Annotated in this window: 61 protein-coding genes, 1 tRNA gene and 1 riboswitch (2 of these 63 cut by a window edge); of the genes, 24 read left to right on the plus strand and 38 right to left on the minus strand. The window is 44.3% G+C overall.

From position 1 onward, the window contains the following. From ADP71_RS02235 to ADP71_RS02265, 7 genes are all read left to right on the plus strand, one after another. Nucleotides 1–835 carry the 3' portion of a PilW family protein gene (locus tag ADP71_RS02235; protein WP_171460858.1) on the plus strand. The gene continues 380 nt to the left of window position 1, outside the view, so 835 of the gene's 1,215 nt are visible here — the last part of the coding sequence; its start codon lies off the left edge, out of view; its stop codon occupies nucleotides 833–835. After that, nucleotides 820–1,434 carry a pilus assembly PilX family protein gene (locus ADP71_RS02240; RefSeq protein WP_104931395.1) on the plus strand — a complete coding sequence of 205 codons (615 nt, stop codon included), beginning with the start codon at nucleotides 820–822 and terminating at the stop codon, nucleotides 1,432–1,434. Before ADP71_RS02235 ends, ADP71_RS02240 begins: the two co-directional genes overlap by 16 nt. 28 nt (nucleotides 1,435–1,462) lie before the next feature. Further along, entirely contained in the window at nucleotides 1,463–1,888 is a 426-nt protein-coding gene (locus ADP71_RS02245; protein ID WP_171460859.1) for a type IV pilin protein, read from the plus strand. Nucleotides 1,889–1,974: 86 nt separating this feature from the next. Further along, entirely contained in the window at nucleotides 1,975–2,826 is an 852-nt protein-coding gene (hpnD, locus tag ADP71_RS02250) for a presqualene diphosphate synthase HpnD (RefSeq protein WP_171460860.1), read from the plus strand. After that, nucleotides 2,823–4,127, plus strand: a complete 1,305-nt coding sequence (gene hpnE / locus ADP71_RS02255) for a hydroxysqualene dehydroxylase HpnE (protein ID WP_104931398.1) — start codon at nucleotides 2,823–2,825, stop codon at nucleotides 4,125–4,127. Before hpnD ends, hpnE begins: the two co-directional genes overlap by 4 nt. Nucleotides 4,128–4,230: 103 nt before the next feature. Then, nucleotides 4,231–5,598, plus strand: a complete 1,368-nt coding sequence (gene radA / locus ADP71_RS02260) for a DNA repair protein RadA (RefSeq protein ID WP_019957335.1) — start codon at nucleotides 4,231–4,233, stop codon at nucleotides 5,596–5,598. Between the two features lie 22 nt (nucleotides 5,599–5,620). Continuing rightward, entirely contained in the window at nucleotides 5,621–7,762 is a 2,142-nt protein-coding gene (locus ADP71_RS02265; RefSeq protein WP_171460861.1) for an AAA family ATPase, read from the plus strand. A gap of 64 nt (nucleotides 7,763–7,826) precedes the next feature. Here the strand turns inward: ADP71_RS02265 and ADP71_RS02270 are convergent, their stop codons facing one another. The 7 genes from ADP71_RS02270 to ADP71_RS02300 form a co-directional block, all read right to left on the minus strand. Continuing rightward, the gene (locus tag ADP71_RS02270) at nucleotides 7,827–8,318 is read right to left on the minus strand and encodes a DUF4442 domain-containing protein (protein WP_019957337.1); all 492 of its coding nucleotides are present in this window, start codon (nucleotides 8,316–8,318) and stop codon (nucleotides 7,827–7,829) included. Beyond that, the gene (gene ygfZ / locus ADP71_RS02275) at nucleotides 8,315–9,196 is read right to left on the minus strand and encodes a CAF17-like 4Fe-4S cluster assembly/insertion protein YgfZ (protein ID WP_019957338.1); all 882 of its coding nucleotides are present in this window, start codon (nucleotides 9,194–9,196) and stop codon (nucleotides 8,315–8,317) included. The genes ADP71_RS02270 and ygfZ overlap by 4 nt, the downstream gene beginning before the upstream one ends. Beyond that, nucleotides 9,197–10,318, minus strand: coding sequence for an N-ethylmaleimide reductase (gene nemA / locus ADP71_RS02280; protein ID WP_019957339.1), 1,122 nt, complete (start codon nucleotides 10,316–10,318; stop codon nucleotides 9,197–9,199). Between the two features lie 78 nt (nucleotides 10,319–10,396). Then, nucleotides 10,397–12,370 carry a DNA topoisomerase IV subunit B gene (locus tag ADP71_RS02285; RefSeq protein ID WP_019957340.1) on the minus strand — a complete coding sequence of 658 codons (1,974 nt, stop codon included), beginning with the start codon at nucleotides 12,368–12,370 and terminating at the stop codon, nucleotides 10,397–10,399. 137 nt (nucleotides 12,371–12,507) lie between these two features. After that, entirely contained in the window at nucleotides 12,508–12,993 is a 486-nt protein-coding gene (locus ADP71_RS02290) for a hypothetical protein (RefSeq protein ID WP_051082961.1), read from the minus strand. 42 nt (nucleotides 12,994–13,035) lie between these two features. Continuing rightward, on the minus strand, nucleotides 13,036–13,584 hold the full coding sequence (locus ADP71_RS02295; RefSeq protein WP_019957342.1) for an RNA pyrophosphohydrolase: 549 nt from the start codon (nucleotides 13,582–13,584) through the stop codon (nucleotides 13,036–13,038). Between the two features lie 122 nt (nucleotides 13,585–13,706). Further along, nucleotides 13,707–14,315: a hypothetical protein gene (locus ADP71_RS02300; RefSeq protein ID WP_019957343.1), complete on the minus strand. Its 609-nt coding sequence runs from the start codon at nucleotides 14,313–14,315 to the stop codon at nucleotides 13,707–13,709. Between the two features lie 241 nt (nucleotides 14,316–14,556). Here ADP71_RS02300 and ADP71_RS02305 point away from each other — a divergent pair, with 241 nt between their 5' ends. The 5 genes from ADP71_RS02305 to argF all read left to right on the plus strand — a co-directional run bounded on the left by ADP71_RS02305 (nucleotide 14,557) and on the right by argF (nucleotide 18,691). Next, entirely contained in the window at nucleotides 14,557–15,351 is a 795-nt protein-coding gene (locus ADP71_RS02305; RefSeq protein WP_019957345.1) for a thymidylate synthase, read from the plus strand. After that, nucleotides 15,348–15,839, plus strand: a complete 492-nt coding sequence (locus ADP71_RS02310; protein WP_019957346.1) for a dihydrofolate reductase — start codon at nucleotides 15,348–15,350, stop codon at nucleotides 15,837–15,839. Before ADP71_RS02305 ends, ADP71_RS02310 begins: the two co-directional genes overlap by 4 nt. A 158-nt stretch (nucleotides 15,840–15,997) precedes the next feature. Then, the gene (locus tag ADP71_RS02315) at nucleotides 15,998–16,351 is read left to right on the plus strand and encodes a hypothetical protein (protein WP_104931402.1); all 354 of its coding nucleotides are present in this window, start codon (nucleotides 15,998–16,000) and stop codon (nucleotides 16,349–16,351) included. A 204-nt stretch (nucleotides 16,352–16,555) separates the two neighbouring features. Beyond that, on the plus strand, nucleotides 16,556–17,680 hold the full coding sequence (gene dapE, locus ADP71_RS02320; RefSeq protein WP_104931403.1) for a succinyl-diaminopimelate desuccinylase: 1,125 nt from the start codon (nucleotides 16,556–16,558) through the stop codon (nucleotides 17,678–17,680). A 12-nt stretch (nucleotides 17,681–17,692) separates the two neighbouring features. Then, nucleotides 17,693–18,691, plus strand: a complete 999-nt coding sequence (gene argF, locus ADP71_RS02325) for an ornithine carbamoyltransferase (protein ID WP_019957349.1) — start codon at nucleotides 17,693–17,695, stop codon at nucleotides 18,689–18,691. 183 nt (nucleotides 18,692–18,874) lie between these two features. On the opposite strand, the gene lptG is transcribed toward argF, so the two are convergent. Then, nucleotides 18,875–19,945, minus strand: a complete 1,071-nt coding sequence (gene lptG / locus ADP71_RS02330) for an LPS export ABC transporter permease LptG (protein ID WP_104931404.1) — start codon at nucleotides 19,943–19,945, stop codon at nucleotides 18,875–18,877. Then, entirely contained in the window at nucleotides 19,942–21,051 is a 1,110-nt protein-coding gene (gene lptF, locus ADP71_RS02335) for an LPS export ABC transporter permease LptF (RefSeq protein ID WP_019957351.1), read from the minus strand. Before lptF ends, lptG begins: the two co-directional genes overlap by 4 nt. A 107-nt stretch (nucleotides 21,052–21,158) precedes the next feature. On the opposite strand from lptF, the gene ADP71_RS02340 reads away from it, so the two are divergent. The 3 genes from ADP71_RS02340 (at nucleotide 21,159) to ADP71_RS02350 (ending at nucleotide 24,153) form a co-directional block, all read left to right on the plus strand. Further along, nucleotides 21,159–22,598, plus strand: coding sequence for a leucyl aminopeptidase (locus tag ADP71_RS02340; protein WP_019957352.1), 1,440 nt, complete (start codon nucleotides 21,159–21,161; stop codon nucleotides 22,596–22,598). Between the two features lie 282 nt (nucleotides 22,599–22,880). Further along, the gene (locus tag ADP71_RS02345; RefSeq protein ID WP_104931405.1) at nucleotides 22,881–23,384 is read left to right on the plus strand and encodes a PAS domain-containing protein; all 504 of its coding nucleotides are present in this window, start codon (nucleotides 22,881–22,883) and stop codon (nucleotides 23,382–23,384) included. Between the two features lies 1 nt (nucleotide 23,385). Further along, a complete protein-coding gene (locus tag ADP71_RS02350; RefSeq protein WP_171460862.1) occupies nucleotides 23,386–24,153 on the plus strand; it encodes a phosphate/phosphite/phosphonate ABC transporter substrate-binding protein in 768 nt (255 codons plus the stop codon). Between the two features lie 48 nt (nucleotides 24,154–24,201). On the opposite strand, the gene iscX is transcribed toward ADP71_RS02350, so the two are convergent. The 16 genes from iscX to surE form a co-directional block, all read right to left on the minus strand. Further along, a complete protein-coding gene (gene iscX / locus ADP71_RS02355; RefSeq protein WP_104931407.1) occupies nucleotides 24,202–24,396 on the minus strand; it encodes a Fe-S cluster assembly protein IscX in 195 nt (64 codons plus the stop codon). Between the two features lie 28 nt (nucleotides 24,397–24,424). Then, nucleotides 24,425–24,763: an ISC system 2Fe-2S type ferredoxin gene (gene fdx / locus ADP71_RS02360; protein WP_019957356.1), complete on the minus strand. Its 339-nt coding sequence runs from the start codon at nucleotides 24,761–24,763 to the stop codon at nucleotides 24,425–24,427. Between the two features lie 134 nt (nucleotides 24,764–24,897). Next, on the minus strand, nucleotides 24,898–26,748 hold the full coding sequence (hscA, locus tag ADP71_RS02365) for a Fe-S protein assembly chaperone HscA (RefSeq protein WP_019957357.1): 1,851 nt from the start codon (nucleotides 26,746–26,748) through the stop codon (nucleotides 24,898–24,900). Between the two features lie 21 nt (nucleotides 26,749–26,769). Then, a complete protein-coding gene (gene hscB, locus ADP71_RS02370) occupies nucleotides 26,770–27,270 on the minus strand; it encodes a Fe-S protein assembly co-chaperone HscB (RefSeq protein ID WP_019957358.1) in 501 nt (166 codons plus the stop codon). 33 nt (nucleotides 27,271–27,303) lie between these two features. Further along, entirely contained in the window at nucleotides 27,304–27,624 is a 321-nt protein-coding gene (gene iscA, locus ADP71_RS02375; RefSeq protein ID WP_019957359.1) for an iron-sulfur cluster assembly protein IscA, read from the minus strand. Nucleotides 27,625–27,711: 87 nt separating this feature from the next. Continuing rightward, a complete protein-coding gene (gene iscU, locus ADP71_RS02380) occupies nucleotides 27,712–28,095 on the minus strand; it encodes a Fe-S cluster assembly scaffold IscU (RefSeq protein ID WP_019957360.1) in 384 nt (127 codons plus the stop codon). Between the two features lie 47 nt (nucleotides 28,096–28,142). Next, nucleotides 28,143–29,357: an IscS subfamily cysteine desulfurase gene (locus tag ADP71_RS02385; protein WP_019957361.1), complete on the minus strand. Its 1,215-nt coding sequence runs from the start codon at nucleotides 29,355–29,357 to the stop codon at nucleotides 28,143–28,145. A gap of 11 nt (nucleotides 29,358–29,368) precedes the next feature. After that, nucleotides 29,369–29,818, minus strand: coding sequence for an Rrf2 family transcriptional regulator (locus ADP71_RS02390; protein WP_019957362.1), 450 nt, complete (start codon nucleotides 29,816–29,818; stop codon nucleotides 29,369–29,371). Nucleotides 29,819–29,911: 93 nt separating this feature from the next. Continuing rightward, the gene (gene serB / locus ADP71_RS02395; protein WP_019957363.1) at nucleotides 29,912–30,754 is read right to left on the minus strand and encodes a phosphoserine phosphatase SerB; all 843 of its coding nucleotides are present in this window, start codon (nucleotides 30,752–30,754) and stop codon (nucleotides 29,912–29,914) included. A 22-nt stretch (nucleotides 30,755–30,776) separates the two neighbouring features. Next, nucleotides 30,777–31,172 (minus strand): DUF6970 domain-containing protein, encoded by a 396-nt coding sequence (locus tag ADP71_RS02400; RefSeq protein WP_104931408.1) that lies wholly within the window; start codon nucleotides 31,170–31,172, stop codon nucleotides 30,777–30,779. Then, nucleotides 31,169–31,648 carry a glutathione peroxidase gene (locus ADP71_RS02405; RefSeq protein WP_019957365.1) on the minus strand — a complete coding sequence of 160 codons (480 nt, stop codon included), beginning with the start codon at nucleotides 31,646–31,648 and terminating at the stop codon, nucleotides 31,169–31,171. Before ADP71_RS02405 ends, ADP71_RS02400 begins: the two co-directional genes overlap by 4 nt. Before the next feature lie 209 nt (nucleotides 31,649–31,857). Then, complete coding sequence (dcd, locus tag ADP71_RS02410; RefSeq protein WP_019957366.1) at nucleotides 31,858–32,424, minus strand: dCTP deaminase; 567 nt, start codon at nucleotides 32,422–32,424, stop codon at nucleotides 31,858–31,860. A gap of 10 nt (nucleotides 32,425–32,434) precedes the next feature. Beyond that, nucleotides 32,435–33,337 (minus strand): recombination-associated protein RdgC, encoded by a 903-nt coding sequence (locus tag ADP71_RS02415; protein ID WP_019957367.1) that lies wholly within the window; start codon nucleotides 33,335–33,337, stop codon nucleotides 32,435–32,437. A 99-nt stretch (nucleotides 33,338–33,436) separates the two neighbouring features. Continuing rightward, complete coding sequence (locus tag ADP71_RS02420) at nucleotides 33,437–34,408, minus strand: peptidoglycan DD-metalloendopeptidase family protein (protein WP_019957368.1); 972 nt, start codon at nucleotides 34,406–34,408, stop codon at nucleotides 33,437–33,439. A 116-nt stretch (nucleotides 34,409–34,524) separates the two neighbouring features. After that, nucleotides 34,525–35,211, minus strand: coding sequence for a protein-L-isoaspartate(D-aspartate) O-methyltransferase (locus ADP71_RS02425; RefSeq protein WP_019957369.1), 687 nt, complete (start codon nucleotides 35,209–35,211; stop codon nucleotides 34,525–34,527). Continuing rightward, the gene (surE, locus tag ADP71_RS02430) at nucleotides 35,199–35,951 is read right to left on the minus strand and encodes a 5'/3'-nucleotidase SurE (RefSeq protein WP_019957370.1); all 753 of its coding nucleotides are present in this window, start codon (nucleotides 35,949–35,951) and stop codon (nucleotides 35,199–35,201) included. Before surE ends, ADP71_RS02425 begins: the two co-directional genes overlap by 13 nt. Before the next feature lie 115 nt (nucleotides 35,952–36,066). Between surE and ADP71_RS02435 the strand changes: the two genes are divergently transcribed. After that, nucleotides 36,067–36,143 (plus strand) — tRNA-Glu (locus ADP71_RS02435). Nucleotides 36,144–36,320: 177 nt separating this feature from the next. Here the strand turns inward: ADP71_RS02435 and ADP71_RS02440 are convergent. The 8 genes from ADP71_RS02440 to ADP71_RS02475 all read right to left on the minus strand — a co-directional run bounded on the left by ADP71_RS02440 (nucleotide 36,321) and on the right by ADP71_RS02475 (nucleotide 44,651). Further along, nucleotides 36,321–37,649: a GAF domain-containing sensor histidine kinase gene (locus ADP71_RS02440; RefSeq protein ID WP_171460863.1), complete on the minus strand. Its 1,329-nt coding sequence runs from the start codon at nucleotides 37,647–37,649 to the stop codon at nucleotides 36,321–36,323. A 345-nt stretch (nucleotides 37,650–37,994) separates the two neighbouring features. Further along, the gene (locus ADP71_RS02445) at nucleotides 37,995–38,396 is read right to left on the minus strand and encodes a heme-binding protein (protein ID WP_019957372.1); all 402 of its coding nucleotides are present in this window, start codon (nucleotides 38,394–38,396) and stop codon (nucleotides 37,995–37,997) included. A gap of 55 nt (nucleotides 38,397–38,451) precedes the next feature. Further along, nucleotides 38,452–38,871: a hypothetical protein gene (locus ADP71_RS02450; protein WP_019957373.1), complete on the minus strand. Its 420-nt coding sequence runs from the start codon at nucleotides 38,869–38,871 to the stop codon at nucleotides 38,452–38,454. Beyond that, nucleotides 38,872–40,101 carry a glycolate oxidase subunit GlcF gene (gene glcF, locus ADP71_RS02455; protein ID WP_019957374.1) on the minus strand — a complete coding sequence of 410 codons (1,230 nt, stop codon included), beginning with the start codon at nucleotides 40,099–40,101 and terminating at the stop codon, nucleotides 38,872–38,874. 42 nt (nucleotides 40,102–40,143) lie between these two features. Further along, a complete protein-coding gene (gene glcE / locus ADP71_RS02460) occupies nucleotides 40,144–41,220 on the minus strand; it encodes a glycolate oxidase subunit GlcE (protein ID WP_019957375.1) in 1,077 nt (358 codons plus the stop codon). Nucleotides 41,221–41,241: 21 nt separating this feature from the next. Beyond that, entirely contained in the window at nucleotides 41,242–42,732 is a 1,491-nt protein-coding gene (locus ADP71_RS02465) for an FAD-linked oxidase C-terminal domain-containing protein (RefSeq protein ID WP_081619524.1), read from the minus strand. Nucleotides 42,733–42,781: 49 nt separating this feature from the next. Next, nucleotides 42,782–43,540 (minus strand): metallophosphoesterase family protein, encoded by a 759-nt coding sequence (locus ADP71_RS02470; protein ID WP_104931412.1) that lies wholly within the window; start codon nucleotides 43,538–43,540, stop codon nucleotides 42,782–42,784. Nucleotides 43,541–43,703: 163 nt separating this feature from the next. Beyond that, nucleotides 43,704–44,651 carry an alpha/beta hydrolase gene (locus tag ADP71_RS02475; RefSeq protein WP_019957378.1) on the minus strand — a complete coding sequence of 316 codons (948 nt, stop codon included), beginning with the start codon at nucleotides 44,649–44,651 and terminating at the stop codon, nucleotides 43,704–43,706. A gap of 322 nt (nucleotides 44,652–44,973) precedes the next feature. Here ADP71_RS02475 and tkt point away from each other — a divergent pair, with 322 nt between their 5' ends. Then, complete coding sequence (gene tkt, locus ADP71_RS02480; RefSeq protein WP_104931413.1) at nucleotides 44,974–46,956, plus strand: transketolase; 1,983 nt, start codon at nucleotides 44,974–44,976, stop codon at nucleotides 46,954–46,956. A gap of 142 nt (nucleotides 46,957–47,098) precedes the next feature. After that, the gene (locus tag ADP71_RS02485) at nucleotides 47,099–47,530 is read left to right on the plus strand and encodes a PD-(D/E)XK nuclease family protein (RefSeq protein ID WP_158667073.1); all 432 of its coding nucleotides are present in this window, start codon (nucleotides 47,099–47,101) and stop codon (nucleotides 47,528–47,530) included. Here ADP71_RS02485 and ADP71_RS02490 read toward each other — a convergent pair. Beyond that, a complete protein-coding gene (locus ADP71_RS02490) occupies nucleotides 47,502–48,344 on the minus strand; it encodes an IS3 family transposase (RefSeq protein WP_104931415.1) in 843 nt (280 codons plus the stop codon). The genes ADP71_RS02485 and ADP71_RS02490 overlap by 29 nt on opposite strands. After that, on the minus strand, nucleotides 48,320–48,634 hold the full coding sequence (locus ADP71_RS02495; RefSeq protein WP_104931416.1) for a transposase: 315 nt from the start codon (nucleotides 48,632–48,634) through the stop codon (nucleotides 48,320–48,322). Before ADP71_RS02495 ends, ADP71_RS02490 begins: the two co-directional genes overlap by 25 nt. Nucleotides 48,635–48,818: 184 nt before the next feature. On the opposite strand from ADP71_RS02495, the gene ADP71_RS02500 reads away from it, so the two are divergent. Continuing rightward, on the plus strand, nucleotides 48,819–49,169 hold the full coding sequence (locus ADP71_RS02500; RefSeq protein ID WP_171460864.1) for a hypothetical protein: 351 nt from the start codon (nucleotides 48,819–48,821) through the stop codon (nucleotides 49,167–49,169). Then, nucleotides 49,166–49,450, plus strand: a complete 285-nt coding sequence (locus ADP71_RS02505) for a hypothetical protein (protein ID WP_019957381.1) — start codon at nucleotides 49,166–49,168, stop codon at nucleotides 49,448–49,450. The genes ADP71_RS02500 and ADP71_RS02505 overlap by 4 nt, the downstream gene beginning before the upstream one ends. A 138-nt stretch (nucleotides 49,451–49,588) precedes the next feature. On the opposite strand, the gene ADP71_RS02510 is transcribed toward ADP71_RS02505, so the two are convergent. Further along, nucleotides 49,589–50,044, minus strand: a complete 456-nt coding sequence (locus ADP71_RS02510; protein ID WP_019957382.1) for a hypothetical protein — start codon at nucleotides 50,042–50,044, stop codon at nucleotides 49,589–49,591. Nucleotides 50,045–50,214: 170 nt separating this feature from the next. On the opposite strand from ADP71_RS02510, the gene ADP71_RS02515 reads away from it, so the two are divergent. Further along, complete coding sequence (locus tag ADP71_RS02515) at nucleotides 50,215–51,243, plus strand: hypothetical protein (RefSeq protein ID WP_171460865.1); 1,029 nt, start codon at nucleotides 50,215–50,217, stop codon at nucleotides 51,241–51,243. A gap of 51 nt (nucleotides 51,244–51,294) precedes the next feature. Here the strand turns inward: ADP71_RS02515 and ADP71_RS02520 are convergent, their stop codons facing one another. After that, on the minus strand, nucleotides 51,295–51,726 hold the full coding sequence (locus ADP71_RS02520; RefSeq protein WP_019957384.1) for a hypothetical protein: 432 nt from the start codon (nucleotides 51,724–51,726) through the stop codon (nucleotides 51,295–51,297). Between the two features lie 291 nt (nucleotides 51,727–52,017). On the opposite strand from ADP71_RS02520, the gene ADP71_RS02525 reads away from it, so the two are divergent. The 3 genes from ADP71_RS02525 (at nucleotide 52,018) to ADP71_RS02535 (ending at nucleotide 55,776) form a co-directional block, all read left to right on the plus strand. Next, nucleotides 52,018–53,121 (plus strand): AOC03_06830 family ribosome hibernation factor, encoded by a 1,104-nt coding sequence (locus ADP71_RS02525; protein ID WP_019957385.1) that lies wholly within the window; start codon nucleotides 52,018–52,020, stop codon nucleotides 53,119–53,121. A gap of 113 nt (nucleotides 53,122–53,234) precedes the next feature. After that, nucleotides 53,235–55,121 (plus strand): esterase/lipase family protein, encoded by a 1,887-nt coding sequence (locus ADP71_RS02530; RefSeq protein ID WP_171460866.1) that lies wholly within the window; start codon nucleotides 53,235–53,237, stop codon nucleotides 55,119–55,121. 150 nt (nucleotides 55,122–55,271) lie between these two features. After that, nucleotides 55,272–55,374, plus strand: a riboswitch (SAM-I-IV-variant riboswitch). Nucleotides 55,375–55,473: 99 nt separating this feature from the next. Next, nucleotides 55,474–55,776: a hypothetical protein gene (locus ADP71_RS02535; RefSeq protein ID WP_019957387.1), complete on the plus strand. Its 303-nt coding sequence runs from the start codon at nucleotides 55,474–55,476 to the stop codon at nucleotides 55,774–55,776. A 65-nt stretch (nucleotides 55,777–55,841) separates the two neighbouring features. On the opposite strand, the gene ADP71_RS02540 is transcribed toward ADP71_RS02535, so the two are convergent. After that, nucleotides 55,842–56,354, minus strand: partial view of a DsbA family oxidoreductase gene (locus ADP71_RS02540; protein WP_104931424.1) — the 3' portion only. Its footprint extends 156 nt past the window's final position; the window shows 513 of its 669 coding nt (coding positions 157–669); its start codon lies beyond the right edge, outside the window; its stop codon occupies nucleotides 55,842–55,844.

Here is a 56,354-nt window from a genome sequence, read left to right on the forward strand (position 1 = left end):
TGTTTTTGCAACACGGATTTTGGCATCTGATTCTGATGTCATGAGTGCGATTGATAATACGTTTGTTGCTGCTGCGGGTTCTGATGTGGTGATTTTTAATTATGGAATCAACCCTCAGCCTTTGTTGGCAACCACACGCAGTGGCGTCAATGGCTTGGCAGGATTTTCTGTGCCAAGCGGTACTACTTCGAGTTTTAATTCTACTGGCGATAGTGTTGCTGATTCAGCAAGATTGGTATTGTCTAGTTGTCAACGTGTAGATATTTTAAAGCGTAATCAGTTAACGATTGCGGGTGATGCTGCGACTTTGGATGCAAGTTTGGGTGATATTCCTATGTATCAAGCAGGTGAGAATATCAAAAATATCATCAATCAAACAGGTGCTATTGGCGGTGAAGGACATTTCGCATCACAGGCAAACTTAAGTAATCTGTATACAGTGGCTTATGTGGTAGGTAAAGTTCAAGGTGATTCACAAGCGAATGCATTGTATCGGTTTGAGTTGCAAACCAATGGCGCATGGACACCACCACAATTACTGGCCAGTCATGTCAGTAACTTGAAAGCAGAATATATTTATGTGAATAACTGTGTGGTTGTAGATAATCCTACTGTGGCTGAAAGCTATTTTGTTAGTCAAGCTGCATTCCTAGAGAAAAATAATGCTTCAGGCCATATGCAAGTATTAACGCCTAATGGCGTGCAGTTGAAAATAACCCCATCTGCAATCAATACCATTAGCAATGCATCTGAAACATTAACCAGCAATAATGACTTACAAGTGATGGTATTGAATGCCGCCATGCGAGGAGCAGATGCATGTATAGCCGAGTAAAGCAACAGGGATTCACGTTATATATCGTTTTGGTATTAATGGCGATTATTGCAACGTTGGTCTTGGCTGGAGGCCAAACGCTGAATACAGAAATGCGTATCAGCAGCAATGATGCGGATAAAAAATATGCTTTTGGATTGGCAGAAGAAGCTCTAAAAGCGGGTGAGTTGTATGCTTTAGAAACCATACATCCTACGGAAGTATTAGCCAATCCATTAATTACTAGCAGTTTAGAAGAGTTGGTTCCTCGAGCTGATGTTTTTTTTGATGAAATGGTGGGCTCTGGGAAATTATTTACTGAGGACTGTGATAATGGTTTATGTGCTCCTGCCATGGAGCAGTCTGGAGGAAGTGGCGCTTATGCTGATACGCCTGCTTGGAAGCGAGATATATTTGTTGATGGTAAATCAATTGAATATATATTAAGTGACGCTAATGTTTCTCAATCCCCTCGCTATATTATTGAGTTTTTAGGTCCTTCTGCGGATGTGAGTAACACTTTATATCGTGTTACTGCAAGAGCTTGGGGTAGAAATGCCACAACAGAAGTCACTGTGCAATCTGTCATTAGCATCAACAACCAGCTGGAAATAGATTAATTACAATGATAAAGGTAGGATGATGAGTATGAGTCGATTGCATCAAAAAGGTTTTTCGCTGACTGAAATGATGGTAGCACTTGTGATTTTGGGTATTATCGTGGGTATTACTTTGCCTTTGTACAGCCGTCATGTTGAAAATACCCGTTTAACCCAAGCTAGATCTGTGGCGTTGCAATTACAACAAGAATTAAAAGTGTTGAAATTAAGAGCAGGTCAAATTACAGATGCCGAAATTGAAGCAGTCAATGAAAAAGCTGTTAGCTTAACCACTGAAAATAACTTAACGGCGTTTTTTGAGTTTGAAGCTGCTTTGGTGGGTAACAAGACATTTGTTAGCGTGACGCCTTTAGATACGTCAAAAGCTGGTTTGTATACAGATTCAACGGGTGAAGTATTTAAATGTCCAGATGCTGCCAGCGTGGCAGCTCGCTCTTCTTGTACCAAGTATTAAACGTAAACAGATTCTTTTTTACAAGCAATACGCCATGTGGGCCAAAACACGTTAAAATGTATGTGAAAATATGATTGGAGCGTGTTTTGGATTCGTTGGCCTATTGTCAGCAAAAAGCCGCCGCGAGCGGCTCTAATTTTTTGGTCAGTTTCAAATTTTTAAATCAATCTAAAAAAGATGCTTTGACCATCATCTATGCCTTTTGCCGAGAAGTAGACGACATTGTAGACGATTGCACTGATGCCAATGTGGCGATGCAAACCTTACAATGGTGGCGTCAAGACTTGGCAAAAGTGTTTGTGGACGGTGAGGTGCCTGAGCATCCTGTACACCAAGCCATTGCAAGCATCAAAGAGCACTATCAATTGCCGCAAGAAGAGTTTGTGGCCATCATCGATGGCATGCAAATGGATTTGCAGCAAGCTCGTTATAACAGTTTTGGTGACTTACAATTGTACTGCCATCGTGTCGCTGGTGTGGTCGGTCGTCTGATTGTGCGAGTTTTGGGATTTAAAAACCCACAAACTTTGGAATATGCCGACAAAATGGGTTTGGCTTTACAATTAACCAACATTATTCGTGATGTGGGCGAAGATGTACGCAATGGTCGGATTTATTTGCCTGTAGAAGATTTGCAGAAGTTCTTTGTGTTGGCGACTGATTTGATGGCTTTGAAATCCACGCCTGAGTTTGAGCAAATGATGCAGTTTCAAATTGATCGTGCTAATCGAACGTATCAAGAGGCGATGGCTTTGTTGCCACCAGAGGACAAACAAGCACAGAAAATTGGTTTTATCATGGCAGCGATTTACCACACTTTATTGGATGAAATTCAAAAAGACGGTGGTCACAATGTCTTACGGTATAAAATTGCCATTCCCAATCCGCGTAAATTGCGCATTGCTTTGAAAACATGGTTATTTGGATTTAAGCCATGAAACCGAATATAGCCATTATTGGGGCAGGCTGGGCAGGCTTGGCTGCTGCGATGCAGCTGTCTGCCTATGCCAAAGTGACGGTGTTTGAAGCCAGCAAACAAGCAGGTGGTAGGGCCCGTGGTTTGACTGCTAAAAATCAAGTATTTGAGCATGTTGATAATGGTCAGCATTTGTTGTTAGGTGCATACCATCAAGTGTTACGCTTGCGTCAGCAAGCTGGTGTATCGGCGCAGCAAGACACATTGCGTCTGCCTTCGCAGTGGCATTTATTAGATGGTTTGGATTTTACAACGCCCAAATTACCAGCCCCAGTTCATGTTATATGGGGTTTGTTAAGAGCCAAAACATGGCGATTTTCTGATAAAAAGCGATTTTTACAGGATGCATATGCACTCAAAAGTGCTGTCTCTTGGCTGAAAACTCACGATATCAGTGTGCAAACTTGGCTGCATCAGCGTCAAGTACCGCAAAAACACATTGCTGAATTTTGGCAACCTTTGGTTTTGGCAACCATGAACACACCTCTGGACATTGCCAGTTTGCGTATTTTGGCAGTAGTGGTGACAGAGGGGATGCTCAACGAGCGTCAAGACAGTGATTTTTGTTTGGCACAAGTGGATTTACAGCAGTGGTGGGTTGACCCTGTTTGCCGTTATTTGCGTCGCCATGGTGTCAATATACAATTGCAAACCCGCGTACAAAATTTACCAAAAGATGTGGATGGTCGACATTGGTTTGTAGATGGACAATGTTTTGATCGTGTGATTGTCGCGACTGCGCCTTATCATGTGGTCGATGTGTTGGGTGAGCATGCATCTTCGGTGCAAACTTATTTTGAACAATTGACATACAGCGCGATTACCACAGTTTATCTGCGTTATCCTGAGCCATTGACTTTGCCACATACCATTCAAGGGACGGCATATGGTTTGAGTCAATGGGTGATTCATCGTGATCAATTGAATGCCAATCATCGCAACGAAGTGGCAGTGGTCATCAGTGTGTCTGAGCAGCATGAAAACATGACACCGCAAAAATGGGCGGATGCTGTGCATCAAGATTTGTTGCAATGGCAACCCAATTTGCCTCAGCCTATGGCTTCACAAGTCATTACTGAAAAACGTGCGACGGCTCATGCAACCGTTAACCGAGCTTTGCCGTCTATGGCTGCTTTGAATAAGCAAGGCGTGTATTTGGCAGGCGATTATTGTCACCCGCATTATCCTGCAACTTTAGAAGGTGCAGTGCAAAGTGGTCAAATGGCCGCAGCCATGTGTTTGGCTGATTGGAAAAGTATTTAATGTGTTTGACCAAAGTGAAGATTCAAGCGTCCTGAAAGCAATTGGCATTGGCGTGTATCTGTTATCTGTATTCTAGCAACCCATACAAGCGTCCTGAAAGATTATGGCCAAAGTTAAAACGCAATACCAATGTACAGAGTGTGGTGGTAGCACTTTGAAATGGCAGGGGCAATGTCCTGCTTGTGGGCAATGGAATACCTTGCAAGAAAGTGTCATTTTGCCTGAAAGCCAAAACCGTTTTGATGCGTGGAGCCAAACCAGCAGCAAAGTGCAAAACTTGGCAGATATTACCGCTGAAGAAGTGCCTCGCTCTAGTACAGGTTTGTCTGAATTAGACCGTGTGTTAGGTGGCGGTTTGGTTGAGGGCGCGGTGGTTTTGATTGGTGGCGATCCTGGTATAGGTAAATCTACTTTATTGTTACAAGCGAACGCATTGATGGGGGCTAATCGTGCTTGCTTGTATGTTTCAGGCGAAGAGTCGGCGCAGCAAGTGGCTTTGCGGGCACAGCGTTTGAGCTTGAATCCTGCACACATTCACTTATTGGCAGAAATTCGTCTAGAGGCCATTGTGCAACATCTGCGCGAGCGCCAGCCTAAAGTGGCGGTCATCGATTCGATTCAAACGCTGTATTCAGATCAAATCACTTCTGCTCCAGGCTCAGTGTCGCAAGTGCGGGAGTGTGCCGCGCAATTGACACGTGTGGCCAAGCAAACAGGTGTAACCATTTTGTTGGTGGGGCATGTGACCAAAGATGGCGCCATTGCAGGACCTCGTGTGTTAGAGCATATGGTGGATGCGGTTTTGTATTTTGAAGGCGATACGCACAGTAATTATCGTATGATACGAGCCATTAAAAACCGTTTTGGTGCTGCCAATGAGCTCGGTGTGTTTGCGATGACGGACAAAGGTTTGAAAGGTGTGGCAAACCCATCAGCGATTTTTTTGGCGTCTTATCGGGATGATGTCCCCGGTTCTTGTGTATTGGTCACGCAAGAAGGCAGTCGTCCATTATTGGTAGAAATTCAAGCTTTGGTAGACGATGCACATGGTTTCACACCCAAACGCCTGACTGTAGGCTTGGAGCAAAATCGTTTGGCGATGCTATTGGCCGTCCTCAATCGCCATGCAGGCATTGCTTGTTTTGATCAAGATGTGTTTTTGAATGCGGTGGGTGGCGTTAAAATCATGGAGCCTGCTGCTGACTTGGCAGTGATTTTGGCCATGGTCTCTAGCCATCGCAATCGACCTTTGCCGCAAAAAATGATTGTGTTTGGTGAAATAGGTTTGTCAGGCGAGGTGCGTCCTGTATCTCGTGGGCAAGAGCGTTTGAAAGAGGCTGAGAAATTGGGTTTTACCCATGCCATCATTCCCAAAGCCAATTTGCCGCGTCAAAAAAGTGATTTTCCCCAACTAACCCTACATGGGGTATCTTCTATCCAAGAAGCTGTTGAAATTTGTCGTCGCGACTGAGCAATCAGTGTGAGAGGAATCTATGTCAGAGAGTGAGAAACGTGTGAGCGATGAAATTGATGTAGAAGATGTAGAGCCTATCGATCCTTTGTCTTTATTGCAGCAAAACCAAATCGACCCTGCTACCGAATTGTTGTTGCAGGCTTGGATTTGGCAGATGTTGTTGCCTTTGGGTGGTCAACTGGATTTCATTGGTGACCATGGTTTTGAAGACATGAATGTGGCCAATTTGTTAAAAGCACATTTGTGGTTTGAGACCGAAGATGAATATGAACCGATTGCCGCCAGAGCGCAGCTTAAGCGACATTATATGCAATGGCAACAACACATTCATTGGGATGGTTTGTACGAAAAAGGTGTCCCTAATGTTTTGAAAGCCAATATTGCTGCTTGGCAAGAATTGTTAGGCTTGAATGCCACCGAAAGCAAAATTCTGACTTTTGTGATTTTGCTTTACCATCACAATGTATTGAATCAAGCCGCACAATTGATGGGCGAGCTGAACAGCCGTCAGGTGGTTTTGGCGTTGTCGGTAATTTTACAATTGCCTGAAGCCGATGTTCGAGAAGCTTTAGGGCATCAGCAAACTTTGTTTCACACAGGTTTGCTTAAAGTTGATCACAGCAGTGAATATCCTTTGCGCAGCAAGATTGATTTGATGAGTGGTTATTTTGCCACTTGGATGTGTTTGGAGTGTATCAGTCCAGTTGAGTTGCTCAAACGCCATGTTCATGTGGCACCGAATACCGAATTGGCTTTGGATGATTTTGCGCACTTGGGGACTTTGGTGCCTGCCTTGCGCCATTATGTGCCTAAAGTCATGTCGCAACAGCAAGCAGGTTGCAATATTTTGATTTACGGTGTGGCAGGTACGGGCAAAACCGAATTCACACGCGCTTTGGCGCAAGAGTTGGGTTTAGAATGCATTGAAGTGGCATGGGCAGATGATGAAGGGAATCCTGCTAACCGTGAGGCACGCATGAGTGCGTTGCGTGCTGCGCAGCATATTTTCGCCAAGCAAAACATTCTATTGTTATTTGATGAAGTCGAAGACGTCTTTAATACGGAGCAAAAAGACTATCAATTGAACAAAGCGTGGCTCAATCGCATGTTGGAACAAAATGCGGTACCAACGGTGTGGATTACCAATCGTGTGGACATGATGGACAGGGCGGCTTTGCGCCGCTTTGACATGGTCATTGAGATGAAAGCCCCTCCAAGAGCCAAGCGGCGTGAGATGATTGCACGCTTGACCAAAGGCTTTTTGAATGCAGCCGAAGTGGAACAACTGGCTGAGCATGAAGATTTGGTGCCTGCGATGTTAGAACGTGCACACAAAGTCACCGAGCAAGTTGCCGAGGTGCTCAGTGCAGCTGAGCAAGCGGTTTTGTATAAGCAATTGTTGCATAGCACGCTCAAAGCGCAAGGCATCAGTTCTTATTTGAATCGCAAAAGCGATTATGGTGCGTTATACGATGTGGCTTGGATCAATACCCATCATGATTTACAGCAATTGTCACAAGGTTTGGCCAATCATGCGGTCGGCAGTTTGTGTTTGTACGGTCCGCCAGGCACAGGTAAAAGTGCTTATGTGAAGTGGTTGGCACGCCAATTAGGACGGCCGCTATTGTATAAAAAAGGCTCGGATTTATTGTCCAAATATGTGGGCGAAAGTGAGCGTTTGATTGCGGAGGCTTTTGAAGAGGCAATACGTGACGATGCCATTTTGATTTTTGATGAAGTGGACAGTTTTTTACAAGACCGCCGCCAAGCAAGCCAAAATTGGGAAGTGACACAAGTCAATGAAATGCTCACACAAATGGAAGCATTCTCAGGTATTTTTGTGGCAACGACCAACTTAATGAAGCATTTGGATCAAGCGGCTTTGCGCCGTTTTGATTTTAAAATCGAGTTTGGCTTTTTGCGTTTGGAACAGCGCTGGCAATTGTTTCAAGCCTATTGTCAGCATTTTGGCTTGGCATGTCCACACAGCTTAGAATATGCAGTAGGCAAATTGCATGTGTTAACGCCAGGGGATTTTGCGGTGGTGGTGAAATGTTCACGCATTACGCCGATACAATCTGCCGAGCAATTTTTACAATTGCTGCAAGCGGAATGTGCGCTCAAAGAACAAGGCTCTAAAACGGCCTTAGGCTTTATGTAGTTTGTAGGCTAAGCCATGTTTACAGGACGCTTGTAAGCGTCCTGTAAATGATGACAGCATTTTGTCAGTCTTGTCGACGGTATTCAGGCTTTAAACGGATGTACAAAGTGCGTTTGACTTTGGCAATCACTTGACCGTTGGCATCGACAATGTGATTTTCCAAGACGGGAAAATGTTTGTCGCCATCGTTACAGGCCGCTTTGATTTGGGCAATTTTTTCGGGCAACAAATGACATTCAAAATACGCCGCTTGATAAGCGGGTTTGATGAATTCAATGGTGGCTTCTTTGTCCCAAACAAAATATTGCTTACCAAAAATACCTAATAACATCAATGGATAAACCGGGTCGGTCATGGCAAACAAATTGCCACCGAACTGGCTGCCATTGACATTGCGTGTGGCAGGCCAAGCGCGCAGCTTGACTTTGCAACGACTAAAATCATCCGATAACTCTTGGATGTAAATGCCTGCAAACAAAAATGGCGGCCAAACATTCATAAAACGGCGCAAACGTGTGGCATCGGAAAACACCCATTGTTTGAGCTGTTCTATCATGATGCTGGATTCACTTGATAAAAGCGGCGTTTGAAGTCTAAGCCAGCGGCTTTTTCAGTGTGCAAACGTTCTTCACCCACGCTGTGTTTGACCACTGCCAAAATCAAAGAACCCATCGCTTGCGGTACGGTGTTAATGACCACGCCCACTTCTTCATCCGCATCGTCCAACAAAGCTTCGCCAGCTTCCACTAAATTCTGAGAGCCATACATCACCAAACCACGTTTGACCTGACCTCGGTATTGTGCGCGGGCAATGATTTCTTGGCCTGGGTAACAGCCTTTGCGAAAATGCACGCCACCTAAAAGGTGTTGGTTTAACATTTGCGCCACGCAAGTTTCGGTATTGGCTGCTACAATCCATGGATAACCATGATTGATTTCATGGCTCAACCATTGGTAAGCTGACTTTTCATGGTATTCAGGCAAGCTTGCAGTATCGCCGACCAGTAATTCGCCAGCATGTGGCAATGCAATGCGCCAAAAATCTTGTTGTTCTGTTGCATTTAATAATAATGGTGGCGTTTCTGGTAAATCAAAATCTTCATCAGTAGGTTGTAAGCTGCCAGCCACGCTTAAAGTTTCAGAGGCATTTTCCAATACTGCTTTGCTGCGCATCACAAACATGCGCAAGCGTTTGGCTGTGACTTCGATTAAATCTTGCGCCATGATGAGCCACAAAGCGTCTCCCGTGTTTAAAACCAACATATTGGCTAAGACACGACCTTTGGGCGTGTTGTAAGTGGCGTAGCAAGCTTGAGAGGCAGGCAGATTATTAATGTCGTTAGACAATTGGTTGTGCAAAAAAGCCGCACGGTCTTCGCCTGTGACTTTTAATACACCCAAAAAAGGCAATAAGCTGTTTGAGGTATGGGTCATTTACATGCTTTCTATGTGGGTAGATAAAAATGGATAATCAGTATAGCCCTTCGCATCACCGCCATAAACCGTTTCAGCACGATAAGGATTCAGGTCGCTTTGTTGGGCGATGCGCTCAGGATAATCAGGGTTGGCAATGAATGCACGACCAAAAGCGGCAGCATCGATTAGATTGGCATCTATCAAACGTTGCGCTTTTTCAGGCGTATACAAACCCGCACCAATCAAGCAGCCTGTAAAGCGTTGGCGAATTTGTTGGCGCAATTCATCGCTTAAAGAGGCTTCGCCTGCATAATCTGGCTCTGAAATATGCAAATACAACACGCCTTTTTGATGCAATTGTTCAATCAATTGCAAGCTTTCGGCTTCACCCAAATCACTTGGCATGCCGTTGAATTTACCCAAAGGCGAAATGCGGATGCCAACGTGCTCACTGTCCCAAGCTGCGATACATGCATCGACCACATCCATGATTAAGCGGCTGCGATTTTCAAAGCTGCCACCATATTGGTCGTCACGGTGGTTGATAGATGACAATAAAAATTGATGTAACAAATAACCATGTGCAGCATGGATTTCCACAAAATCAAAACCTGCGGCTTGAGCACGTTTTGTCGCTGCGGCAAAGTCAGCAATCACTTGTTCAATTTCTGCCAAAGAAGCCGCGCGTGTGGCGGTGGTATCAACACGATAAACTTGACCTTGCGCATCTTTGAGCGAAGTGCGAACCGCTTCAATGTCGACGGCAGAAGCTGAAATCGGCGCTAAGCCTTCAGGCTGTAAGCTTTGGTGCGATACCAAACCTGTGTGCCACAATTGCACACCAATTTTACCGCCTTGAGCGTGAACGGCAGCAGTAACATTTTTCCATGCCGCTTGTTGCTCATCGGTGTGTAGACCTGGTGCACCAGCATAGCCTTTGGCTTGAGCAGAGATTTGTGTGGCTTCTGCAATGATAAAGCCCGCACTGGCGCGTTGGGCATAGTATTGTGCTGCCAATGGGCCAGGGATATCGCCTGGCTCAATCGAGCGCAAACGGGTTAACGGTGCCATGATGATGCGATTGGATAATGTCATTTGACCGACAGTCAAAGGTTGAAACAAAGATTTAAATGCAGACACAGTGCTTCCTTTTGTGATTGTATGTGTGAATGAAAGTTAAAAACCGCTTCCAGTAGAAGCGGCCTGTAAAAATACAGCTTAAATATCTACGTCCACATCGCGACCTTGCGCTTCCATCCAAGCCCGACGGCTGGCTGCTTCCCCTTTGCCCATCAATTTCACAAAGATGGCATGGGTTTGTTCATGTTCTTGTTCTGGGATGGACACAGGTAACAAGCGGCGTGTATCTGGATGCATGGTCGTGTCTTTAAGTTGGTCGGGATTCATCTCACCCAAGCCTTTAAAACGGCTGATACTGTATGCTGTCTCTTTGACACCTTCTTGTTGCAAACGGTCTAAAATGCTGTTTAATTCTTGCTGATCTAGTGCATACAATTTACGTGCAGATTTGGTTTTGCCTTGCGCATTGACATCCACGCGGAATAACGGTGGTTGAGCAATAAAAATATGACCGTGAGCGATTAATTGTGGGAAATGGCGGTAGAACAGCGTCAATAATAAAACTTGAATGTGAGAGCCATCCACGTCGGCATCGGATAAAATCGCGATTTTGCCATATCGCAAACCTGATAAATCCACTTTGTCATTCGGGCCGTGTGGGTCGACGCCGATGGCAACCGAAATATCATGGATTTCATTGTTGGCAAACAATTGGTCTTGGTGGGTTTCAAACGAATTTAAAACTTTACCACGCAAAGGTAAAATCGCTTGAGTGGCTTTGTTGCGTGCCAATTTGGCAGAACCACCTGCCGAATCACCTTCGACCAAGAACAATTCATTTTCGCGTATGTCTTCGCTTTCACAGTCGGTTAATTTGCCAGGCAAAACCGCCACGCCTGAGCCTTTGCGTTTTTCAATTTTCTTAACGGATCGCTGGCGTGCTTGTGCTTGTTTGATGGCCAATTCGGCAATTTTTTTACCAATTTCAGTGTCTTTGTTCAACGCCAATTCAATGGCATCGACCGCCACTGCAGACACCAAGCGCAAGGCATCACGATTGGTTAATTTGTCTTTGGTCTGACCTTGGAATTGTGGATCTAAAACCCGCGCTGACAAAACAAACGCCGCTTTGGCAAACACATCATCGGCCTGTAATTTGATGCCTCGTGGCAATAAATTGTGGTGTTCAATGAAATTGCTAACGCCAATGAATAAAGCTTGTTTGAGCCCTGCAATATGGGTGCCACCCAATGGCGTCGGAATCAAATTGACATAGCTTTCATTGGCAATAGAACCTTCTTCTAAAAAAGACAGGGCAAATGCAGCGCCTTCGCCAGCTTGAAAATCGTCATGCTCGGAGCCGATATATTGTGCGGTATGTAAAATAGGTACCAGCAATTGAGCATGGTTTTGTTCAACCAAATCTTGCAAATACCCTTGTAAGCCATCAGGATAATGCCATTCTTGCACTTGAGAGTTGGCCAAAGTCAAACTGACTTTGACACCGGGCAACAAAACGGCTTTGGCACGCAATAAGCGTTCGATTTCAGCAATAGAATAGTGAGCATCTTCAAAATATTGTCCATCAGGCCACACGCGCACCGTCGTGCCAGTATCTTTTTTGGCGCAAGTGCCGATGGCTTGCAAAGGCTCGATAATATCGCCGCCTGCAAAGACAATTTTCGATATCACACCATCGCGTTTGACAGTAACTTCTAAACGGGTAGACAAGGCATTGGTCACTGATACACCTACGCCATGCAAGCCGCCTGAAAACGCATAAGCACCACCGTCTTTTTTATTGAATTTACCGCCAGCATGTAAACGGGTGAATACCAATTCGACGACGCTCACTTGCTCGCTAGGATGCAAACCCACAGGAATACCACGACCATTATCAGCAATACTCATCGAGCCATCGGTATGAATGGTGACAGCGATGGTCGAAGCGTAGCCACCCAGAGCTTCATCGGCTGCGTTGTCGATGACTTCTTGGCAAATGTGAGTAGGATTGTCGGTGCGAGTGTACATGCCTGGACGCTGTTTAACAGGTTCCAAGCCTTTTAAGACTGTGACGCTGGATTCGTCATATTGCTGCTGTAAATCTGACATAAGGAGTGTGAGCGATTCAAAAATGGGATTAGTGTAACGGTTTTTGCCGTATTACCACAAATGCAATACAAATCAGGCAAAATTCCGCTCAACTTACATGAGGTTGAAGGTCTTTTTTTCAATCAGAGTGTGACAGTTTATTTTTTTAAACGGATTTTGCCTTTGGGCTGAGTCCGCGCGAATTGAATTGGAGCGGCCTGTAAGCGTTCTAGCAGTAAGTTGATGCGTTTGATTTTGTGCGCTCGCACAGCTTTTCCCAAAAAAGAGGGCGCGTTGATGGGAAAGTAAATCATTTTGAATAAAAAATTAACCGCTTCCAAAACCTCTAAATTGGCACTGCCGTCGGTATTGGGTTGTAAGTGCAATTCGGTCAAGCTGGTGAGCCAGCCCTTGCCTTTGCGAAAGACTTGTATGCCGTTATGTTCGGACAGGTGTTTGTAGCCGTAAGCTTGTGCAAAGGTTTGTATGGTAGACAAGATGTTGTCTTGGCTAGGAATATGAACCACGCATTTGGGTGCCGATTTGGCAGCATTCTGAGCCATCCATGCCATTGCTCCCAAAAGAACGCCAAGATACGATAAAAAGGCCAATAAAAATATGAGCATCCAAACAATATCTGACATGGTAATCCTTCTATGATGAGCAAAAAAGATGCGTGGGTTCAGTCACGCATCTTGGTTCAGGCTGACATTGATTCCAATAGAGTGTTGTTTGCGTTGTTGATAGGTTTCCCAGTTTTCAAGCGGCCTTAAAAAACGCGATAATTCTTGTAAGGCATCCAAATAGACATTGCGTTTGAAGTCTATGACTTCATCGACAGGTGCCCAATAATCATGCCAACGCCATGCATCAAATTCAGGTTTGGTATTGGCACGCAAATACACATCGCATTCACGCCCAGTTAGGCGCAATAAATACCAAATTTGCTTTTGCCCACGATAAGAACCGCGCCATTCACGTTTCACCCAAGTACTGGGCACATCGTAGCGCAGCCAATCGCGTGTGCGCCCTAAGATTTTGACATGGTGTGGTGACAAGCCGACTTCTTCCATCAATTCTCGATACATGGCTGCTTCTGGGCTTTCGCCTGGTTTGATGCCGCCTTGTGGAAATTGCCAGTTGTATTCTCGTACACGTTTGCCCCAGAATACTTGATTGCGATTGTTGACGATGATGATGCCAACATTGGGGCGATAACCTTCTCTGTCTAACATGCTCATTCGCCCAATATGAATAATAGTTACTTACATTGTCGCATAAATGCATTGGGGCAGCCATATTTGTGTCACAGATAACGGTGGCTTTGCAATCAGTGTTCGGGCGTGATGAAGATCATTTATTTTTGTAAAAAGCGAAAAATCAAATGTGGGCAGTGCAGCATAATCAAAGTTGGTAAGTTGTGGTCATTGGCTTGGCTATTGGTGAAATCTCTTGCATGGTAGGTTAATAATGGCCATGGCGTGAGGCGTGCACGCAAGGTAATATTGGCTGGCGCTTGACTGAGTAAGTGATCGATATTGTGGTTGTAAATATCAATATAGGTGATGTTTTTTAAATCTATGGTTTTGGTACGCAGATGCAAAGTCGGTAAATACCAATACAAGCAATGTTCTTCAAAGACCAATTCCGTTTGAAAAATACCATGTAATAGATTCAAAACCAAATTTCTAAACAACATCACTGCCAAAGCCAATAAAATGATGTGCCACATAAAAGATGTTGTAGATGGGGAGAAACCAGACCAAAGAGGTAGCCAAGTGCTCCAAGAAGAGCTCATGATTTGTGAACACTGGTTACTGACCAAAGCACAAGTATAAGGCATTAAAAATGTCAAAATGAACAGCAAACCTAAAGTTTGCCAAATACAAATCAAAATATGGCGCAAGCGTGCTTCTGCGGAAAAGCCGAGGCGAAGTAAAGCGCTGGGTGGTTCAGAATGTGCCATGATAATCCTGATGATTTTGTTGCTTGGTATGATATTGATTTTGATTGTGTTTTTTGGTTCGGCGTCAAGCTTGGGAATCGTGCTTGAATGTTTGTGTTTTGCACCATTTTGCAAAATAAGTGATGGCTGAGTGGGTTTTAGAGCCATCTTCAGAATCATGTATAATAGTGTGTTTTTAAATTTTTCTGAGCATGTCTATTTCAAAAAGGCATTGCAAAATAAGAGATTGGGATGTACACACATGCAGCAATACCATGATTTGATGCGCCATGTTTTAGAGCATGGACAAGACAAAGGCGATCGTACGGGTACGGGTACACGTTCGGTTTTTGGTTACCAAATGCGCTTTGATTTGAGCGAAGGTTTTCCTGTTTTAACCACTAAAAAACTGCATTTGCGTTCTATCATTCATGAATTGTTGTGGTTTTTACAGGGCGACACCAATATTCGCTATTTGAAAGACAATGGCGTGTCGATTTGGGATGAATGGGCGGATGAAAATGGTAATTTGGGACCTGTATATGGTTATCAGTGGCGTTCTTGGCCCAATCCTAATGGCGGTCACATTGACCAAATCGCCAATGTGATTGAGCAGATTAAAACCAATCCCAACTCACGTCGCTTGATGGTGTCGGCTTGGAATCCTGCTTTGGTCGATGAAATGGCGTTGCCGCCTTGTCACGCTTTATTCCAGTTTTATGTGGCCGATGGCAAGCTCAGTTGCCAATTGTACCAACGCAGTGCCGATATTTTCTTGGGCGTGCCGTTTAACATTGCGTCTTATGCATTGCTGACGATGATGGTGGCGCAAGTGTGCGGTTTGAAACCAGGTGATTTTGTGCATACTTTGGGCGATGCGCATTTATACAGCAATCATTTTGAACAAGCGCAATTGCAATTGACCCGCACACCTAAAACTTTGCCAACAATGCAAATCAATCCTGAAGTGACCGATTTGTTCGCCTTCAAATTTGAAGACTTTGAATTGGTCGGTTACGAGCCTGATGCACACATCAAAGCGGCGGTGGCGGTATGACACCACTCATCACCTTGGTGGTCGCAACAGCAAAAAACGGATGTATTGGCATCAACAACGACATGCCGTGGCACATTCCTGAAGACTTTGCGTTTTTCAAAGCCTATACATCCGGCAAACCTGTGGTGATGGGGCGCAAAACATGGGAATCTTTGCCTAAAAAACCGCTACCGAATCGCCGCAATATTGTCATCAGCCGCAATCAAAATTATGTCGCAGAAGGCGCAGAAGTGGTCGACAGCTTACAGGCCGCTTTATCTTTGTGTGCGCAAGAAGCGGAAACCATCATCATGGGTGGGGCGCAGATTTATGCTGAGGCTTTGCCATTGGCGACCGATTTGCGTATCACTGAAGTGGACTTAATGGTCGATGGCGATGCTTTTTTCCCAAGCATAGACAAAAATCAATTTGTAGAATGCGAGCGTTTGCCACATGTCAGCGCCAAAGGCATTGGTTTTGATTTTGTGCATTATCATCGTCAAGGTTGATTTGCAATAAAGTGATTAGAAGCGTCCTGTAACGATACAGGGCGCTTTTTTATATGGTTCAAATGTAAAAAGTAAAATTACGTGAATCTATTTTTATTTTTAAACTCAAAATTCAGGAAGTGGCTCAATATGTAAGAATTGATTAAGAGGATGTGAGAATGATGTGGTCAATATGGTTGGGTATGAGCATCGTCAGTGCCATCAGTGGGCTGATGAGCAGTCGCCGTTATTTGAAATCTACATCTGCAAATCGAGGCAGTATCACGTTTTACCATGTGGTTGCGGCTTTGAATTATGTTTTGTTTGCGTTTGGTTTAGTGAGTATTGCGGGATATTTATTGGCATTAGGGACGTTGGTGCAAATCAATTTGCTGTTATTACAAACGATTACTTGTGTGATGAATGTCAGCATTGCTTTGTCGGCATTGCGAAAAGTGGGGCGTATCTTAAAAGAAAATGGTCAACAAAAAGGTGTTGAAATGGTTACACGGAGGTTACCCCAACAAATTTAAATCCAAGTGATGCCATAGTGAACAAAAGATTTTTCATGCCGTTTGGCGAGCGATTGGTATGTCACTCAGGTTTGTATGTTCTGCTTGGGTTTGTTCTTTATCAAGTGAATAAAATCATGTAAGCTTTAGAAGAGGTAAAAGTGTGCAAGCAAAAGTATATTTTGACTTGGGTTTGCGTGAGCAATGATGACGATAAAGACAGTGATGAGTACTTTAGAATTAACCAAACAATTGATGGCAAGAGCTTCGGTGACGCCTGCGGACGAAGGTTGCCAGCAAGTATTGATAAACAGATTGGAAGCGCTTGGCTTTACGGCTGAGCGTTTGCGTTTTGGTGAAACCGATAATTTGTGGTTGCGTTTTGGCACACAAAGCCCGTTGATTTGCTTTGCAGGCCACACAGATGTGGTACCAACAGGACCTGTGGAGCAATGGACTTCTGATCCATTTTTACCGATTGAGCGTGACGGCAAATTGTACGGTCGCGGTGCGGCGGATATGAAAACCAGCATTGCCGCTTTTGTGACGGCATGTGAGCGTTTGCTTGCCGATCAGCCTGATTACCCTGCCAGTATTGCATTGCTCATCACTTCTGACGAAGAAGGCGATGCACACGATGGTACGACCAAAGTGGTGGATGTGTTGCGTGAGCGTGGCGAACTGATTGATTATTGTGTTGTGGGTGAACCAACGAGCAGTACGGTTTTGGGTGACACCATCAAAAACGGTCGTCGCGGTTCCTTATCGGGCAATTTAACAGTGATTGGCAAGCAAGGTCACATCGCTTATCCGCATTTGGCGATTAATCCTGTGCATACATTTGCCCCTGCAATAGCGGATTTGACGCGTGAAGTGTGGGATGAAGGCAATGAATATTTTCCTGCGACCAGTTTTCAAATTTCCAATATTAACGGCGGTACAGGTGCTACCAATGTGATTGCGGGCAGCTTGAATGTGAAATTCAATTTCCGTTTCAGTACCGAAGTGACGGCAGAGCAATTGAAACAGCGTGTGCATGCCATTTTGGATGCGCACAATATCCAATACGAATTGGCGTGGTCTTTGTCAGGTCAACCATTTTTGACCGATGCAGGCCGCTTGACTGAAGTGGCACAAGCGGCGATTGCGGCCGAATGTGGTGTTCGCGCCGAGCTTTCTACCACAGGCGGTACCTCTGATGGCCGTTTTATCAAAGCCATTGCAAAAGAGTTGATTGAATTGGGCCCAATCAATGCCAGCATTCACCAAATTGATGAACATGTGAATGTGGCCGATATTGAGCCATTATCGAATATTTACCAACGTATGTTGGTGTCTTTGGCAGTTTAAGGGAAAGTGTAAATGTCTTCTTTGTATGGTAAACATTTTTTGAAGTTGGCGGATTTTTCACAAGCTGAAGTTTTGTCTTTGTTAAGTTTGGCGGCAGACTTGAAAGCGGCTAAGAAAAACGGTACTGAAACACAAGCTTTGCGTGGCAAAAACGTGGCGTTGATTTTTGAAAAAACCTCGACTCGTACCCGATGTGCTTTTGAAGTAGGCGCTGCCGATCAAGGTGCTACGACCACGTATTTGGGCCCCACTGGCAGCCAAATCGGTCACAAAGAAAGCATCAAAGACACCGCGCGCGTGTTGGGTCGCATGTATGATGCGATTGAGTATCGTGGTTTTGGTCAAGAGATTGTGGAGGAGTTGGCGCAATACGCTGGCGTGCCTGTTTACAATGGTTTGACAGATGAATGGCATCCAACACAAATGTTGGCGGATTTGTTGACCATGCAAGAGCATTCTACCAAGCCTCTGAATGAAATTTCGTTTGTGTACACAGGCGATGCACGTTGCAATACGGGCAATTCTTTGCTTGAAGTCGGTTGTTTGATGGGTATGGATGTGCGCATTGCAGCACCTAAAGCCTTGCAGCCAAGCGCTGAGGTGTTAGCGCATTGTATGGCTTTGGCGGCACAAAGCGGTGCGCATGTATTGGTGACGGAAGATTTACAGGCCGCTGTGCAAGGCGTGGATTTTATTCATACCGATGTGTGGGTGTCTATGGGTGAGCCTGAATCGGCGTGGCAAGAGCGCATTGCTTTGCTCAAACCTTATCAAGTGAACCGTGAATTGATGAGCGCATCAGGCAATGCCAATGTGAAATTTATGCATTGCTTGCCCGCTTTTCATGACAATGAAACCAAAGTGGGTCGTTGGATTGAAGAAACATTTGGTTTGGTGGGCGTGGAAGTGACCGATGATGTGTTTGAAAGCGAGGCCGCTGTGGTATTTGACCAAGCGGAAAACCGCATGCACACGATTAAGGCTGTTATGGTAGCGACTTTGTCACAATAAGTTTGATGGTTGTTTTTAAGCGTCCTGTAAATGTTACAGGACGCTTTGTTTATGGAATTTGAATAAGCATGGATTGAAAACGAGTGGATGCATGATGCAATTTACTGATGTCAGCCATGTATAAAAGCGTGATAAAAAAGCGTCCTGTAAATATTACAGGACGCTTAAAATAGCACATGTGTATCAACGGCGTTCTTGGCGGCGTATCCAATAAATGGCAACAATCAAGAATAACAATGTTGGCAATACGGCAGCGACTGCTGCGTTGATATTGTACAACTGAGCGCTGAAAGCAAAAAAACGATTGGCAAAGTGAAATGCCACGCCAATGAAAATGCCGACAAACAATTTCAAAGTGGTGTTGCTGCGGCGCGTGTTTTGCGGCGTGAATGCCAAGGCAATCAAGGCCATCGCCAAAGCGGCAATCGGATACGTGAGTTTGCGCCACCATGCAATTTCATAACGCTCAGATTGTTGTTGGTTGGCATTCAAATGTTGAATGTAATTGCCCAAAGCCATCAAAGACATTTGTTCTGGTTTGACTTGCAAAGCGTTCAAAACATTGTCATCGATTTGCAAAGCCAGCGTTAATTGCGCTTGTTTAGAGGCTTTGCTGCTGTTGGGTTGTAAATCAGTGATGGCGACATCGGTCAATTGCCATTGGTCATTGCCTAAATTTTTCGCTTGTTTGGCATACAAAGTTTGGGTCAATTGGTAATCAGCGTTGTGGCTGTAAATGGTGAAATCGCGCACACTTAAATCAGGCAATAACTCACCAAAATTGACATAGCGACCTTCATTTTTAATCCAAACACCTGACTGTCCAACGGGCGCATCTTTGCTTTGGGCATGGTTTTTGACCCGCTCAGCCCATTGTTGGGTTTGCGGGGCGAGCCATTCACCCAAAACAGCGGTCAAAATGGCAAACACCATGCCAAATCCAAGCAAGATGGTGACAAAGCGTTTGGTTGAAATGCCACTGGCTTTCATGACCGTCAATTCACTGCTGTTAGCCAGGCCTGATAAAGCAATCAAGCCGCCAATCAACACCGCCAAAGGCAACAATTCGTAAATGTGCGCAGGAATGAGCAAGGCAACATAGACAAACATGTTGCTTACGCTATAACCATCTTTGCCCAAATCGGCACTTTCATTCAAAACATCAAAAAACACATACAAAGCCAATAAAGCAATCAGGCTAAATAGTGTCATGGAGCCCAAGCGTTTGAGTAGGTAGCGGGTCAATAAACTCATGCGCGGTTTCCTTTCACTGCGGCTTTTAAAGTCGGCCAAAATGCGCCATTAGGTTGATTTCGATAACGCAACATCAGCCAAGCCAATGCCATCATGAAAATGTGCATCGGTAAAAAGCCAACCCAGAATGGTAAACCATCTTCAATCGCACGGCGCAGTAAAGTTAAACCGTTTTGATACACTAAAAACAGACCCACTGCGGCAATCAAATTGTAGCTGTGACCTGAGCGGGTATTAAAATGTGACAAAGGCACAGATAGCAGACCTAACACCAATACGGTTAAAGGCAGGGACAAACGCCACATCAATTCTGCTTGATGGCGAGGCTCATGACTGCCAAGGAGCGTCATTGTTGGAATGGCTTGGCGAGCGGTGCTGGCTGTAATGGGCTCAATGTCATTTTTTAGCAATAAATCCAATTGTGCAAAATGCACCACTTCATAATCGGCTTGTCCCGGTGTGCCGACATAGCGGCGACCATTGAGCAATTGTAAAGAGCGTTCAGTGGCATGTGGGTCTATGTTGAAATTACCAGATTGTGCGGTGATGACCGCACTTTTGCCATCTTCCATTTGTTCACGGATGAATAGGTTTTGGGCAATGCCTGCTTCGCTGTCGAATGTTTCGATGAAATACAAACGATGATCCCCAATACCACGAAACACACCTTGCTCGACCATAGACAAAGCTTGTTGTTGTTTGAGAATTTGTGCGTATTCTTGGCTGCGACTTTCTGCCCAAGGCAATACCGCCAAGGTCAAACCGCCAATCAATAAAGCAAAGGGTACGACAAACCATGCCACAGGTTTGAGCCAGCTGTGCAAAGACAAGCCACCTGCGCGCCATACTGCCATTTCGCTGTCACGCCAATAACGGGTTAATACGGTTAACAAACTGATGAAGACCGTTAGAATTAACAATAAGGGCGTTAAACCAACCATCCAAAAGCCAATCAAAGCACCGACGGCATCGATGGCGACACGGCCGTCTGCGGCACGTCCAAGTAAGTTGACCACTTGCGTGCACAATAAAATCGCCAACAACACCAAAAATATACCTATGGCGGTGTAAGAGAGTTCTTTTATAAATTTGCGTTGATAAATCATAATGAGCTGTTTGCCCTAACTGGCATGGTTTTAGAGGTTGTCGTCAGGTACAATAAAGTGGTTTGACGGCATAGACTTCTATTAGCCAAAATTTGGAGATAAATGATATGAAATTTAGCATAAATAGCGAAAAAAATCAGCCAGAACCAGCATCGGCTTATGTTCAGGTCACAGTAAAAGGCGATAAAAAAGAAGCGGTAGCGTATGCTGAAGTATTGAATGCATTGCAAAATACCTTAGATGCAGATGCGGCGGTAGACAGTGTCGTAAATTTGACTATGGTAGATGCAACGCTAGTACCTATGGCAGTGTTGCAAGTGACGGCAGATGCCACACGTGCCAAAATTGAAAAACAAGCTGTCAAAATTGCACAGTATTTTGAAGAGCGTCAAGCCAGCCACGCTGTGGTGGATTTGACTGCTTTGACCGCTGAGCAAGGCGCAGAGTGCTTGGAAACTTTGGTATTGGCATTTGACAAAGCGGCTTATCGTTTTGACGAACACAAACGCGATGCCAAAGCAGTGTCTTTACAAGAAGTTGAATTTTTGGCAGATGACAGCTTACAGGCCGCTTTGAATACAGCGGTGGTTTTGGCTAAAGCGATGGCATTTGCCAAAGATTTGGGCAATCAAGCACCCAATATTTGCACACCAACATTCTTGGCTGAGCAAGCCCGAGCCCATGCTGAAGCCGTAGGTGCACAAGCGGTGTTACATGATGCAGCTGCCATCCAAAGCATGGGTATGGGTTCATTTTGGTCTGTGGCCAAAGGCAGTGTTGAAACACCTTATTTGATCGAATTGACGCACAATGGCGCCGCAGATGCCAATGAACAGCCGTATGTGTTGGTTGGTAAAGGCATTACTTTTGATACAGGCGGCATTTCGTTAAAGCCAGGCGCCAACATGGATGAAATGAAATATGACATGTTCGGTGCGGCTTCTGTGATTGCAACATTCTGTGCTGCAGCCGAGTTGAATTTGCCGATTAATTTGAAAGCCATTGTACCAACTTGTGAAAACATGCCTTCAGGTGGCGCAGTGAAACCTGGTGATATTGTCAAAGCAATGAATGGCATTAGCATTGAAGTATTGAATACCGATGCCGAAGGACGTTTGATTTTGTGCGATGCGCTGTCTTATGCAGAGCAATTCAAACCTAAAGCAGTCATTGATGTCGCCACGTTGACGGGTGCTTGTATTGTGGCATTGGGTCACCAAGTCAGTGGTGTGATGGGTAATGATCAAGCATTGGTAGATGAATTGGTACAAATTGGTACAGATGTGAATGATCGTGTGTGGCAATTGCCTTTGTTTGAAGAATATCGTGACCAATTGAAGAGCAATTTTGCTGATTTGGCCAATATTGGTACTCCTGGTGCGGGCACGATTACCGCAGCCACATTCTTGTCTTATTTCACCGAAAACTATTCTTGGGCACACTTGGATGTGGCAGGTACGGCTTGGGTTAGTGGTGCTAATAAAGGTGCAAGTGGTCGTCCTGTACCGTTGTTGTTGAATTATTTGCGTGCACAAGCTGAGAAATAATAGATTTGATATAAATCAATGAAGTCTTGATAGGCCTATATTCTGATTGAATATAGGCTTTTTTTATGTGGAAAGCTTGTCTTAGATTAAAACGCGTTCCTTTATTTTTGGCATGCTTTTGCCTGCTGAGTGAAATGTATTTTTCGTTTGGTAACCCTTGTCGCAGTCATATGCCTTGTGGAAAATGTTATTTAAATTATTGATAAAATTGTAATAATACTTTCATTGAGTATTTTTAGCATATTTACAGAAAATTATTCTAATAAGCAAAAGGAAAATGTCATGAACAACTATTTGTGGCAAGACATGTCTTTAGATGATGTGGTTGCAGATTCTCATCCTTATGAATATGTTCATCAGTTTTCTAATGGTCAGAAAAGAAAACTATGGGTTTTAGATGAGGAAGTGCCGTATCCTGATGGCCGGATGATTGTTTCTAGAACAGATTTGAATGGGGTGATTACCCATGCCAACCAAGCTTTTGTTGATATTTCTGCTTATGAGCGAGAAGAGTTAATTGGTGCGCCGCAATGCATTTTACGTCATCCAGATATTCCAAATAGTGTGTTTAGTCAGATGTGGCAAACGATTCAAAGTGGTCAATCGTGGTTTGGTTATGTGAAAAATTTGCGTAAAGATGGTCGTTATTATTGGGTTTATGCTTCGGTCAATCCCAATTATCGTGATGGTAAAATCGTTGCCTATACTTCGGTTCGACGCAAACCTGCGCGGGCTAAAATTTTAGAAATGGAAACATTCATTAGTCAATATACAAAGGTGTCTTGAAATGAGTGACATTCATTTGCGTTTTGCGATTGCTCCCGATGTACATCCAGATTATTTATCAGGTTGGCATATTTTTTTGCGTTATTTGCAAAAACAACTACAAGTACGTTTGAATATTACAACGTATGAAAATTTTGGACAATTGCGCCAAGGCTTAGAAAACGATGCTTTGGACTTGGTATTTGCCAGTGCTGCCGATTGTAGTTTTTTAGTACAGCAAAAGCATTTTCAAGTGGTGGCGAGACCTGAAAATGATGTCACCGAAGTGATGGTATTGTGTCGAGAAGATGCGCCATGGCAAAGTATGGACGATATGCATGATGAGTATCATGCGATTGCTTGTGTTGATAGTCCAGAAGTGCAGCAATTGGGTTTGATTTTATTAGAATGTGCAGACATTGATGCCGATCACATTGACATGCAAACAGCGCAAAATCATTTGCAAGCCGTCAAATATTTGATGAATGGTACGGTGGATTTGGCTTTTGTGCCAACAGATGTGTATCACTCTTGGAGTGCTACTTTGCGCAAATCAGTACGCCCATTGGTGCAAACGATGAAAGACGATGTTGAGGTATTAAGCCATGTGTTGTTGTTATCACCTCAATATCCGACTGTATTAGAACCGTTGAAGAATATTTTGAATGATTTGAATGGCAATACCTATCAAGGCATGTTGCAAGATATTAATATTAGAAAATGGCGTATTTTAAACGACAACAGCGACATTGATTTTTTAATCGATTTGGTCGACACTTTGCAAATTTGAGTATTGAGAATAATGAAAATAAAAAAACGTGCCATTGGGCACGTTTTTTTATTCGGCTTCGTCTATCCAAGCTTGTTGAATCGCTTCTAAGATTTTTTCACCACAACGATCGGGATCATCGTTAAAATCAGGCAAATCCAAAACCAATTGACGCAATTGGGTAAAGCGGATGGTTTGGGGGTCGATGTCATCGTGAGTGTCAGCCAAATCTTCGGCAATGCGTAAGGTGTCAGTCCATTTCATGGTGGGTTCCTTATTTTACAGGACGCTGTTAGTGTTCACGTGCATGGTTAATGGTGTATTTTGGCAATTCTACCACCAAATCTTTGTCCGCTACTTTGGCTTGGCAGCTCAAGCGTGACAAAGAGGTCAAGCCCCAAGCTTGGTCTAACAAATCTTCTTCCAAGTCCGTCGCTTCTTCTAAGCTGTTAAAACCTTCACGTACCACCACATGGCAAGTGGTACATGCGCATGATTTTTCACAAGCATGGTCGATGTCAACATGGTGTTGTAACAACACGTCACAAATGGTTTGACCTTGTTCGGCGTTATTGATTTGTGCGCCTTCAGGGCACAAGACAGGATGAGGTAATACCGTGATTTTGGGCATGTGGTTTCCTAATGGTGGAACAAGCAGCGGATTCTTGTTCTTAATTCAGCAATTTGGTGTTACAGGACGCTGTATAAGCGACCTGTAACCTGTTTTTTAGTTGTATGGTGTATCAATATTGGCGTATGAATGGTTTAAATATCGGCAATATTGTGACCGGTTAACGCACGTTGGATGTTGCGGTCCATGCGTGCTGCTGCAAAAGCATCGGTGGCATGATTTAAGTGTTCAATTTTGGCACGAATGCTGGCAGCATCGCCTGATTCGGTTTCAGTGCGCAAAGCTTGCATCACAGCATCGACATCGGCACGCTCTTGTTCATTCAACAAATCACCATCGCTCTCCAAAGCCACGCCCACTGCAGTCAAAATGCTTTCTGCTTCCACCAAGGCTTCTTGACGGGCACGACTGGTCATGTCTTCAGCGGCAAATTTCATGGAATCTTTCAACATTTGCATGATGGTTGTATCGTCCAAGCCGTAAGAGGGCTTCACTTCGACAGCGGCCTGTACGCCTGTGGTTTGTTCTTGCGCTGACACGGACAATAAACCATCGGCATCCACTTGGAAGGTCACACGAATGCGTGCAGCACCTGCCACCATCGGTGGAATGCCACGCAAGGTAAAACGTGCCAAAGAGCGGCAATCGCTGACCAATTCACGCTCGCCTTGCACCACATGAATCATCATCGCATTTTGACCGTCTTTGAATGTGGTGAATTCTTGTGCCATTGCCGTTGGAATGGTGGAGTTGCGTGGAATCACTTTTTCCACCAAACCGCCATAGGTTTCCAAACCCAAAGACAAAGGTGTTACATCCAATAACAGCCATTCGTCATCGGCTTTGTTGCCTGCCAAAACATTGGCTTGAATTGCCGCGCCCAAAGCCACGACTTCATCGGGATTCAAATTGTTCAATGGCGCTTGACCAAAAAAGTCTGCCACCGCTTGTTGTACATGCGGCATGCGCGTTGAGCCACCGACCATAATAATGCCGTTGATATCGCTCTTATGGACATCTGCATCACGCAAAGCCTGTTTCACAGGCTCGATGGTTTGTGCGACCAAGTCTTGAGTTAAGGCATGGAAATGTTCGCGAGCAAGCGTTGCTTGCACTTCGTGACCATCACTCAATACGGCACGCAAAGTGGCGGTTTCGCTGTCGGTCAATTCTTGTTTGGCTGCACGAATCAAGCTTAACAATAATTGAGCGTCTTGTTCGGCTAAATCATTCAAGTCTTTTTGTTCTAATAACCAAGTGTACAAGCGGTGGTCAAAATCATCACCGCCCAAAGCGCTGTTGCCGCCTGTTGCCAAAACTTGGAACAAGCCTTGCTCTAAGCGCAAAATCGACACATCAAACGTACCGCCACCCAAATCAAACACCACAAACGTGCCTTCAGAACGGTTGTCCAAACCATAAGCAATCGCAGCTGCCGTTGGTTCGTTCAACAAACGCAATACGTTCAAACCAGCTAGCTTGGCAGCGTCTTTGGTCGCTTGGCGTTGGGCATCGTCAAAATAAGCAGGAACAGTAATGACCGCACCCGTTAAAGCACCGCCCAAACTTTCTTCAGCACGTTGTTTTAACGCTTTGAGGATTTCGGAAGACACTTCAATCGGTGTTTTCAAGCCTTGACGGGTTTCCAATTCGATGATTTTGTTATTGTCAGTGAAGCGATAAGCCCATTGAGTAGGGTCTAAATCACCCACTTGGCGACCAATCAAACGTTTGGCGGAACTGATGGTGTTCAATGGGTCAATTTTTTGTGCTTTGAGTGCGCCATAACCTACTTCAATGTCTTCACCATAACGCACCACCGATGGTACTGTGCTGCGACCAAATGAATCAGGTAAACAGTTGGCGCTGCCACTTTTCACCGTTGCCACCAAACTGTTGGTGGTACCCAAATCGATACCCACTGCCAAACGGTGTTGGTGGGGCGCTGCTGACATGCCTGGTTCGGCGATTTGTAGTAAAGCCATGAGTTGTGTTCTGTTCTTTAGTTAAGGTAAGGCTTGTTTGATTTGTTGTAGTAATTTGCTGATAAAGCGGCCTTCACGCACATGTGCGGCGGCTTGTTGCCATTGTTCTTGGGCAAAATCGTTTAACAAGTCTTGTTGCAAAGTTTGATAAGCTTGGTTGATGTCTTTTTGCAGTGCCAATAAAGCGGCTTCATTGCCTTGAGCATCGTCCAAATCTTCACGCCATTGCATTTGTTGCATTAAAAACTCGGGTGCAAATTGCGTATGTTCAGGCGCATCGGCATGGATGCCTTGTTCTTTGAGCAAATATGCCGCACGATCCAAAGGGGACTTCAACACGCGATAGGCTTCGTTGATGGTTGCCGATAACATCACCGCTTGTTTCTGTTCAAATGCGGACAAATGTGCGGTTTTATCTGGATGGTATTGGGTGGAAAGGCGGCGGTATGTTTGCTCTAATACTTGCGTATCTAAAGGATAGCTTTTGTCCAAAGCAAACATTTTAAAATAATCTATGGCCATACAAAGCGTCCTGTAAACACACTCAAACACGTTTTAAACGTGGAAACTCTCACCACAACCACATTCGTCTTTGACGTTGGGATTGTTGAATTTGAAGCCTTCTTGTAAGCCTTCTTTGGTGTAATCCAATTCGGTACCGTCTAAATAAGCGTGGCTTTTGGCATCGGTGATGACTTTGACGCCAAAACCTTCAAATACGATGTCATCTTCGGTGGTTTCATCGGCAAACTCTAAAGTATAAGCCATGCCTGAGCAGCCGCTGGTTTTCACACCCAAACGGATGCCAACGCCTTTACCACGGTTGTTCAAGAAGTTTTGGATGTGCGCTGCTGCGCTTTCGGTCAAGGTAATCATGGTGCATCCTTATGAGGTCTACCCATTTATATGGGTTACAGGACGCCTTTTAAGCGTCCTGTAAAAGGTCAAACTACCAAAATCAGCTTAGTTGCCGTTTTTGGTTTTATAGTCGCTGACTGCTGCTTTGATGGCGTCTTCTGCCAAGATAGAGCAGTGTACTTTTACAGGTGGCAAAGCCAACTCTTCGGCGATTTGGCTGTTTTTAATTGCCATCGCTTCGTCCAAAGTTTTGCCCTTGACCCACTCGGTAATCAAAGAAGAAGAAGCAATGGCAGAGCCACAACCGTAAGTTTTGAATTTAGCGTCTTCAATCACGCCCGCTTCGTTGACTTTGATTTGCAATTTCATCACGTCGCCACACGCAGGGGCACCAACCATACCTGTACCCACGCTGCCGTCGTTTTTGTCAAATGAACCCACATTGCGTGGATTTTCGTAGTGATCGATTACTTTATCGCTGTAAGCCATGATGGTATTCCTTTTACAGGACGGCTGATGCCGCCCAAATCAAATGATTAGTGTTCTGCCCATTGTACGGTAGACAAATCGATGCCTTCTTTGAACATTTCCCACAAAGGCGATAAATCGCGCAATTTGCCAATTTTTGATTTGATCAATTCAGCTGCGTATTCTACTTCTTCCATGGTGGTAAAGCGGCCGAAGCTGATGCGCAAAGAGCTGTGTGCCAATTCGTCGTTGCGGCCCAAAGCACGCAATACGTATGAAGGCTCTAAACTTGCAGAAGTACATGCAGAGCCACTTGAAACAGCCAATTCTTTGATGGCCATGATCAAGCTTTCGCCTTCTACATAGTTGAAGCTCACGTTCAAATTACCAACATAGCGTTGTTCTAAGTCACCGTTGATGTACACTTCTTCAACGTCTTTGATCAATTCCAAGAAGCGATTGCGCAGACCTAACAAACGTTCGTTTTCTGCAGCCATTTCTTCTTTGGCAATGCGGAATGCTTCGCCCATGCCGACGATTTGGTGTGAAGCCAAAGTGCCGCTGCGGAAACCACGTTCATGACCACCACCGTGCAATTGCGCTTCCAAACGAATACGAGGTTTGCGACGCACATACAAAGCGCCAATGCCTTTAGGGCCGTATATTTTGTGCGCTGACAAGCTGATCAAGTCTACCTTAACCGCATTCACATCGATTTCAATTTTACCGGCCGCTTGCGCTGCGTCCACATGGAACACAATGCCACGTTCGCGACAAATTTCACCGATGGCAGCGATGTCTTGAATCACGCCGATTTCGTTGTTAACCCACATCACAGACACCAAAATGGTATCGTCGCGCAAAGCCGCTTTGAAGACTTCCAAGTCAATCAAACCATTGTCTTGTACATCCAAGTAAGTCACTTCAAAACCTTGGCGTTCCAATTCACGCATCGTATCCAAAACCGCTTTGTGCTCGGTTTTAACAGTGATTAAATGTTTGCCTTTGTTTTGGTAAAAATGTGCCGCACCCTTGATAGCCAAGTTGTCAGATTCAGATGCACCTGAAGTAAAGATGATTTCTTTGCTGTCAGCATTCAACAAAGCTGCCACTTGCTCACGAGCGGTTTCTACAGCTTCTTCTGCAGCCCAACCAAAAGCATGGCTAGAGCTGGCAGGATTGCCATAGATTTCAGTCAAAAACGGAATCATTTTTTCAGCGACACGAGGATCCACACGGGTGGTGGCAGCGTTGTCTAAATAAACTGGAGTTTGAACAGCCATAATTTTTCTCTTTAACTAATGGTGGGTGCGTTAAAACGTACCGCATGTTCTTGAGGTGCGTGTTGTTGTTTGACCAAGTCATCCAAATGGATGTTGCTCAGGTAATTGTCTATGGTTTTGTTGAGGTTTTCCCATAAATGATGGGTCATACAGGGCGCCTCACCATGACAATTTCCCTTGCCACCACATTGAGTCGCATCCAAACCATCTTCGACTGCATTGACAATGCAAGCGATGCTGATGTCATTGGTAGTGCGGTTTAAAACATAACCGCCACCAGGACCCCGTATGGATTTGACCAATTGCGCGCGGCGCAACTTCACAAACAATTGTTCCAAATAAGCTAAGGAAATGTGTTGGCGTTCACTGATGGCAGTCAGGCTGACCGCATTGTCTTGACCATATAAGGCCAAGTCCAACATGGCTGAAACCGCAAACCGTCCTTTAGTGGTTAATCGCATACGTCTTTCCTGCTTGAATATGTATTAATTATCCTATTTCCGACTAAATTGGTCAACTATTATCAAGACCAATTTATGTGCTCATAGCAGATTTTAATCGTTGTTGAAGCAATGGTATATCGCATCCAATCCGCCAAAGTCGATACAAATATCTGCATGCTCACGGGTTTTGGGCTTGGCATGAATCGCCACACCGAAACCTGCGGCCTGTAACATTGGAATGTCATTGGCACCATCGCCCATGGCCAAAGTTTGACTTAGAGGAATGTTCAATTCATTGGCATATTGGTGCAACAAATCGGCTTTGGCTTGGGCATCAATGAGGCGTCCTGTAAGGTTGCCGGTTAATTTGCCATCGACAATTTCCAATTCATTGGCATAAGCGTATTCAAAACCCAAGCGTTTTTTGAGGTGTTCGGTAAAGAAGGTGAAGCCGCCTGAAACGAGCATGAATTTGACATCATGTTGTTTGCAATGAGCCAAGAAGGCTTCTGCACCACGATTCAATTGCAATACATGGTCGTAAACATAAGCCAATTCCATTTCAGGCAAGCCTTTGAGCAAAGCCACACGTTGACGCAAAGACGCTTCAAAATCCAATTCGCCACGCATAGAGCGCTCGGTAATGGCAGCTACTTGGTCTTTTAAGCCATTGCCTGCAGCGACTTCATCGATGCACTCGATGGTAATCAATGTGGAATCCATGTCGCTGACCACCAAGCCTAAATCAGTAAATTTGGCAGTGGTCGGCATGATAGCGGCATCAACTTGATGTTGCAGCAACCAGATTTTTTGATTTTCGGTGAGTTTGAAATCGGCGTTGACTGAAATTCGCCAAACGGATGATGGTGCCTGATTGTTAGGTGTGAAAGTGTCAGACCAAAATTGCCAATCCAATTGAGTCAGATTGGGGTGTTGCAAAACCAAAACCGCCATTGTTCGTCACCATAAAAAGGCATTATTTTGCCATATTCTGATGGGTATCAGCGGATTTTTTCGGCCAGATTTTGGTTTTTGATAAGGTTCTGATATCTATATTGCCGCATTGACCATCGCCTCGTCCTGTAAAACCACCATTGGGCGAGCAAATTTTTTGACCTTGGGCATTGTATAAAACACTGAAACGGTCACAACAACCGGGCACGGTCAGATAATATTTTTCTTGATAGTGTTCTAAAGTGTAAACGGCTTGGAGTAAGTGAGGTTCGGCTTCGGCTTGGGTGATTAGGTTGGTTAACCACGGTGCCGATGGCGTGGTGGTTTCAGATTTTTGAATACTCAAACAAGCGGTCAGCAGTAATACGCAGCTTAAAGCTAGGCTGACCATGATACCAATTTGATTCTCTGTTTTCATTTCAACACTTTTTCAATTGCCGTGACCATACTCATTGGATTGCGCCAAGTGGCAACACGTTCCACAACTTCGCCGGAACGATTGATTAAAAATTTGGTGAAATTCCATTTGATGGATGAAGTGCCTAAGAAGCCTGTTTGGGCTTGTTTTAAGTCTTGCCATAAAGGGTGGGTGTGAGGGCCGTTGACATCGATTTTTTCAGTCATCAAAAAAGGAATGTGATAGCGGCTTTCACAAAACTGCGCAATTTCGTTCGCAGAGCCAGGTTCTTGCTGGCGAAATTGATTGCATGGGCAACCTATAATGACCAAACCTTGGTGGGCGTATTGATGATGCAATTGTACTAATTGCGTTAATTGTGGGGTGAAGCCACATTCGCTGGCAGAATTGAAAATTAAAATGGCGTGGTTTTGATAATCTGTTAAAGATATAGGATGGCCAGATAGGTCATTTATGAAATGAGAATAAATATTCATGCGTATATTTAGCCCAAAAAAATACGCTGTACGGCAAGGGGACAGCCTGTACAGCGTTTGAATATCAATTCAAAATAAGGGAATAATGCAAAATATCCAGGAGGAAACATTTGCAAGTAATATTCTACCCATTTTTTTTTAAAAAAACACTATTAAATCGCAAACTTGCGTAAAAATGTTTTTTAAATTCAGCTTTAAAGTCAATTGCTTTAGGCTTTTGGTAAAGTTACCCCAGTTTGACCCATATATTTACCATTTCTATCTTTATAAGATACGTCACAGTCTTCATCACTTTCGAAGAATAAGACTTGTGCAACCCCTTCATTTGCATAAATTTTTGCAGGTAATGGCGTGGTGTTGGAAAATTCCAAAGTCACATAGCCTTCCCATTCAGGCTCAAATGGTGTCACATTGACAATAATGCCACAGCGAGCGTAAGTTGATTTGCCCAAACACACTGTTAATACGTTGCGTGGAATGCGGAAGTATTCTACTGTGCGCGCCAAAGCAAATGAGTTTGGCGGAATGATGCAATAATCGTCTTCCACTTCCACAAAATTGCGTGGGTCGAAGTTTTTAGGGTCGACAATGGTGGAATTGATGTTGGTGAAAATCTTGAATTCACGCGCACAACGGATGTCATAGCCGTAGCTAGAAGTGCCGTAAGAGATGATTTTCTCACCATCACGGTGTTTGATTTGATTCGGTTCAAATGGCGAAATCATGCCATGTTCTTCGCTCATGCGGCGAATCCATTTATCGGATTTGATGCTCATATATAGTCTTTCAGGCCGCTTGTAAGCCACCTAAGTGGTCGATTAATTCATGTACCAACAGGCTCAAGTTTTGGGTCATAATGAGTTGGGTTGCGCTCATCAAACTTTCGGGATCGTCGCCTTGGTTGGCAGCCTCTTCTTGTAACATGTCCAAATATTGGATGCGCTTCAAGCTCAAGTCTTCATTCAAGACAAAACGGATTTGTTCGTTCCAAATCAAGCCTAATTGGGTGCAGATTTTACCATGTTCTAGGTGTTGTTTGACTTCTTCTGTGTCTAATGCTTGTTTGCTAATTTTAATCACTGGCACAATATCGCCTGTGCCTTTGAGTTCGCAGTCGGTGTCTAGCTCAAAATTGCCCGCCGCTTCCCCTTGCATAAGCCAAGCGGTCATTAAGCTGCTAGGCGATTCTTGTGTGCGGGGCAATGAGGCTGGCAAACCGCCCAAAGCTTGGCGCAATTGGCTGACAAAATTCTCAGATTTATTGGGATTGCTTTGATTGACCAACAACAACTGGCTTTGTAAATCCATCACCGCTTCGGTATAGCGTGAACGTACAAATGCGCGAGGCAACAAATCATCGGTGATTTGTTCTTTTAATTGCATTTTTTCTTTGCGCCCGATAATGCGGCCTTCGGTGGCTTGCAATTCAGCCAATTTCTCATCTAAAAATTCACGCACCACCGTAGTTGGCAACACTTTGTCTTCTTGGCGCAAAGAAAAACGCCATGTGTCTTGAAAATTGAAAATCAATTCTTCGCGAAATGGCACTGCGCGCGCAAAGCCTTCGCTTTTCCAATCCAAACCTTGGCAAGGCTGGAATGCTGCGGCAGACAATTTGTCATGCCAAGCTTCAAAATCGGTTTTTAAGTCTTGTGCTAAGGCGAACACGCTGATTTGTTTGAACCACATAATAGGCAGACCTCAAATAAAAATATCGCACCAAGTGCGATACGGTATTCAAAAAAGGGAATCAAGCGTCCTGTAAAAGTTTACAGGACGCTTTGAATATTAATTTGGAATGTATTCCAATGGATTCACAGGTTTACCGTTTTGGCGCACTTCAAAGTGTAATTTGTAACGGTCGGTGTGTGAATTGCCCATGTGAGCGATGGTTTGACCACGTTTGACAGTGTCGTTTTCTTTCACCAACAATTTTTGGTTGTGACCATAAGCGGTTAAGAAAGTAGAGTTGTGTTGCACAATCAACAAATTGCCATAACCGCGCAAATCGCTGCCACTGTAAACCACTTTGCCATCGGCAGCGGCAACCACGTTTTGACCTGCGTTACCTGCAATATCAACGCCTTTGTTCACAGTGGTGAATTGGGTAATGATGTTACCTTGGGTTGGACGCATCCATGTAATACCGTTGACACTGCGAGTCCCATTGGCCGTTGTGCTGGTCGATTGGCTTGGAACTGCGCTGGTCGTGTTGGTTACTGGAGGTGTAACCACGGGTGGTGGCGTGTAAGTAGGTTGGGTGACAACTGGCTGAGTAATCGGTTGTGTCACGGTTTGTGTGGCGTTTGACGCCACATAGTCAGTCGGTTTGACACGCAAGCGTGAGCCTAAACGGATGTTGTTGTCAGCCAAATTGTTCCATAAGCGCAATTGGTCTTGGGTAATGCCATAGCGTTTGGTGATGTTGTAAACAGTATCGCCTGCAGTGACTGTATGCGAGACAGCGTTGACATCCACAGGGGTGTAATTACCCACATAAGCATTACCGCTGCCTGTATTGGCAGGCGGAGTATAAGGTGTCGTATTGACAGTGGTGTTGCCATAAGGGTTATCAATCGGTGCGGTGCCATAAGGATTGTTATCGGGCAAAGTGGTGGTCACCACATTGCCTTGGGTCAGGCTGCCACTATGGGTACCGTCTTGCACGGTGGCAGCAGGTTGAGTCCAATTTTGGCACGCGGCCATGCTCAAAATGGTTGCAGTCAGCAAACCTGTTTTCAAAAGCTTTGATTGTTGCATCTGTGAGTAACCCTTATTTTTATGTGTGAAATCCATGTTAGCCCCATATGATGGTAGGGCATTTTGAGCGAAACTGCCAGTTTATGACACTATTTTACATATATTATTTGCATGTCTTAAAAATCAGCATCTTGCTCATTAATCAGAGGTACAAAATTGGCTTCTTGTACGCATGTTTCATGAAAACCGTAGGGCGTTTTTTCAATTAACCATAAGTATTGCACGCCATCTGGTTCTTCTAATGGTAAAACCATTCTGCCACCAATAGCCAATTGTTGTAATAGTGCTAAAGGCATGTTGGGAGCTGCAGCTGTCACAATAATACGATCAAATGGCGCTTCGGAAGGCAGACCCAAATAACCATCATCATAAGCCAAGCGCACCAAGCTTGCACCCACACTGCGCAATTGTTTTTTGGCCAATTGATGTAGTTCAAAAATGCGTTCTATGGAAAAAACACGATTGCCATAAATGGCGTGCAAAATGGCGGTTTGATAACCGCAACCTGTGCCAATTTCCAACACTTTTTCATCACCGCTCACTCCAGCACCAATCAATAATTGGGTCATGATGCCGACAGTATAAGGCTGAGAAATGGTTTGCCCCAATCCTATGGGCAAAGCGGTTTCATCATAGGCGCGTGAACGCAAAGCCTCTTCCACAAACAAATGGCGCGGCGTGCGTGACAAAGCATGTAAGACATCGGGTTGATGCACGCCCATGTGTTGTAGGCGATGCACCATGCGTTCACGTCGCCAATCAAAGCCTTGCCAATGACCGCTACGAGAGACTAAAGACTCCATTGGCGAATGGCTTCTTGCACTTGTGGCATTTGATTGTAAGCAGTCAAATCAATAGAAAGAGGCGTCACGGTAATATAGCCTTCGGCAGTGGCTGCAAAGTCGGTACCGCTGTCGCAGTCTTGTGCTTCGCCAGGTAAACCGATCCAATATACAGGCTGACCACGAGGATTTTCAGCAGGGACTATGCTTTGCATGTGATGGCGACGACCTAAGCGAGCGACTTTGAAGCCTTTGAGCTCTTCTGGTTCGACTTTGGGGATGTTAATACTCCATAAAATCGGTGCTTTGGGTGGGTTTTGGCTGAAATATTTGGCCACTTCCCATGCTACTTTTGCTGCCGTATGAAAATAACGTTCGGTTTTGTCGTGCAATGAAAAAGCCACCGCAGGAATGCCCAATAAATACGCTTCGGTTGCCGCAGCAACAGTGCCTGAATATAAAGTATCATCGCCCATATTGGCACCATGGTTAATGCCTGAAAAAACCATATCAGGCACAAAATCAGGCATGGCATGTAAACCCAAATGAACACAATCAGTAGGAGTGCCATTGACATAGTAAAAGCCATTGTCAGCTTGGCGTATCGTCAATGGGCGGTCTAAAGTGAGTGAATTGCTGACAGCGCTGCGATCGCGATCGGGTGCCACAACGCGCACATTGGCAAATTCTGAGGTGACACGAGCCAAGGTACGAATGCCCTCAGCCAAATAGCCATCATCATTGCAAATTAAAATATTCATTTGGGTTCCCCTATTTTCGGCACATATTGTACCTTTTTTTTGCAATAATGGTAGGAGGCTTATGGTTTGACAGTTGCAAATGTTTGGTTTATCTTCTTGGCTTATTCTAACAATCGCGCCCATCGTCTAGCTGGCCAAGGACACCACTTCTTCAAAGTGGCAACCGGGGTTCGAATCCCTGTGGGCGTGCCACCCAATACCACAGATTGTGATGCTTCCACTCTCAATAGTAGTATCGTTTCTGTCTGCACAATACAGATTCAAACATGAATGGTTAGATATGCCCATACAATTGAATCTTAAGTGTTTGCATAAAAAAATAAGCGTCCTGTAAGTTACAGGACGCTTATTTTGATTGTGAATGAATATTTATTCTATGTGTGAGGCATCAATAGGTAGCTCGACAATAAAGCGTGCCCCTTGTCCAATGTCGCTTTCCACCCAAACTTTGCCTTGATGTGCCTGTACAATTTCTTTGACAATGTGCAATCCCAATCCCAAACCGGGTTTTTTACTGTTAGGAGACACCACCCGTTCATAGCGTTGAAACACTTTTTCATGGTCACATGCGGCAATGCCATTGCCTTGGTCTTGCACCTCTAATCTAGCCACACCATCTTGCAAGCTTAAATGAATATTGACAGGGTGGTTGTCGCCATATTTCAAAGCATTGGTAATCAAATTGGTGCACACTTGTTCAATTTTAAATTGATCCCAATAACCCATCATTTCTGCCTCTGAATGCAAATTCAACGAGGTTTTGGCCTCTTTGACCAAAGGCTGTAAACGGTCACTGACATCGTGTAACACTTCAGTCAAATTGAAATAATGGCAACGCAATTGTAGTTTGCCTTCTGCCACATTGCTTAAATCCAACATTTGGCGAACTGCCGCAATGACTTTATCAATGCGTGTGGCATGGTTGTCTAAGAGGGTTAAAATATCTTCTTGTGATAATTCGCCTTCTTGTAACATTTCCTTATTAATCTCGGTTTGCATTTTCAACAAAGCCAACGGCGAGCTTAATTCATGCGATGCAATAGACAAAAACTCATCTCGCATATGAATGGATTTGGTCAATTCTTCATTTAATAGACGTGCTTGTTCGGCTTTGATCAATTCTTCTTGTTCAATTAATTTGCGCTCAATGGCAATACCCGCAATGTGTGAGGTGACTTCAATTTGATATAAATTGGTAGAAGCAGGGTCTACATGTTTTTTGTGATACATCGCAAACGTTCCCAGCACTTCGCCCGTAGACGAAAAAATAGGCTGAGAACGGCATGATTGCAAATCGTTGCTCAATGCCCAATCACGCCATGGTGCTTGCCAACGGTCATCGTTTTCAATGTCGCTGACCAAAACGGGTTCATGCAAATGAGAAGCCATGCAACAAGGTCCCATATAGGGCGGCAAAATAGAAACGCCAGTTTCCTCTTCACAATAGTTTTTTTCGTACTCAACACGCACACCGGCCTTAAAGGTTTTTTGTACATTGTCTACCAACAAAATAGAGCAAAAAGTGCCTTCATATTGCTCTTCTACAATAGAAACCAAGCGGTGTAATACTTGGAATAAAGGTGCGCGTTTGGCCAATAACTCTAAGACTTCTTTTTGTCCAGATAACAATGCATCTGCTTTCAAAACGGATTGAATGATTTGGTTGTATTCAGGATAGCGGGCTAGAGAATTTGGCATGGCATCTACTCTTAATCAAGTGAGGTCACAGTGGCTCTATTATGCGCAAAAAATTTGGCTCGCAGTAATCTTTTTGCCAGTGATATCATGATAATAATTTTAATTTAATCGTGATATTGGTAAGGAAATTGCTTGTAATAATACTTGTTTGAAGAAAAATTATATTGCTTAATTTTTGTTAATTGTCATATTTGACAGAACGATGTTTCGATAGATATAAAATTCAAAATAGATATTATACTCGGTTTGTGATGAAGGTAAAGTATCTGTACCGAGAGTGAATGGCAAAACAGCAGATGGATTTAATCTCCATCTGCTGTTGGTATGGCTATTTTTAATACGATATTAACCGATGGCGGCAACGGCTACTTTGGCTACTTCTGCATCCAATTCTTTTGCCAAGCCTGATACGCCCACAGCACCAATCACTTGACCATCTACCACAACAGGCACACCACCTTCTAACAAACCTTGTAGCGGTGCTGATACAAATGCGGTACGACCACCGTTAATCATGTCTTCATAACCTTTGGTTTCGCGGCGACCTAAAGCGGCACTTTTGGCTTTTTCCAAAGCAATGTGTGCAGCCACAGGTGCGCAACCGTCTAAGCGGCTAAAACCCAACAAATGACCGCCATCATCCACAATTGCAACAGCGACTTGCCAATTGTTTTCATGGGCTTTGGCAGTGGCAGCTTGCAACATGGCTTGGATTTCTTGTTCGCCTAAGATAGATTTGGTTTGCATCAAATAGTCCTTTGTTTCTATGTGTTGAAAACTGACAAATATGACAGTTTTGGTATTAAGGCTGCGCTTCGCTGGCGATAGGGCCAGACGCATATTCAGCAGCCAGTTTTTGTTGTATTTGTTCTGAGCAAGACAACACCAATGGGCGCGTCAAATCTAACATTTGCTCAGGTGTTTGCTTGGATAAAGCGGTTAATTGGGTGTTGTCGTTGTTTTGTACCAAATTGAAAGAAATACATTCACAGATGCCTTTAGCAGCTTGATAGTCACGTTCGGTAGCAGGTTGTGGACGTTGTTCAAAATTTTGAATAAAGCCGTTGTAACAAGCTTGATTGAAATCATCGCTAAACTGCTGTTTGTATGTTTCATCGTTTTTAGGCGCATCAGGAATGGTGACTGTTGATTGTTCAAAACAAGCCGCCAAACCCAAACACATACCACTGATTAACACAACACGTCCCAATAATGCTTTCATTTATCCACCCAATTGTTGGTCTAAGTATTCAATCCAATGCATGACAGGAATATCGGTACCGCTACCGATGTGGGCGATACAGCCGATATTGCCTGAAAGCACCGCTTGAGGTTTGAGGGCTTCTAAATTGTTGACTTTGTTTTGGCGCAAACGCTCTGACAATTCAGGCTGTAAGAACGAATACGTACCCGCAGAGCCACAACACAAGTGGCTGTCTTTAGGCAACAACACAGGAAAACCCAAACCCGCTAACAAGGATTCTACCTTACCGCCTAACTTTTGACCGTGTTGCAATGAGCAAGGCGGGTGGTATGCCAAAGTTTGTTGCGTCGGAGCCTGAGTGAAGAGGGTTTGCAAACGCTCGGTTTCGCCAATCAACACTTCGACAATGTCTTTGGCCAATTCGCTAACTCGTTGTGCTTTGGCGGCATAACGCGCATCGCTTTGCAAATGAAAACCGTATTCTTTGACGGTTGAACCGCAACCTGAAGCATTGATTAAAATCGCCTCTGCGCCCGCTTCAATGGCAGGCCACCAAGCATCAATATTACGGCGCATGTCGTTCAAACCATCATCATGCATTTGATTGTGCAAATGAATCGCACCACAACAGCCCGCTGAACTTGGACGCAATAATTCCAAACCCAATTTGTCTAAAACGCGCAAGGTGGCGTGGTTGATATTCGGTGACATAGAAGGTTGTACACAGCCTTCTAACATCAACATTTTGCGTGTGTGTGTTTGGGTTGGAACGGCTTTTAATGGCTTTTGAGCCAACACTTTGCTTTGTAATTTTTTTGGTAAAAAGCCGCGCACCGATTGACCCATCGTATAAGCACTGTGGAACAATTTCGGTGAGGTGGTTAATTTGAACAAGGCTTGGCGTTTGAATTTATCTGCACCTGTGCGTGGCAATTGTTTGTCGACCACTTCGCGCCCGATTTCAATCAATTTGCCGTATTCCACGCCTGACGGGCATGTGGTTTCACAGCTGCGGCAAGTTAAGCAGCGGTCTAAATGCATTTGCACAGTCGGAGTGGCGGGTGTGCCTTCTAAAACTTGTTTGATTTGGTAAATACGGCCACGAGGACCGTCCAATTCGTCTTGTAACAATTGGTAAGTCGGGCAAGTGGCGGTACAAAAACCGCAGTGAACGCATTTGCGCAAAATCGATTCGGCGATTTTGCCTTGTTCGGTGTCTTTGATGAAATCGGCTAAAGTGGTTTGCATGGGGTGTTCTCTTCGGTTTTATTCTTTTACAGGACGCTGGATTCAGTATTCAGGGTAAATTCTGCCAATATTGAACACATGATTGGGATCAAAAGCATCTTTCAAACGTTTTTGTATCGCCAAATGTGCGGCAGAAACTGGCGTGAATACCGGCACACCTGCTTGATGGCCTTTGAATACGGTGGCATTGCCGCCATGGCGTTCGGTCAAATCACGCACAGTTTGCGCACTCGTTTGAGTCCGAATCCAACGCAAGCCGCCGCCCCATTCGATGATTTGCTCGCCACCCAAATCAAAAAACGGTGCCGTATCAGGTACAGCGATGCGCCATAAGGTTTGGTTTTCAGGACGCTCGCTGAAAAATGGCAAATGCTGCTCGCGCAAATCTGCCCACAATGGCGTGGCTTGCTCTGCGTCTATTAAGCGGCCTGAAAGGGTTTTGATAGCTGCATCTACTGCCGCTCGTGCACCGCTCAAACGCACATACAACATGCCGTCTTGCCACAAAGTGCCTGCCAATGGCAAAGGTTTGCCCATCCAACCATTCATTTGCGCCAAAGCGGTTTTGGCATCGTATTCAAAACAAATGGTTTGTGTGGCCATAGGGCGAGGCAAGACTTTCAACGACACTTCGGTAATCAAGCCCAAAGTACCCATAGAACCAGTTAATAAGCGTGAAACGTCATAGCCTGCGACGTTTTTCATCACTTGACCGCCAAACTCTAAATGTTCGCCTTTGCCGTTGATGAGTTTGGTGCCTAAAATAAAATCACGCACCGCGCCTGCATGTGCGCGTCGTGGACCCGATAAACCTGCTGCCACACAGCCGCCGATGGTGGCGTGTTTGCCAAAATGTGGTGGTTCAAACGCGAGCATTTGCCCTTTTTCAGCCAAAGCCGCTTCAATGTCTTGCAAAGGCGTGCCACAACGGGCGGTAATCACCAATTCAGGCGCATCGTATTCGACGATACCGCAATAAGCGTGGGTATCTAAAATATGGTCGGTGGCCACTTGCTCACCATAAAACGCTTTGGTGCCGCCGCCTTGTATGGTCAGTTGGGTGCCTGTTTGAGCGGCCTGTAAAATGTGTTCTTGTAATAAATGTAATTCGTTTCGCATGTTTTGAGGCTTTCAGGACGCTTAGAAGCGGCTTAATTCAGAATGAGGCAAGGTTTCGCCACGACGCACCACCAATTTGCCATATTCGGCACAGCGGTTTTTGGTCGGAATGGCTTTGTCAAAATTGAGCAAGCCTGTCGGATCGAAGGCATATTTCACGCTCCAAAACGCATCGCGTTCTTGTTCGGTGTATTGCACACACATTGAATTGATTTTCTCAATGCCCACGCCATGCTCGCCTGTGACGGTGCCGCCCAAACGCACACATTCTTCCAAAATATCCGCACCAAATGCTTCCGCGCGCAACCATTCTTCATGGTCTTGGCCATTGAACAATACCAATGGGTGCATGTTGCCATCGCCTGCATGAAACACGTTGATGCAGCGCAATTGGTATTTTTGTTCCATTTCTTCAATCGAGCGCAACAAATTACCAATGGAGCGGCGAGGAATGGTGCCATCCATACAGTAGTAATCAGGCGATAAGCGTCCTGCGGCAGGGAAGGCATTTTTGCGACCCGACCAAAACACCAAACGCTCAATTTCATTGCGGGAGACTTGGATGCGAGTGGCACCACAACCATTCAAAACCTCTTCCATATGCGCAATTTCTTCGGCCACTTCTTCAGGCGTACCATCAGATTCGCACAATAAAATTGCTTTGGCATTGGTGTCATAACCTGCGTGTAAAAAGTCTTCGACCGCTTGCGTGGCAGGACCGTCCATCATTTCCAAGCCAGCTGGAATAATCCCTGCCGCAATCACCGCCGCTACCGCATCGCCTGCTTTGCCCATGTCGTCAAACGATGCCATGATTACTTGCGCCAATTGTGGCTTTGGAACGAGTTTCACGACCACTTCAGTGGTCACGCAAAACATACCTTCCGAACCAATCAACACACCCAATAAATCCAAGCCGGGAGAATCAGGCGCGCGTGAACCGAATTCGATGATGTCGCCATCAATGGTGACCGCACGCACTTGCAAGACATTGTTCACTGTCAAACCGTATTTCAAACAATGCACGCCACCTGAGTTTTCCGCCACGTTGCCGCCAATGGTGCAGGCAATTTGGCTAGATGGGTCGGGTGCGTAATACAGTTGATAGGGTGCTGCTGCTTCGGAAATAGCCAAATTGCGCACACCCGGTTGCACCGTAGCAGTGCGAGACTGTAAATCAACGTCCAAAATACGGTTGAATTTCGCCATAGACAACACCACGCCATCGGGAATGGGCATGGCTGAGCCTGCCAAACCTGTTCCTGCGCCACGCGGCACCACAGGTAGATTTAACTGTTGACATGTTTTCAATACCTGCTGCACTTGTGCTTCGGTCTCAGGCAAAACCACTGCCAAAGGCACTTCGCGATAAGCTGCCAAACCATCACATTCATAAGGAATGACTTCTTCAGGTTTGGTCAATACATACATGTCTGACCAAAGAGTATGCAAGCGCTGTTGCAAACGCACGCGCTCGTCCTCACTTAAACGGTTTCTCTGAGTTGTTTCCATGGTTTTTTCAACCTTCTTTTAGTGAAATATTAAGGTGTTGCAAAAAGGGTCAGACAGATGACAAAACGCGCCCTGACTGCAGTGCATACGCCCAATCAAAGCGGTGCAAACTTTGTGCTTGTGCGGCGGCTTCGGCATGGTGATAAGCACACCAATATTGTTGCCATTGCCAAACACCATGGGCTTGGTGTTCCAAAATGCCATAGGCGGCATCAGGGCGGAAGGTTTGCATTTGGTGTGGCCATGGCAATGCGTCTTCGTAAGCGGGTAAACCCACGCTACCGGGATTGATAATGGTTTGACCATTATTCAAACGCACATGACGTGGAATGTGGCTGTGACCGCACAACAACACCGCTTCGGTTCGACAGGCCAAACGTTGCAGCAAAGTTTGGTCTGTCGCTAGCCTAGGTTGCCCCGATGAGACGTCTTCCAACCAATATTCTGTGTTACCAAGCGGCGTACCATGGCATGCAAACAACTCAGCCTGTGGCGAACATGTGTTTGGTAATGCACGCAACCATGCAATGGCTTGGGGCGATAATTCTTGCAACACAAATGCCATCGTCGCTGAGAGTGTTGGCGAATCCATGGCTTGTAAAATCTCGTCATCTTGGTTGCCTTTGATATGCCACACAGGTACAGAAGCGGCCTGTAAACATTCAAACGTCGCTTGTGGTGCCAACGGACCATATAAAACATCGCCCAATTGCACGATGGCATCCACACCGTGTTTCGCAAGGTCTTGCAATACCGCTTCCAAAGCCCAAACATTGGCATGTATGTCTGAAATCACGGCATAACGCATGGCAAATCTCCTGTAAATGGCCAATATTTGCCCAAAAAATGGGTTGGCGACTTTACCAATTATATTCTTATGCCAATAAACATAAGGGTTTTATTGGTCTGACCAATTTTCAATACAAGCCAAGTTGACACAATAATGAATATTCAATCAAATGTGAATACTTTTAAGCGTTTGGTCTATTCAGAAAATTGCCAATGTGCATGTAAGTTTGTTCGCATTCTTCGGCACACAAATCTTCCAAATTCAAATAAGCATGAATCAAATCATCGTATTGAATGTGTTGTACCGTAATGTGTTGGTCACGAAGCTTTTGAGCATATGCCAAGCCCTCGTCACGCAAAGGGTCAAAACCTGCGGTGAAAATGAGTGTCGGTGGCGTTTGTGGATGGATGGGATTGTGCAAGGCTGACATATGGCAATAATCCTCGCCATTTTGAAAGTATTGCGCAAAATACCAACGCATGCGTTCTGCTGTTAAGAAATAACCTTGTCCTAAGGTTTGTACCGATTCTGAACCCATACAAAAATCAACCGATGGGTAAATCAAAATCTGAGCGTGGATGGCTTGCTGGCTATAATCCCAATTTCTGACCAAGTTGTTACACAAAGCACCACCTGCGCTGTCACCACCAATGCTCACTTGATTGATGTAGGCAATATTGCGCGTATCCAAAACCTCACGCCAATGCAATAAAGCATTTTTTGCATCGATTTGACCTGCTGGATAAGGGTTTTCAGGTGCCAAACGGTATTCAATCGCCATCACAATGTGTTGGGTGGTTTGAGCCAAACGGCGCAAAATCGGATCGTAAACCGTCACGCTGCCTACCGCACCGCCGCCGCCATGAAAATAAATCAAAACAGGCAATGCTTTTTCAGGACGCGGGTGAAAAATGCGCACAGGCACAGCATAAGGCTGCGTATTGAACGTGTCGTCCCACACGCCCGCACAATCGACAGTCTTGGTAACCAAAGTTTTGGTGACATTCGCCAAAGCTTCACGGGCATTGATGAGATTGGGTTTGAAACCGCTGGCAATCAATTTGGGGATGATTTTGTGGTTCAAAATGTCCAAATATGCCTGTATGGTAGGTTTGAGTGTTGCACTCATGACCGATCTCGTTTCTCGTTTTTGTAGACAAATATGATTTTATTTTGGAAATAGTCTAGCAAGAGTGTTTTCTTTTGTCTTGTTTTGGCGCAAATCACAGGGAATGTTTGCAAAAATGGAATAATTATTTTTAATTCATTCCATTTTTTGAGATGGTTTTAAGGTGTTTACAGGACGCTTGTTGTGAAGGTGTCATAATTTGAATCTAGGCTTAGATTGAATATTTAACATATGCATAAAATGCAATCAATGTGACGGCAAAGGCAAGTATCAGGTAAAATATGTGCCCATCGCTTAACCTCACCAAATAAGGTTTATCATTATGGCTTCTCAATTGGCAAACGCCATTCGTTTTTTGTCAGCAGATGCAGTTCAACAAGCAAACTCAGGTCACCCAGGCGCACCTATGGGCATGGCGGACATGGCTGAAGTGTTGTGGAATCAATTTTTGCGTCACAACCCAAACAATCCAAAATTCGCTAACCGTGACCGTTTCGTGTTGTCAAACGGACATGCGTCGATGTTGATTTATTCTTTGTTGCATTTGTCTGGCTACAACGTTTCTATTGATGATTTGAAAAACTTCCGCCAATGGCACAGCAAAACCCCAGGCCATCCTGAATACGGTTACACCGATGGTGTGGAAACCACCACAGGTCCTTTGGGTCAAGGTATTGCCAATGCGGTGGGCATGGCGTTGGCAGAACAATTGTTGGCCAAAGAATTCAACCGCGAAGGCTTTCCGATTGTCGATCATTACACTTATGTATTCTTGGGTGATGGTTGCTTGATGGAAGGCATTTCGCACGAAGTGGCGTCTTTGGCAGGCACTTTAGGTCTGGGAAAATTGGTTTGCTTGTACGACGACAACAACATTTCTATCGACGGCAAAATTGACAACTGGTTTAGCGAAAACGTACCACAACGCTTTGAGAGCTATGGCTGGCATGTGGTGGCAAATGTTGATGGTCATGATGCCAAAGCGGTGGCAGCAGCGATTGAAGAAGCTAAACAAAATAGCGACAAACCGTCAATGATTTGCTGCAAAACCTTGATTGGCAAGGGCGCAGCGAACAAAGAGGGCAGCCACAAAACGCATGGTGCACCTTTGGGTGCGGACGAAATCGAAGCCACACGCAAGGCTTTGGGTTGGAATTACGGCGCGTTTGAAGTGCCTGAAGAAGTGTACGCGGCTTGGAATGCCAAAGAGCGCGGTGAGGCTTTGGAAAGCGCGTGGAACGAGTTGTTCGCGTCTTACCAAGCACAATATCCAGAATTGGCAGCAGAATACTTGCGCCGTGAAAACGGCCAATTGCCTGAGAATTTTGATGCGCATATTCAGAACGCATTGGCTGAAATCTCTGGCAAAGCTGAAAAAATCGCCACTCGCAAAGCCAGCCAAAACGCGATTGAAGTGTTGGCGCAAGTGTTGCCTGAGTTGGTGGGTGGTTCTGCCGATTTGACACCATCGAATTTGACCGACTGGTCTAACTCTGTGTCGGTAACGCGCGACAACGGCGGTAACTACATTCATTACGGCGTGCGTGAGTTTGGCATGAGCGCCATCATGAATGGCATGAATTTGCACGGCGGTTTGCGTCCGTTTGGCGGCACGTTCTTGATGTTCAGTGAATACGCGCGCAATGCTTTGCGTATGGCAGCGTTGATGAAAACCAATACTTTGTTTGTGTACACGCACGACTCGATTGGTTTGGGCGAAGATGGCCCGACGCACCAACCGATTGAACAAATCGTCACTTTGCGCATGATTCCTAACATGAAAGTTTGGCGTCCTTGCGACACGGCCGAATCTTTGGTGGCTTGGTCTGAAGCGATGAAAGCGAAAACCAGCCCAGCTTGCTTGATTTTCAGCCGTCAAAACTTGCCGTTTGTGGCGCGTGACGAAGCGACTTTGGCGAACATTGCCAAAGGCGGTTATGTTATCAAAGCATCCGAAAGCGAAGCACAAGCGGTCATCATCGCGACGGGTTCGGAGGTTGAATTGGCATTGAACGCGCAAGCGGCTTTGGCACAAGAAGGCGTGAATGTGAACGTGGTGTCTATGCCATCGACCAATGTGTTTGATGCACAAGACAAAGCTTACCAACAATCTGTGTTGCCAAAAGGCTTGCCACGCGTGGCGGTTGAAGCGGGTGTGTCGGACTTCTGGCGCAAGTATGTTGGCTTGGACGGCGCGGTGGTTGGCATCGATCACTTCGGCGAATCTGCCCCTGCTGACATCTTGTTCAAAGAGTTTGGCTTTACCACGGAGAATGTGGTGGCGGCTGTTAAATCGGTCTTGTGATTTGATTATATGTGTTGCTAATAAATCAATAATATAGATATATAAATTATTTGATTTGAGTATTTTGAAAGCGTCCTGTAAGGTTTACAGGACGCTTTTTGATTGCACATCAAATAATAAATAGAATATAGGAATGTTTTGTGTGAATTTTGATCAGTTAATTTTTGATTTGAAAGGATTGCCTGCAACAACAGCCGCCCATGAAATCACGATGTTTGAAAGACTTGATGTCAATCGTTATGAAAACGTTAGTTCTAAAATGTTGGAATTTTTATTTCAAATTGATGAACAGCATGAGATTGGGAATTTAGCATTGCTTGCGTTGTTGGAAGAGGCAAAAATTCAATATGAACATATGCTAAAGGGTACAGAGGTTTTGTCTGAAGTTCATGCTAAATCAAGTCAACATGATAATTTAGGATTCATTGATTTGGTTGTGCATACATCTGAATTCAGTTTGATCATTGAAAATAAAGTCAGACATATATTGAATAATCCGATTGATGTCTATCAATTATGTAATGACCTAGCACTTTCTGCACAAGTCACAAGCTTAATCGATAGACTTCAGTAGGAGTTTTCATACCCAATGCCTGATGAGGTCTTCGTTCATTGTAAAACTGTATCCAATCGCTCAATACACGATTGGCATGTTGCAAACTCTCAAAGCGGTAGCGATGAACGCATTGCTCTTTAATGGTGCGAATCAATCTTTCCACCATGCCGTTTTGCTGTGGGCAATGCGGTGTGATGAATTCTTGCTGCAAACCATAACTGCTCACCAACGCAGTATATTTGCGACTGGTAAACACCAAACCATTGTCTGAACGCAATAAGAAACGTTCAGGCACCTTGCCCAAACAGCGAAAGCGGCTGATCAAAGCGTGTTCCAATGCACTCACAGCCGTACTGGCTTTACCAGTTTTGGAAAGTTGCCAGCCCAATAATTCACGGGTATGGCAATCCATTACCAAAGCCAGACTGAGCCAACCATCTTTACCACCCCAAACCCGACACAAATCTGTAGACCAACGTTGATTTGGCTCCTGTGCTTTGGATGGCACCGCTTGAATCCGAGGTCTGCGACCGACTGAGCGTTTACGTACTTGCCAACCTTTGAGCTGAAACACACGTTGGACAGTGTTTTTATTCATACTCAGCAAAGCAGCAACCGTCCTGTAACCAAATGATGGTTGTTCTTCAATCAATTGTTTAATCGGTTCTGAATAGCATTCTTTTACCACTGGCTGTTTGCGATGTGGTCGGTAATACACTGAACGACGAGCCACACCAAACCAAGCACACAAGCGGCTGATGCTGACGTGAACACCATCAGATGCAAACTGTTCATGCAAACGCCAAATCAGTTCTCGTCCCGCTCCAACCATTCCTCCAACTTTTTTCGCGCACGCAGCTCCAACATCGCTTCACCATAAGCGGCCTGTAATTGGTGAATTTGCTTTTCGTATTGCTGACGCACATCACGAGGTTTGGCTCGCAAAGCGTTTTCCATACCTTCTTTAGCTTGATCAACCCAGCTTTCCAATTCAGATGGCGTTAAATCAAATTGCCGAGAAGCTTCGGCTACCGTGGTCTTACCTTGGATGATTTCCAATACCAATGCACTCTTGCGTTTGGCACTCCAACGTTTGTTTTCATCACTCATTTGGCTACTCATTTTAGTATCTCCTAGATGGAATAATACCTGAGCAGAAATTTAGTGGGTCATTACAATTATTTGTAAAACAACAATACACTAAAAAAAATAGTTACAGTGGTAAAAACCATTTTATATTGATGGCGATTGATAAGCCTAAAAAAATTCCCAAAATTATGTATTTGTCAGTCATGAGAGTTTTTGTTTGAATTTAAAATCCAAACTTGAGGAGTTTTTTCAAAATACAGAAAAAAACCGCTACTCTTATTTTATTGAAGATTACATAAAAGCGATGATTAAAATGTCCAATACTCAAATCAATCATGATAAAAAAAGTTTTTTTAAACTGGTTACAGAGCATTACAATGAAATTGATGAAATTCAAACTAGAAAAAAGGATGTATTTGATGTCACGAAAAGTTATCTTACAGAAATAATAGAGGAATCAAACTACAAGGAAGATTTTTTTCAAAATGTTAAGATAAAAGAAATGATTCTATTTCTTGGAAATATAAAGGAAGTTTTTTATATTCAGATACTATTAAAAAAGTATTGAATGGCAGTCAAATTACGCTTGGAGTAGGTACCTTAGTTTATGGCGTATCTATATCTATTGTGATGTATGACAATCGTCGTAAAAAGTATTACTCAATAGAAGAAATTCAAGAAGCTTTAAAAGACATTAGATTTATTGCCTCTCATAAACAACATGAGCAAGATTTTGATGGTGAATTGATTGTTGAAAATTATTCGTATGAAGATTTTGATGCGAAAATGGTTGCTAATCGAATAGATTTCTATATTGATAAAATTCAGAATTTGAATCTTGAAAAGTGAAAATAGTGTTTTAAAAATTATTTAAGAAAAATAAATTCAATCAGAGTTTTGTTTGATAAAAAAGCCGTCCTGTAACTTTTACAGGACGCTTATTTATGTTTTGAACAACAAAAATCATTTATTTTATTTCAAACCCAACTACCCACAACGGTAAAACGTTTCTTGTGGCAAAGCACCGACTTTCAAAGCGTCGTCTTTGAGGCTGTAGTGGTAGGAATAGGCTTTGTAGATGCGCGATTCGTTTGGTTTGTTGTTGTCGGCGATGTATTCACGGCGGCTGGTGCCGCGGATGACCGAGTCGGAGTGTTCGCGAAAGCGAAGCGTGTCTAAATTGATGCGCACGGTGTGACCTTTGGCGCTGAAATGGTGGTGGACGATTTGCTCAGGCGAAATGTCAATTACATGCAGTTTTTTAGCATTATCAAAATTGGCATGGGCAAAACCATTTTGGCAAACAACATCGCGCTCGCTTGGACTGGCAATGTTCACCCATGTGTCTTGAAAGGTTGCGGGAATGGTGTTTTTGCTTTGGGCAAAAGCACTGTTGGCGCACAAAATCAAACTGGCACTCAAACCTAAAATCCATGCTTTCATGGGAAAATCCTTATCTTGTTTGGCAAGCAATCAGCCTTTTAGAAGCCATCATGACAAATAAGTTCTGAAACATAGAAGGCAAGCATCCTGAAATTTTGTGTTTGGATGGGCGCAGTGTATGTATTGCAATGGAATAAATATGCCTAATTGTCATATAATGCGGCGATTGTGTGAATTTGAAAACAAAACAAATACAACAGGAAATGGCAATGGGTAAGCGTTCGATAGTAACAAGTTGGTGGCTGATTTTGGCTTTGGGTTTGGGTGGATGTGATTACATCAGTGCGCTGCAAGGCAAAAAAGTATCGTGTTCCGATCCAACAGGTCAAACTTTGGTGCATGACATCATCAAAGAGCAAGCACAAAAACACTTGCAAGCCTATGTGGGCGACGATGGCAAACGCCGTTTTGATTTGGCCAATATTCGCGCGTCGGTGTCGCAATTGCAATACGCTTTGCAAAGCATTCGTACCAGCAAGGAAGACCCCAACAGCAGTAAGGTGTTTTGTGAGGCGGAATTGGCGTTGATGGTGCCAACGAAGGTTTTGGATGATGCGAACATGTCGCTAGAAGAAATGGGTGGCGTGGACAGCACGGTGGAAGAAACCTTGTTGCGTTATGGCTTTAAAAAGTCGGGCAATGCCGCGAACGTGTACCAAGCGACGGTTTTGTATTCGGTGCAACCAACGGATGATGGCAAACAAGTGTATGCGCAAGTGGACAATGCAGAAGATTTGGCCGAAGGCGTGAGCGATGTGTTGCATGCTTCGATGAGCAAATTGATGGTTTTGGAGGCTAAAAACAAAGAGCAAAAAGCGCAAGCTGAAGCCGAGGCCGAAGAAATACGCTTGCAACAAGAAGCGGATGCTGCGATACAAAAAGAAATTTTGGCCGAAGAAGCGCGTGTGCGTGGCATAGAGTTGGCGGAAGAGGCGGAGCAAAAAGCCCGTTTGAAACAAGTACAAGAAGAAAACAAATTGTACAAACAGCAATTGAATCGCATTTGGTCAGGTTTGGATGCGGATATTCAAGCCCAAATTGAAGGCGCACAAAAAGCTTGGGTAGATGAAAAAGCAGCGGCTTGTAAAAAAGAATCGCTCAGCACTTATGGCACTGAAACAGAATTGGAAATAGTGCGTTTGCAATGCGACAGCAAATGGGTACAAAAACGTGTTCGTGAATACCAAGCGGCTTTTTAATTGAAATATGTGGTTGGAGAAGCGTCCTGTAAATGTTTACAGGACGCTTTTTTATGACGCAAAGCCTGTTAATGCCGCAACGCCTGTCTCAGGATTCAGAACATCATAAGAAAATCCTGCTGCAATGAGGGTATTGGCAAGCTCTGTATGCCAATGGTCGGCATGAATCCATGCTTGGGCTTGATAGGCATTCCAATACAAAACGGGTAGATGTTGTTGTAAGGCATTTAAAAATGCTGCATCTGAGGATTGTAAAACCAGAAAATGGCGAGGCTCTAGTGGTATCAAACCGATGTGATAGCCTTTGCTGCGGCTAAAGCGCAGGTATTTGACTTTAGCTAGCGCATGGGCCACTGTTTTCATGGGTTTTAACGGGATTTTGATGGGTAATTTGAGGCTTGTATCGGCAGTGACACTGATGCGAAACAGTTTTAAATTCAAGGCTTGAATTTGGTCACGAATGGCTAAATCGGTCTGGCTCATGGTTAAGATAGGCTGCAAAACCCACAGTATAACAGCTTGATTTACATATTTTTAAATTCAATTGGGCGTGGTTTAATCTTTTGAATGGATTGTGTTTTTTGAAATGTCACTTTAATTAAGGTGTATGCCATGACAGATGGAGGTCTCAATGGTGTGTAGAGCAGCGGAAGCTTTGAACTTTTAAGGCAGCTATTTGACCAATGGTGTGACTTTTAACATTCTAAATGTATGCAGTGTGGGATAAGAGCTGGGTGGTAAGCTGCATCATAAATCCAATACAAGAGGTGAAACATGGACTTAAAAAAGATTTATCGAGAGCTAAAAGAGGTGAAAAGCAATCCTGCCGTGAGCATCTTTGTGCCAACTCACCGTACTTTTCCTGACAATGAAGCAGATTCTATTCAACTGAAAAATGCTTTGTCTGAAACCGAAAAACGTTTGTTAGAACATTATGAAAAACGCTTGGTGTGGGATGTGATGGGACACATCAATCAGAAGTTCGAAAACCATGATCACAATTACAATTTGGACACCTTGGCTATTTTTGCCACGCCAGACCAAGCTGAGGTATACAATTTCCCATTTCATGTTGTGCCACGGGTGATTTTTGATGACAATTTTGCTTTGCGCGATGTGATACGTGAAGATTTGCAATCGCAGCATTATTATTTGCTGACGGTGTCTTGGAGCGAAGCGAATTTGTACGAAGTGTTCAATGGTGCGGTAGTGAAAACCTTTACAGGCGAAGACAAGCTGCTAGATAACGTGAGTTTCCCAATTGCAAACACGCTGTTCAAAGAAAAAACTTCTGACGACCAAGCCAATAGCATTGCCAAAGAGAATTTATACCGTGAATATTTGAATCGTGTTGACAAGAGCATGCAAGAAATCCACAAATCTTTGGCTTTGCCTGTGTTTGTGGCAGGTGATGACAAGGCAGTGGCTTTTTATCAACAAGAAAGCGACAATTTGAGTATTGTAGCAGGGTCATTGACGCAAACTGAAAATGTGGAATGGGATGTGCGTTTATTGATTCAGGATTTACAGCCAGTTCTGGATGAATATCAGTTGAATCAAGAAAAAGCGGCGGTTGATTTGATTGGTCAAACCCGTGGTCAAAATTTGCTGATGGCAGATTTGGCGTCTATTTATCGCAGTGCCAAAGAAGGGCGTATTGATACGTTGTTTGTGCGCAAAGGTTATGTGGCACCTGCTCAAGTGGATGCAGAAACCTTAGATGTGGTGGTCAATTTGGCTGAAGGCGAAACGCCAACCACTGATGATGTGGTCGATGATTTGATTGATGCGGTGTTAAATACCAGCGGTAATATTGCCTTTATCCGACCTGAATTGTTTGATGAGGGTGAAAATGTTTTGGCAAAATTGCGTTATTAATACGATGTCAGAAGAACAGCCTTAGGGCTGTTTTTTATGTTGTCTTGGTACCTAAAGACAGATGCGAGGATGGCAATATGGATTGCGGTACAATGGCGCAAAATAAGGAGAAAATGATGCGCATTTTTGTATTGATGTGGATGGTTTTATTGAGCTTATTGCTCAATGGCTGTGCGATGGTGTCTTTAAAACAGCAGACCAATGCCGATTATATTGCCATCAAACGAGATGATGTATTGAGTAAAGGTGTGCTCAGTGAAGCTAGCATGACAACGGTTTCGGTGGTTGGATTGGCTCGTGCAGAATGTGAAAAAAAACTACCCGAATGTATTGAAAAAATTGCTGCTTTAGAAGAAACCGAAGCAGACATGCGTTTGGCTGCTTTGTCTGAATTGTGGTTGTTGCAAGCCAAAAGTTTAGAGAAAAACAAACAGCCATTTGAAACCATACAAGATGCTTTGTTAGAAAGTGCTCGTTATGCGTATGCGTATTTGTTTTTTGGTAGCCGTGACCCCAAACAACGAGTGTTAGAGTCACGCCAAACGCAAATTGTGGAATATTATAATTATGCCATACAACAATTTGTGGGCAATAATGCCAAGCGGTATGCGGTGGAAGATTGGCGCGAACTGGCGGAAACAGGGCAAATGCAATTGGGTAAATGGCGTTTGCAAAGCGATATGAGCCAATTGAATTTGCCAGATGGCATGGCTTGGCCAAAAGACATTGTTATTGCCTCCAATCTAAAATTTGCAGGTTTGCGCAATGTGTATCAGCGTGATGGCTTTGGTGCAGAATTGGTCGCGATTTTAGACGATGAGCCGTTACTGCAAACAGACCAACCTTTTAGCGAAACCAATACAGCACCTGCCACATTGATTGTGCATTTTCAAGGTCAGAATTTAGATGAAGTTTTACAAACTCATGATTTAAACATTCAATCTTTTGATCCTTTTACTTATGACAGCATCACCATTAATCATAAAAAAGTGCCATTGGCTGCCAATTTTACTGCGCCTTATGGGGTGTGGTTGGCTGAGTCTGGTTTTGCTAAGCAAGCGATTAAAACCTTATTGGGGCGAGATGGTGGTATTGAAAAGCCACATGTGTTTTTGATGCAGCCGTATGATCCGAACAAGCGTATTTTATTGATGGTGCATGGCTTGGCCAGCAGTCCTGAGGCTTGGGTGAATATGGCCAATGAGATTTTAGGCGATGTGAAGCTGCGCCAAACTTATCAAATTTGGCAAGTATATTATCCGACCAATATGCCGATTGTTTTGAATCATGTGGCGATACGCCATATTGTGAATGAAACGATGCAACATTTTGATCCACAGGGAAAAAACATTGCTTCACAGAATATGGTGCTAGTAGGGCATAGCATGGGCGGTGTCATTGGACGCATGATGATTGCCAATGATGGTGGTGCTTTGGATGAGTGGTTTAAAGAAGCTTTGGGTGTAGATAAGATTCCACCACGCATATTGCCTTTGGTACGCTTTGAGCCGATGCCACAAATTGGTCGAGTGGTTTTTATCGCGGCACCGCATCAAGGGACGCAAATGGCTGGCGGCAAAGTGGGGCGGTTGATTGGCAGCGTGGTGCGTCTGCCATTTAGAACATTGCAAACGCTAGAACAAAGTTTGGCCGATGCATTTTCCAACAATCGACGAGATTTATTGCGTTTGCAAAAAGATGGGATTTTTGTGCCCAATAGCATTGATAATTTGGATGAAAAAAACCGTTTTGTCATAGCCAATCGCAATATTCGGATTTCAGAGACCATTCCTTACTATTCTATTATTGCCCAACGTAAGCCTAACGTGCCTTTAGAACAAAGCAATGATGGGGTAGTGCCTTATTTGAGTGCCCATTTGGCGCATGCACAATCTGAAAAAGTGATAGTAGCGGCAGATCACAGCGTTCAAGAGCATCCGCAAGCCATTTTAGAAATCAGGCGAATTTTGAATGAGGACATGAAAACATTGAGCCGTTAATGTGATATCAAGCACCAGATAAGATACAAGCGTCCTGTAAGGTTTACAGGTCGCTTGATGTATGTGTGATGGTCTTGTGTGAGGATTTTGAGCTTGGTTTTTTGTGCGTAAATATTTTGACAAAACAAACTGCTTTATTTATGCTGTGTCTTGAATCATCCAGATTTGGTGCTATGCACCATGCCAACCTACCAACTCGGGCAAGGTGGACGTAAAGATGAGGTTGAGTGAATCAACAACAAAGCGAGTTTGTTAATGATACTGTGGCCTTCCTCTTTTGATGGAAGGTTTTTTTTTGGTGATTTATCTTAACTTGCGACCAATCAAACGCTAAATCAAGAAAGAAAATACGATGAATACTTATTGTAATATTGCGGCTTTAAATTGTGACATTGTTTTCAAAACCATTGAACATTCACACGTTGTGGGGGTGTGGTGGGTCAATCCTGTGCAATGCTCACAAATATTACACCTTGGGCAATACCATGTGCAAGAAGATGCGTGGTGTGATGGTTTGAGCGGTGGCATACATGGTTTAAGCGATGAGGCTTGTTTGAAATTACGCCCTGCGGTGCGTCTGAATGTGTCTGATTTGATTGAGATTCGAGCACAAGCCCAAGTGTTGTTTGGTCAGCGCAAAGCGATGGCGGCATAATATCCCAACACAAAAGCCCAAAGTATCGAGGTACTTTGGGCTGTATATTGATATCAGTGTGCTGATTATTGGCGGGTTAGTTTGGCATCTTCAGATGCATCATGATTCAAAATATGTTGAATCACTTCTTTGAATGCATCAATGGATTGGGCTCCTGCCACCGCCAAACGGCCATCAAAACCAAAAAATGGCACGCCTGTGATGTTTAATTCTTGTCCTGATGCTTCATCTACTCGCACTGCCGTAGCAAATGCTTGGCTTTGTAATGCTTTTTGCGTGGCAGTATGGTTTAAGCCCGCTTCAGTAGCCAAATCAGCTAGAACATCGATATGATTGATATTCAAACCACGATTGAATACCGCATCAAATAAAAGTTGGTTTATAGCGTGACCTTGCTCACTACCAATGCTGTTGGCGTATTGCTGTAATTGGTGAGCCAAGAAAGTATTGCCATAATAGGCTTGTTCAAAATCCATTTTCAGGCCGCAGCTTTCGCCAATCTTTGCCAACTGTCCACATTTTTCAGCCGCTTGTTCGGCGCTGACTTGGAATTTTTGTTGTAACACATCGTAATGATG

Source organism: Vitreoscilla sp. C1 (genome assembly GCF_002951955.2).
GTDB classification, from domain to species: Bacteria; Pseudomonadota; Gammaproteobacteria; order Burkholderiales; family Neisseriaceae; genus Vitreoscilla; species Vitreoscilla stercoraria.

What these genes read in the sequence shown, in the direction of transcription:
- ADP71_RS02305 (WP_019957345.1), top strand. Translation starts at nt 14,557, where the DNA reads ATGCAGCAATACCATGATTTGATGCGCCATGTTTTAGAGCATGGACAA.
- ADP71_RS02535 (WP_019957387.1), top strand. Translation starts at nt 55,474, where the DNA reads ATGAATACTTATTGTAATATTGCGGCTTTAAATTGTGACATTGTTTTC.
- ADP71_RS02385 (WP_019957361.1), bottom strand. Translation starts at nt 29,357, where the DNA reads ATGGCTGTTCAAACTCCAGTTTATTTAGACAACGCTGCCACCACCCGT.
- ADP71_RS02525 (WP_019957385.1), top strand. Translation starts at nt 52,018, where the DNA reads ATGGACTTAAAAAAGATTTATCGAGAGCTAAAAGAGGTGAAAAGCAAT.
- radA (WP_019957335.1), top strand. Translation starts at nt 4,231, where the DNA reads ATGGCCAAAGTTAAAACGCAATACCAATGTACAGAGTGTGGTGGTAGC.
- ADP71_RS02405 (WP_019957365.1), bottom strand. Translation starts at nt 31,648, where the DNA reads ATGAATATTTATTCTCATTTCATAAATGACCTATCTGGCCATCCTATA.
- glcF (WP_019957374.1), bottom strand. Translation starts at nt 40,101, where the DNA reads ATGCAAACCACTTTAGCCGATTTCATCAAAGACACCGAACAAGGCAAA.
- ADP71_RS02290 (WP_051082961.1), bottom strand. Translation starts at nt 12,993, where the DNA reads ATGTCAGATATTGTTTGGATGCTCATATTTTTATTGGCCTTTTTATCG.
- ADP71_RS02520 (WP_019957384.1), bottom strand. Translation starts at nt 51,726, where the DNA reads ATGAGCCAGACCGATTTAGCCATTCGTGACCAAATTCAAGCCTTGAAT.
- ADP71_RS02340 (WP_019957352.1), top strand. Translation starts at nt 21,159, where the DNA reads ATGAAATTTAGCATAAATAGCGAAAAAAATCAGCCAGAACCAGCATCG.
- ADP71_RS02245 (WP_171460859.1), top strand. Translation starts at nt 1,463, where the DNA reads ATGAGTCGATTGCATCAAAAAGGTTTTTCGCTGACTGAAATGATGGTA.
- tkt (WP_104931413.1), top strand. Translation starts at nt 44,974, where the DNA reads ATGGCTTCTCAATTGGCAAACGCCATTCGTTTTTTGTCAGCAGATGCA.
- hscA (WP_019957357.1), bottom strand. Translation starts at nt 26,748, where the DNA reads ATGGCTTTACTACAAATCGCCGAACCAGGCATGTCAGCAGCGCCCCAC.
- ADP71_RS02470 (WP_104931412.1), bottom strand. Translation starts at nt 43,540, where the DNA reads ATGCGTTATGCCGTGATTTCAGACATACATGCCAATGTTTGGGCTTTG.
- lptF (WP_019957351.1), bottom strand. Translation starts at nt 21,051, where the DNA reads ATGATTTATCAACGCAAATTTATAAAAGAACTCTCTTACACCGCCATA.
- dapE (WP_104931403.1), top strand. Translation starts at nt 16,556, where the DNA reads ATGAGTACTTTAGAATTAACCAAACAATTGATGGCAAGAGCTTCGGTG.
- ADP71_RS02530 (WP_171460866.1), top strand. Translation starts at nt 53,235, where the DNA reads ATGATGCGCATTTTTGTATTGATGTGGATGGTTTTATTGAGCTTATTG.
- hpnE (WP_104931398.1), top strand. Translation starts at nt 2,823, where the DNA reads ATGAAACCGAATATAGCCATTATTGGGGCAGGCTGGGCAGGCTTGGCT.
- ADP71_RS02350 (WP_171460862.1), top strand. Translation starts at nt 23,386, where the DNA reads ATGAGTGACATTCATTTGCGTTTTGCGATTGCTCCCGATGTACATCCA.
- iscA (WP_019957359.1), bottom strand. Translation starts at nt 27,624, where the DNA reads ATGATTACCTTGACCGAAAGCGCAGCAGCGCACATCCAAAACTTCTTG.
- ADP71_RS02270 (WP_019957337.1), bottom strand. Translation starts at nt 8,318, where the DNA reads ATGATAGAACAGCTCAAACAATGGGTGTTTTCCGATGCCACACGTTTG.
- dcd (WP_019957366.1), bottom strand. Translation starts at nt 32,424, where the DNA reads ATGAGCATCAAATCCGATAAATGGATTCGCCGCATGAGCGAAGAACAT.
- fdx (WP_019957356.1), bottom strand. Translation starts at nt 24,763, where the DNA reads ATGCCCAAAATCACGGTATTACCTCATCCTGTCTTGTGCCCTGAAGGC.
- ADP71_RS02400 (WP_104931408.1), bottom strand. Translation starts at nt 31,172, where the DNA reads ATGAAAACAGAGAATCAAATTGGTATCATGGTCAGCCTAGCTTTAAGC.
- ygfZ (WP_019957338.1), bottom strand. Translation starts at nt 9,196, where the DNA reads ATGACCCATACCTCAAACAGCTTATTGCCTTTTTTGGGTGTATTAAAA.
- ADP71_RS02310 (WP_019957346.1), top strand. Translation starts at nt 15,348, where the DNA reads ATGACACCACTCATCACCTTGGTGGTCGCAACAGCAAAAAACGGATGT.
- ADP71_RS02495 (WP_104931416.1), bottom strand. Translation starts at nt 48,634, where the DNA reads ATGAGTAGCCAAATGAGTGATGAAAACAAACGTTGGAGTGCCAAACGC.
- ADP71_RS02445 (WP_019957372.1), bottom strand. Translation starts at nt 38,396, where the DNA reads ATGCAAACCAAATCTATCTTAGGCGAACAAGAAATCCAAGCCATGTTG.
- ADP71_RS02240 (WP_104931395.1), top strand. Translation starts at nt 820, where the DNA reads ATGTATAGCCGAGTAAAGCAACAGGGATTCACGTTATATATCGTTTTG.
- iscU (WP_019957360.1), bottom strand. Translation starts at nt 28,095, where the DNA reads ATGGCTTACAGCGATAAAGTAATCGATCACTACGAAAATCCACGCAAT.
- ADP71_RS02440 (WP_171460863.1), bottom strand. Translation starts at nt 37,649, where the DNA reads ATGCCAAATTCTCTAGCCCGCTATCCTGAATACAACCAAATCATTCAA.
- ADP71_RS02285 (WP_019957340.1), bottom strand. Translation starts at nt 12,370, where the DNA reads ATGTCAGATTTACAGCAGCAATATGACGAATCCAGCGTCACAGTCTTA.
- iscX (WP_104931407.1), bottom strand. Translation starts at nt 24,396, where the DNA reads ATGAAATGGACTGACACCTTACGCATTGCCGAAGATTTGGCTGACACT.
- ADP71_RS02450 (WP_019957373.1), bottom strand. Translation starts at nt 38,871, where the DNA reads ATGAAAGCATTATTGGGACGTGTTGTGTTAATCAGTGGTATGTGTTTG.
- ADP71_RS02490 (WP_104931415.1), bottom strand. Translation starts at nt 48,344, where the DNA reads ATGGTTGGAGCGGGACGAGAACTGATTTGGCGTTTGCATGAACAGTTT.
- lptG (WP_104931404.1), bottom strand. Translation starts at nt 19,945, where the DNA reads ATGAGTTTATTGACCCGCTACCTACTCAAACGCTTGGGCTCCATGACA.
- ADP71_RS02315 (WP_104931402.1), top strand. Translation starts at nt 15,998, where the DNA reads ATGATGTGGTCAATATGGTTGGGTATGAGCATCGTCAGTGCCATCAGT.
- glcE (WP_019957375.1), bottom strand. Translation starts at nt 41,220, where the DNA reads ATGCGAAACGAATTACATTTATTACAAGAACACATTTTACAGGCCGCT.
- ADP71_RS02415 (WP_019957367.1), bottom strand. Translation starts at nt 33,337, where the DNA reads ATGTGGTTCAAACAAATCAGCGTGTTCGCCTTAGCACAAGACTTAAAA.
- ADP71_RS02295 (WP_019957342.1), bottom strand. Translation starts at nt 13,584, where the DNA reads ATGTTAGACAGAGAAGGTTATCGCCCCAATGTTGGCATCATCATCGTC.
- ADP71_RS02475 (WP_019957378.1), bottom strand. Translation starts at nt 44,651, where the DNA reads ATGAGTGCAACACTCAAACCTACCATACAGGCATATTTGGACATTTTG.
- ADP71_RS02425 (WP_019957369.1), bottom strand. Translation starts at nt 35,211, where the DNA reads ATGGAGTCTTTAGTCTCTCGTAGCGGTCATTGGCAAGGCTTTGATTGG.
- ADP71_RS02265 (WP_171460861.1), top strand. Translation starts at nt 5,621, where the DNA reads ATGTCAGAGAGTGAGAAACGTGTGAGCGATGAAATTGATGTAGAAGAT.
- ADP71_RS02300 (WP_019957343.1), bottom strand. Translation starts at nt 14,315, where the DNA reads ATGGCACATTCTGAACCACCCAGCGCTTTACTTCGCCTCGGCTTTTCC.
- ADP71_RS02465 (WP_081619524.1), bottom strand. Translation starts at nt 42,732, where the DNA reads ATGGAAACAACTCAGAGAAACCGTTTAAGTGAGGACGAGCGCGTGCGT.
- ADP71_RS02420 (WP_019957368.1), bottom strand. Translation starts at nt 34,408, where the DNA reads ATGCAACAATCAAAGCTTTTGAAAACAGGTTTGCTGACTGCAACCATT.
- ADP71_RS02345 (WP_104931405.1), top strand. Translation starts at nt 22,881, where the DNA reads ATGAACAACTATTTGTGGCAAGACATGTCTTTAGATGATGTGGTTGCA.
- ADP71_RS02510 (WP_019957382.1), bottom strand. Translation starts at nt 50,044, where the DNA reads ATGAAAGCATGGATTTTAGGTTTGAGTGCCAGTTTGATTTTGTGCGCC.
- ADP71_RS02390 (WP_019957362.1), bottom strand. Translation starts at nt 29,818, where the DNA reads ATGCGATTAACCACTAAAGGACGGTTTGCGGTTTCAGCCATGTTGGAC.
- hscB (WP_019957358.1), bottom strand. Translation starts at nt 27,270, where the DNA reads ATGGCCATAGATTATTTTAAAATGTTTGCTTTGGACAAAAGCTATCCT.
- serB (WP_019957363.1), bottom strand. Translation starts at nt 30,754, where the DNA reads ATGGCGGTTTTGGTTTTGCAACACCCCAATCTGACTCAATTGGATTGG.
- argF (WP_019957349.1), top strand. Translation starts at nt 17,693, where the DNA reads ATGTCTTCTTTGTATGGTAAACATTTTTTGAAGTTGGCGGATTTTTCA.
- surE (WP_019957370.1), bottom strand. Translation starts at nt 35,951, where the DNA reads ATGAATATTTTAATTTGCAATGATGATGGCTATTTGGCTGAGGGCATT.